The sequence below is a fragment of the Streptosporangium sp. NPDC000509 genome (assembly GCF_042898365.1).
In the GTDB taxonomy this organism is placed as follows: Bacteria; Actinomycetota; Actinomycetes; order Streptosporangiales; family Streptosporangiaceae; genus Streptosporangium.
Genome location: NZ_JBIAYX010000016.1, coordinates 1 through 56,460, shown reverse-complemented (window position 1 = coordinate 56,460; position 56,460 = coordinate 1). Strand labels below are relative to the sequence as shown.

Sequence of the window (56,460 nt, the reverse complement as noted above, 5' to 3'; positions counted from 1 at the left end):
CGAAACGCTCCGCACCAGAGTCGTGCAGCCGCGAAAGTGACTTGATGCTGCGTTCCTCAACGGAGGTGCGGATGCGCGGTCGAGAACCTGAGGCTGCCAGAGCGGCTTTTCCGGCTCTCAGCGTCCCCGGTCAGTGGGGATCTGTACGTCCAATGAGGAATGTCGCACTAGGCGGTGAGCCGCAGGCAGCGGGACGCCTCCAGGGCCCGGACGATGGCGGACGTGCCCTCCTCCAGCTCCTCCGAGGTGATCGAGAGCGCCGGACGCAACCGTACCGACCGCTCTCCGCAGGGCAGGACGAGCACACCCTCCTCCTCCCGCAGACGGGCCACCAGGAGATCGCGCTCCACGGCGTCCGGCAGGTCGAAGGCGCACATCAGGCCGCGTCCACGCGCGTTCTCCGCCAGGTCGGGGAAGCGCTCCTGGATCTCCAGCAACCCCGCGAGGAGCTCGGCGCCGAGCCTTCCCGCACGCGGGATCAGGCCGTCACGCTCCACGATCTCCAGCATCCGGCGGGAGCGGACCATGTCGACCAGCCCACCGCCCCAGGTGGAGTTGATCCTGCCGCTGACCTGGAACACGTTGCCCGGCACCGTGTCGACCCTGCGGCCCGCCATGATCCCGCCCACCTGGACCTTCTTGGCGAAGGCCACGACGTCGGGACGCAGGCCCAGCTGCTGGTACGCCCAGGGGGTGCCCGTGGTCCCCGCGCCGGTCTGCACCTCGTCCAGGACGAAGAGGGCGTCGTACTCGTGGCAGAGCCGTTCCATGGCGAGCAGGAACTCCGCCCGCATGTGGTTGTCGCCGCCCTCTCCCTGGATGGGCTCGGCGACGAAGCAGGCGATGTCGTGGGGGTGGCGTTCGAAGGCCGCCCGCGCCGCGGCCAGGGACCGTTCCTCGGCCGCCTCGACGTCGCCGAGGTGGATCGCGGGCACCTCGATCCTGGGCCAGTCGAACTTCGGGAAGCGGTCGGTCTTGATCGGGTCGGTGTTCGTCAGCGAGAGGGTGTAGCCGCTGCGCCCGTGGAAGGCCCGGGTGAGATGGAGGACCTTGGTGCCGAGTTCCGGCGAGTGTCCCCGAGAACTGTTGAGGCGGCTCTTCCAGTCGAAGGCGCACTTGAGCGCGTTCTCCACGGCGAGGGCGCCGCCTTCCACGAAGAACAGGTGCGGCAGTTCGGGATCACCGAGCACCCGGGCGAACGTCTCGGCGAAGTCGGCGAGGTGGGCGGTGTAGAGGTCGGAGTTGGCGGGCTTGTTCGCGGCGACCCTGCCGAGCAGGGCCAGGAACTCCGGATCGTCGTCGAACGGGTTCACCCCGAGCGGGGCCGAGGCGAAGAAGGAGTAGAAGTCGAGGTAGCTCCGGCCGGAGCGGGCGTCGACGAGCCGGGACCCCCGGCTCCGTTCCAGGTCCAGTACGAGCCGATAGCCGTCGACGAGCAGGTGACGGGCGAGACGGCCATGAACGTCCATGTCCCCTCCACGGTGATCCGAAGAGATGATCCCCCGCTATTTACGTATCTACACGGAGACATTACGCTCTGAGGACGGTTCTTGTGAAGATTTTTCGGTCTGCCGACGCCCTGGACGCGAATGTCCGGGAGCCGGGACCGCATGGTCCAAGCCCCTCCCGATGACCGTCTCCCTTCCCGGGGACCCCCCCTTCCGAGACCACAGATCGGTCAAATCAACCTGCCGCGGGGTGGGCCAGGTCAGCTCGGCGGAGAAATGCGGATGCCGACGGTGCCGTCGGCACCCCTGCGGAACCTGCTGCCGATCATGATCAACCGGGCGAGGAGCCCGTACTTCGCGATGATCAGCCCCCGGACCCGTTCCCTCTCCTCGGCCGGCAACTCCCGCGCGACGCCCCTGACCCCCTCCCCCCGCGTGTTCCCCCGCACGTCACACGCCGCCACGACGACCTCCGGATTGTTGCGGATCCTCTTGGCCTTACCTGAGGAGCCGGCGGTCCAGATGAGCAGGGAGTCGCCGTCCGAGGCGGCCCACACCGGCGTCGGCACCGCGGCGCCGCTCTTCTTGAAGGTGGTCACGGACACGTACTTCTCGGTGCCCAGGTCCTGGATGCGCGTCATGCACGGCAGGCTACGCCGCCGCGTAGACCACCAGCGAGACCGCCACGTACTGCGCCAGGTAGGCGGCGACGGTGAAGGCGTGGAAGACCTCGTGGAAGCCGAACCAGCCGGGAGAGGGGTCGGGCCTGCGCATGGCGTACACGATCCCGCCCGCCGTGTAGAGCACCCCACCCAGAAAGAGCAGGGCCACCGCGACCATCCCCGCACCCTCCACGAGCTGGGGCAGCACGAAGACGGCCGTCCAGCCGAGGCCGATGTAGAGCGCGGTCGAGAGCCACCGGGGAGCGCCGGTCCACAGCACCCGGAAGAGGACCCCGGCGATCGCGCCGGTCCAGATCACGCCGAGCACCACCGCGCCCGCCACACCGTCCAGGGCGAGCAGTGCGAACGGGGTGTAGGTGCCCGCGATGATCAGGTAGATGTTGGCGTGGTCGAGGCGCCGCAGCACCTCCTCCAGGCCCGGGGAGAGCTTCCCCCGGTGATAGGTGGCCGAGATGCCGAAGAGCAGGCCGGAGGTGATCGCGTAGACGACGGCGGCGAGCCTCGCCTCCAGGGTGGGACCCAGCGCGACGAGGACGAAGCCCGCGACGAGCGCCACGGGCAGCGTCCCCGCGTGCAACCAGCCGCGCAGGCGCGGCTTGACGGACTCTGTGAGCGTTTCCGTGAGGGACGTGGCCATGAACCTACGGTAGCGTAAGTTACGCGTTCGTAGGTTGTGATCCGTCCTACACGGCGTCGACTCGGCGAGAACCTCGGCGAGAACCTCGGCGAGAACAAGGCGCCGCACGCCGGACCGTACGAGATGGTGATCCGCCCACCCGGACGCCGACCGGTCGCCACTGCGCATATGGTTTCCCCTCGGGTTCGCATCAGGAACCCACGGATTCGCATCAGGGAAAAGGGGACCGCACCGATGGGCAGGCGGGAAGCGCGGGAGCCGATGCCGGGACGGTATCCGGTGACCTTCGGCGAGGTCGATCTCCTGCAGGACCTCGACCGGCCCTCCGGCTGGGTGGTCTCCAAGGACGGTGTGCCGCAGTCGTACGTCGACCTCGACGACGCCACCTACCTCGACTTCGAGTACGTCCGGCTGATGGCCGACGTCGTCGACCTCCTCCGCGAGGGTCCGCTGGACGCCGTGCACGTGGGCGGCTGCGCCTGCACCCTGCCCCGCTACGTCGCGGCGACCCGCCCGGGGTCCCGGCAGATCGTCGCCGAGCCGGACGAAGGGCTCGTCCAGCTCGTCAGGGACCAGCTCCGGCTGAAGTCGGTGACCCGGCTCAAGGTCAGGATCCTCGACGGCCGCACCGCCACCGCCGGACTCGGCGACGCCTCCGCCGACCTGCTCGTGCTGGACGCCTTCAGCGGCGCCACGATGCCGATCGAGCTCGCCACCTCCGAGTACATGGGCGACGTCGCCCGCGTCCTGCGCACGGACGGCACCGTGCTGATCAACGTCGCGGACGGCAAGGGACTCGCCTTCGTCCGCCGGGTGCTCGCCACCGTCCGCGACACCTTCCCCCAGGTCGTACTGCTCGCCGAACCCGGCGTCATGCGGGGACGGCGCTTCGGCAACCTCATCGTCGCCGCCTCCCGCCTGCCCCTGCCCGTCTCGGGTCTCACCCGCAGGGCCGCGGGCGGCCTCACCCAGGCCCGCTGCGTGTACGGCGACGACATCGTCAACTTCATCGCCGGAGCCCGGCCCCTGCACGACGGCGACGCCGTGGTCATCCCCGTCCCCCCGCCCGCGGTCTTCGGCTGACCCGGTTTCCCGGCCTGTTCTGCCCCCTCCCCTCCGGCGCACCGGTCCGGCTGTCCGTCCGGCCCGTCACCCCAGCCCGTCAGCCCGACGCACGGACCGAACGCGTCGCCCCTGCCCCCGTTCCGCGCCTCAGTCCGGGACGGGAACCCAGGCGCTGACCAGGGTGCCCTCGCCGGGCGTCGAGGAGACGTCGAGGCCGCCGCCGAGCGCGGCCATCCGGTCGGCGAGCGCGCCCAGACCCCCGTGGCCTGACCCGTCCCGCTCGAAGCCCCTGCCGTCGTCGGAGACCGCCGCCCGCAGGCGCCCGCCCGACCAGGCCAGCCGCGCCTCGATCCTGGAGGCGTCGGCGTGCTTGAGCGCGTTGGCGATGGCCTCGCTGACCGTGAAGTACACGGCTCCCTCGATCTCGTCGGGAAAGCGCCGCGAGCGAAGCGCGGGATCGACCGTCACGGTCGTGGCCACCGGCAGCCGCGAACAGCGTTCCTCGACCGCCTCGGCCAGACCGCCCTGGCTGAGCACGGACGGGTGGATGCCCGCCGCCAGTTCCCGCAGGTCGGCGAGGGTCTGGCGAGCCTGCTCGCGCAGGAGCGTCAAGCTGTCGGGGCCGCCGCCGGTGGCGCGGGCCAGCTCCAGCCCCGCGATCAGCGCGACGAGTTGCTGCTGCGCCCCGTCGTGGATGTTGCGCTCGATCCGCCGCCGCTCGGCCTCCTGGGCGTTGACCAGGCGTGCCGCCAGGCCCGCGCTCTGGATCGCCAGCCCGATCGGCACCGCGAGCGAGCCGAGCAGCCTGCGGTCCTCGGCGTTGAGGCGCCCCACGACCTTGGGCCCGCAGGCGATGTGCCCCAGCCCTGCCGGGACGGTGAGCACGGCCTCGCCGTCCTCCCTGCCCGCCACCACCCGTGTGCCGTCCGCGAGCGTCACGGCGGCCCACCGCGTCTCCAGGCCCGCCCGTACGGCCTCCGCCAGCCTTCCCAGCTGCTTCACGGGCTCCACCTCCTCCAGGCCAGGCCCGAGCTCCGTTAGGAGTTCGTCCACCGTGGGCCTGAGATCGAAGATCAGAAAGAGTCTGGAGCCCTTGATCCCCACCCTGATGTCGAGCAGGTTGTGGCGGAACACAGCCGTGGTGATCACCGCGGGCAGCGCCGCCACCGCCGTCACGACACCGAGCCAGCTCAGCGCATGGCTTCCCTGCCCGGCCTGCCCGAAGATAACCGTCAGCACGGAACCGCTCAGACCCGCCGCCACCCCGAAGGCCATCCAGCGGAGCAGGCGACGCTCGGCACGGGGCCCGCGCCGAGCGCGCAGGACGAGGGAGACCAGCACCGACAGTGACACGACGAAGACCGCCAGCTGCCCGAACCCGCCCACCATCGCGGCGAGCAGCCCTGCCATGCCTTCGAGCCCCAGCGGGTTGCCGTACGGGAGAAACGCGTAGACCTCGTCCGGGCTCAGCAGGATGCCCAGCCAGTGCAGGAAGATCGCCACTACGGCGATCCAGGCGACCGGGCGCCAGCGCGGCGAGGGCAACCTGCCGTCGGGGAAGATCAGCGGGACGAAGACCCAGCTCAGGCCGTAGAAGAGGGAAAACGCCGAGGTCAGCAGCACGGCGGCCACGGCGAGAGGGCCGCTCCCGTCTCCGTACGCCGTCAGGAGGCCCACCCCGAGGCAGCCGAGGCCGAGGCAGCAGGCGGCGGCGAGCAGCAGCCAGCCGTAGGGGTTGTCGGGGCGCCTCACCGCGATGAGCAGGCCGACCGACGGCAGGGCCGCGCAGGCCGCGATGAACAGCCACTCGCTGAACGGCACGGACGTGCCGGCCGCAAGCAGGCAACCCACGACGATCCCGGCCACCGACACCGCGGCCATCGACATGGCGAGGGCGCGGGCCGGGGTGGTGGACGTCGACGGACCCGGCGACGACGCGGGTGCCGGGACGGTGCGGGAAGCCGTGGACGTCATGGGACGTAGGGTGACCTGCCACCGGCTCCGCCGTCCAGGGGGTTGTCCGCATATCCGGTGCGGTTCGCCGCACCCCCGAGACGGAGGACCACCGGGTGTCGTGAGCCGGGAGCGCTTTCTAGTTTCGAATGAGGGCCGTCGGGGAGATGGCCGCAACGCCGGAGACCATCCGAAGGAGAACCTCATGCGGTTGCCGTTCCGATCGAAGCGCCTGCTCGCCGTCGCCGTCGCCGTCGCGGTCGTTCCAGCGACGGCCCTGCCACTGGCCGTCCCCGCGTCGGCGGTCACGGAGGTGGTCACCACGGGAGCGGCCACCTCCGTGGTCACCGCGGGGACGGTCGTGTCAGGAGCGGTCACGGCCGAGACGACCACGTCGGGAGCGGTCACGGCCGGAGGCGTTCTCGCCGAGCCGGAGATCCCCGACAGCCCCGCCGGCCGGCAGTTGCGCTGGTTCCTCGGCGCGCCTGACCGGGCACCGCTCTCGGAGAGCGAGCTCGGGGAGCATCTCAACTCCGGCTACCTCTCGTCGCTCACGGTCAACGGCGTCAACGCCTTCCTGCAGGCGGCGAAGGGGTTCCGCCTGGAGAAGCTGACCAAGGAGACGCCGTCCGCGCTGGCCGGGACCGGGGCGATCGGCGAGCAGGCGTTCGTCCTGCAGCTCGGTGTGGACGGCGACGGGAAGATCAACCTGTTCGGGCTGACGCCTCCCGAGCCCTCCGTACCCGCCGCTCCCAAAAGCTGGAAGCAGCTCGACGCCCGGCTCCGTGAGGTCGCACCGCGCGTGGGCTTCCTCTCCGCCGAGATCGACTCGCGGGGCAGGTGCGACGTCGCGCACGCCGTGGCGCCGGACACGGTCCGGCCGTTGGGCTCGATCTTCAAGCTGTACGTGCTGGGCGCCGTGGCCGAGAAGGTCCGCGACGGCAAGCTGAGCTGGAACACCAAGCTCACGATCAAGCCCGAGTGGAAGAGCCTGGGTGAGGACGGGCTGACGGGCCGTCCGGACGGCAGCACCACCACGGTGAAGGAGGCCGCCAAGCTGATGATCTCGATCAGTGACAACACCGCCACCGACATCCTGATCCACACGGTCGGCCGCAAGGCGGTGGAGGCGAAGGTACGGCAGTGGTCGAGCCACGCCACCCGGAACATCCCGTTCCTCACCACGCGCGAGGTCTTCCTGCTCAAGGGCGTGAACCACCCGGCGCAGGCCCGCGCCTACCTGGCGCTCGACACCGCGGGCAAGCGCGCCTACCTCAAGGACACGGTCGCCGGACAGTCGTTGTCGGACATCGTGCTCTGGCAGAAGCCCAGGGAGATCGACACTCTGGAGTGGTTCGGCTCGCCCCGTGACATCTGCCGCGCCTACGCCGGGCTCCTCAAGCTGGGGGGCAAGCAGGTGAGCGCGGTGATGTCGGCCAACGACGTCGGGATCAAGCTCGACAAGAAGAAGTGGCCGGTGGTCTGGGCCAAGGGCGGTTCGGAGCTGGGGGTCCTCGACCTGTCGTACATGGCACGTTCGGTCACCGGGAGGACCTACGTCGTGACCGCGCTGACCAGCGACCCCGCCGGCGCGCTGGACGAGCGGGTCGCGGCGCCCGAACTGATCTCGCTGAGCCGGGGCGGCTTCGCGCTGGCCGACCCGGCAAGGAATAGTTGAAACATCAACTGAGTTGTCACCGGCGAACATCGCAGGAAGGAATCCAAGATGCCCGCCGTGACCGTTGAGAACCCGTTGACCCTGCCCCGCCTGCCGCAGCCGTTGAACGCGACCCGCGAGCGCCAGGTGCTGGCCGTCACCACCGCGCCGAGCGGATTCGAGGGAGAGGGATTCCCGGTCCGCAAGGCACTCGCGACGATCAAGTCCCAGTATCTCGACCCGTTCATCATGATGGACCAGATGGGCGAGGTCGACTACGCGCCGGGCGAGCCCAAGGGCACCCCCTGGCACCCGCACCGGGGCTTCGAGACCGTCACCTACATGATCGACGGCGTGATGGACCACGCCGACTCGCACGGCGGCGGCGGCACGATCTCCGACGGCGACACGCAGTGGATGACGGCCGGCGGTGGCATCCTGCACAAGGAGGCTCCCCCGGAGTGGCTGGTCGCCAAGGGCGGCCTGTTCCACGGGATCCAGCTCTGGGTCAACCTGCCGGGCAAGGAGAAGATGGTCGCGCCGAAGTATCAGGACATCGGCAGGACCAACGTCGTCCTTCTCAGCAGCCACGACGGTGGAGCGCTGGTCCGCCTCATCGCGGGCGAGGTCGGCGAGTTCACCGGCCCCGGCTCCACCCGGACGCCGATCACCCTGCTGCACGCCTCCCTCAGCCCCGGTTCCCAGCTGACGCTCCCCTGGCGCAGGGATTTCAACGCGCTCGCGTACGTCCTGTCGGGACGCGGCACCGTCGGCGGTGACCGGCAGCCGATCGAGTCGGGTCAGCTGGCCGTCTTCGACGGCTTCGGCAACCTGCCCGGGCTGGGCACCGACGGCGAGACCATCACGCTCTCGGCCGCCGGTACGCAGGAGAGCCGTAGCCCCAACCTGGAGGTCATCGTGCTCGGCGGCCGTCCGATCGGCGAGCCGGTGGCGCACTACGGGCCGTTCGTGATGAACACCCAGGCGGAGCTTGCCAAGGCGTTCGAGGACTACCAGGCGGGCCGCCTCGGCACCATCCCCACCGGCCACGCCTGAGCGCGGTCCGGCACCGGCCATCGGGTGCCGGATCCGGCGGGTGGCGCGGTACGAAGGGAGCGCGACCGGGGCGGCCATGGCCTCGCCCGGTCGCGAGGCCCACGGCCTGACACCGGCCATCCGAACGGAACAGAGACATCGTGGCCGGAGGACAACCCCCTGACCTCCGGCCGAGGGCCGCTGCCGGAGTCCCCGGTCTCCGGCCGGGGGCCGCTGCCGGGCCTAGCCCTCGACGAGGGTGACGCAGGCGACGCGGAGACCGGCCGCGCCGGCCTCCGGACCCGTGCTGCGGGTGGGCTCGGCGTGGATCACGAGCGACCTGGGGAGCCGCCCGGGGACGAGCGCCCAGTCCTTGGTGGCGGTGCCGGTGGCGGCGCCCTGGGCGTCGGTGGTGAAGTCGAGCCAGACCTCGTTCTCGGCGCTCGCGTGGGTGTGGGAGTGCTGGTAGTGCGGCCCGGCGTCCTCCGGTTTGAAGCCGCACGGATTGACGTGCAGGTGCGCCCCGTACGTACGCCCAGGGAGCATGCCCTTCACGGTGACCGTGGCGGTGGCGAGCACCGCCCCGGACTCCACGTTGACCTGCGCCCAGGCTCCCGGCGGCACCAGCCGGGTGTCGTAGACGATGGCGGAGACGCGCGGCGCGGGATCGGCGAACGTGCCGCCCCCGACGAGACGGATCTCGCGGGCGCCCGGGGTGGCCGACGCCACGGCCGGGTCGCGCCCGGCGGGATCGGCGGCCTGATCACCGCAGCCCGCGCAGAGCAGAGCCACAGCGGCGAGAACTCCCATGATGCGCATCCACGATCTCCTTGAGCGGCCGGAGAAGAGCAGGGCCCACCATATCGAGTGATCATATGATCACTCTCGGTATTGACCACTCTCGGCCACGTCGCCCAGGAAGGGCGGGAAGGACGGAGGGAGCGGGAACGACAGGCCGGGGAAGCGGAGACGGTCACACTCCCGTCGTTCCGCATCCCGGCTCTTCTGTGGCCCGGTCGTACTCCCGTCGCCCCGCGCCCCGATCACCCGTGGCCCGGTCGTACTCCCGTCGCTTCACACCCCGGCTCACCCGTGGCCCGGCCGCACTCCCGTCGCCCCGCGCCCCCGATCACCCGTGATCGACGCGGGAGCGGTTCAGGCGTTGGCCGAGGCGATCTCGTCGATGCGGGCGGCCAGGGTGAAGTCGAGCTCCGTCAGGCCGCCCGCGCTGTGCGTGCTGAGCGCCAGGTGGAGGGTGCGCCAGCGGATGTCGATGTCGGGGTGGTGGTCGAGCTTCTCGGCCTCCACCGCGATCTCGTCCACGATGCGGATCGCGGTCGGGAAGTCGGTGGCGTTGATCGTGCGGCGGATCTCGTCGCCCTCGCGCCGCCACTCGGGCAGGCCGGTCAGCCGAGCGTCCACCGTTGAGTCGTCAAGCAGGTTCATCCCCCCAGGAGATCACGTCTCCGGCGAGGACACCAAGCCTGGGCAGGCTTCCGGCGCGCCTGGCCATGGCCATGATGCCCTGGGCCATGGAGGTGGCATGACTGGCCTGGTCGAGAAGGGGCTCCAGCTCGGACAGCAGTTCGGGCAGCCTGGCGAGGCTCCACTCGTGCCAGCCCGACAGGCGGGTGCCTCCGCTGTCGGGGTCCTCGGCGCGGTAGGCGACCAGGATCGGGCACTCGCGGTTGATGCGGAGCAGCCATCGCTCGATGTCGGCGTTGAACGCGGCGATCCGGGAGGGCGCGGCGTACAGCCAGCCGTCGTCGCCGATGCGGTCGGACTCGCCGTCGGCGACCGGGTAGGTGCGGACCACCGTGCCGTGCAGGAGCAGGCCGCTCGCCACCATGAGCTGGCGGCCCTCGCACCAGTCGAGCGCCCCGCGCAGAGGCGCCGGAACGGTGTCGACGATGACCGCGCGCTGGGAACTGCTGGGCTGACGGGCGAAGCGTACGTGCACCTCGGCCCACATGTAGTAACTCGCCTCCCCCGCACCGAAGAAGGGGAAGGGGAAATCCTGGTCGGGGTGGGCCATGTGTCGGGTTCTCCACGGGAGAAGGGTCAGGAGTCGTTCCGAATATGAACGACTCCCGACGACGCCTCCGGGATTACTCGCCGAGACCGTTTATTTGACCGGATCCGGTCATTTGACGGCGCCCGAGGTCAGACCCGACTGGATCTGGCGCTGGAAGATGATGTAGATGATCATGACGGGAATGATGGCCATGCTCAGCGCGGCGAACAGTCCCGGCCAGTCGGCCTCGTACCCGGCGCTGGTGGAGATGTTGGCGACGCCCTGGGTGATCAGCCACTTGTCCTCGACGTTGCCCGACAGCAGCACGATCGGCAGAAGATACTGGTTCCACTGGCCCAGGATGTTGAAGATCGTGATGCTGATCAGCCCCGGCCTCGCCATCGGCACCATGATCTGGAAGAACGTCCGGGTGTGCGAGCAGCCGTCCATCATCGCCGCCTCGGCCACCGAGGTGGGCAGCGTCTTGAAGAACGCCGACAGGAAGAAGACGGTGAACGGCAGCGAGTAGGCGATGTAGACGAGGATCAGCCCGAAGTGGGTGTCGATCAGGCCGAGGTTTCTCACCACGAAGAAGAGCGGGACCAGCGCGAGGAAGACCGGGAAGGTCATCCCCGAGACGAACAGGAAGTAGATGAACCTGTTGCCGGGGAAGGTGTAGCGCGCCAGCACGTACGCGGCCATCGAGCCGAGCAGCATGGTGCCCGCCGTGCTGCACGCCACCACGAAGACGGTGTTCAGCATGTACTGGCCGATGTGGGCCTTCTCCCAGGCCCGGCCCCAGGCGTCCCAGCCGAACGAGGCGGGGAGCGTGATCGCGTCCCCGAAGATCTCGGTGTTGGTCTTGAAGGAGGACAGGAACGTCCAGAGGATCGGGCCGACGATCAGGATCGCCCAGACCAGCAGCGCGACGTGGGAGAGCGCACCGAAGATCCCGAGCGGGTTTCTCACCCGGCGCCCGGCGCGCGCGGGGGCGGCGGGGCGGGTGGCGTCGGGCTTGCGAGCCGTGTCCGTGGAAGGCGCAGCCATCAGAACTCGATCCTCTCGCGCCGGGTCACGCGCAGGGTGAGGGCGGCGAACGTGATGGTCATGAAGAACAGCGCCACGCCCATCGCCGAGGCGTAGCCGAACTTGGAGAAGTTGAACGCCGTACGCCAGATCTCCAGCGGGAGCACCGTGGTGGAGTTGTCGGGCCCGCCGCGGTCGACCGAGAGGACCTGGACCAGGGCGAAGGCGTCGAACGCGGCGATGCCGAGATAGACCCAGGCGACCTGCATGGTGTCCCACAGCAGCGGGATCGTGATCCTGAAGAACAGGGTGAACCGGCCCGCGCCGTCGAGCGCGGCGGCCTCGAACACGTCCTTGGGGATGGAGGACATGCCGGCCGAGAACAGGACCACGTAGAAGCCGACGGCCTGCCAGACCATCACCGCGATGATCGACAGCAGGGCGATGTCCGGGTCGATGAGCCAGCCGACCGGCTCGATGCCGAGTTTGCCGAGCAGGCCGTTGATCACGCCGGTCCCGTCCGGGCGGTAGATCGCCTGGAAGAGCACGCCGACGATGGCGACGGCCAGGACCTGGGGCAGGAAGAAGATCACACGATAGACCTTCGAACCCCAGATCCCGGTCATCCGCCCGTCCCGCTGCCCGCCGCTCAGGTTGAGCAGGAAGGCGAAGAACAGGGCGATCACGATCGTGACCAGCGGCATGACAAGCAGCAGAACACCGTGGTGCCGCACCGCGGCCCAGAAGACCTCGTCCTCGAAGAGCCTGGTGAAGTTCTCCAGGCCGATGAACTGAGGGTTCGCCGAGATGCCCTTCCAGTTGGTCATCGAGATCTGGAAAGCCTGGATGTACGGGCTGATCACGAAGACCACGTAGAGGAGGACCGGCGCGGCGAGAAAGCCGACGATGAACGGATACTTGCCCTGCCGCATCGGGAGCTACACCTTCCGTTCCTGCTTGGTGATGGACGAGTCGGCCTTGGTCTTGTCGGCGGCCTTCTGCACCTTCTCGCAGAACTCGTCGGCGGAGATGCGGCCGAACATCAGCGCGTTGGTCTGCTTGCGCAGCTCGGTCTCGAACTCCTTGTACCAGTTCTCGAAGCTGCTGAAGGTGACGATGTTCTGGCCGGCGGCGGTCTGCGCGGCGCTGAGGCTCGCGTTGCCCGGTGACAGTTCCAGGCCGTCGGCGGCCCCGGTCACGACGGTGATGTTGCCCGACTTCTCGGTGAAGCCGCGCGCGCCCTCCTTGGAGAGCATGATGCGCAGATACTCCAGGCCGCCCTTGGGGTTCTTCGCCTTGGCGGGGACGATGTAGGCCTCGCCGGCCGCGGCGCGGATGGCCTCGAACGGCATCTTGTCGGCGGCGGTGACGCTGGGGGTGGGCGTCAGCGCGTACTTGAAGGTCTCGGGGGTCTGTTCCTTCTGCTCGTTCTCCAGCCAGGAGCCCGACGGGTACAGCGCGATCTTGCCCTGGTTCTGGCGGAGCTGCACCTCGGTGTGGATAAGGCCCTCGAAGGACTTGTCCATGTATTTGGCGATCTCGGCCCAGGCTGCGGCGGACTGCTTCATCGCGTCGCGCTGCCAGACGCCGTCGGCGAGGTTGTCGACGTCGATGAGGATCTGGTTGCCCTCGATCTTCGCGGCGGAGATGAGGATCATCCAGTACATGTAGTAGGAGGCGTTCTTGCCCGCGTACGCGAAGGGGGTGATCCCCGCCGCCTTCGCCGTCTCGGCGAAGGTCTTGAACTCGTCGAAGGTCTTGGGCGGGGTCCAGCCGTTCTTCTCGAACAGCGCGGAGTCGTACCAGAGGCCGTACGCGGAGAAGACGTAGTTCATCAGGTAGGGCTTGCCGTCGATGAGGCCGGACTCGACGGTGCCCGGCGCGACCATGTCGCGCACCTTCTTGCTCGGGTCGTCGATGGAGGGGGCGTCCCACAGCTCGGTGAGCTCCAGGAGCTGGCCCTCCTGCTGCAGGGCGCCGTTGTCCATCAGGTCGGTGCCGGAGTTGGCGATCATGTCGGGGACGTCGCCGCCGGCGAACCTCGGCTGCAGGGTCTGGGCGATCTGCTGGGTGGCGACGTGCTTGATCTGGGCCTGCGGGAACGCCTTCTTGTACAGCGGCTCGTGGATCTCGGTGGCGTAGCTGTCGCCCAGGCCGCCCTTGAAGATGACGACCTCGAGCGGCGCGTCGGCGGCGACGCCGAACGGGTTCGCCGCGGAGACCGCGCCGCTCGCGGAGGGTGCCGCGGAGGCGGCGGGGGCCGGGCCGCCGCCGGTGGCGCAGGCGGTGAGCATCCCTGCGCCGGGGCCGGCGATCAGAGCGGTCATGCCGATCCGGCGGAGCATCTGCCGCCGAGTGATATCTCCGGGCGTACTGGCCGATAGGGACATGTAACCCTCCTGCACGGGGGATCAATTAGGAAAGTTTCCTAAACGTTTGCCCGAAGGTACGTATCCCTGGAGCCCACCGTCAAGGGGCCGCATCCGGTCTAGACCGAGCCGTGATGTCCTCGCGACATATCCGGTAGCAACCAAACGCCAGGGAAGTGCTATCCGGCAACGAAACAGCACATAGCGGTCTAAATTCCTCTGCCAACCGTTGACGCACGACCGCCGGAGAGGTAGAGGAACCCTGCTCGCCGACCACCGACAGGCGGCAACCGGTCTAGACCAGATAATGAAGGTTTGCCGCCCGGTACCGCAACCCCCTACTTTTGACGACATGTTGCTGGCCGAGCAGCGCCGCCTGCTGTGTGAGTACGGCCATCGGGCCGCCACGACCGGACTGGTCGTCGGGACCGCGGGAAATCTCAGCGTCCGCGTGGGCGACCTGGTCGCCGTGACACCCAGCGGCGTCTCCCTCGACCGGCTGGAGCCCGAGGCCTGCCCGGTCGTCGACATCGAGGGACACCTCGTCGAGGGCGATCTGCGGCCGTCGTCGGAGACCCCCATGCACCTCGCGGTCTACGCGACCACCGGCGCCGGCGCCGTCGTGCACACCCACTCCGTCTTCGGCACCGTGGTCGCCACGACCATGAGCGAGCTGCCGCCGATCCACTACAACGTCCTGCTGCTCGGCGGGACCGTGCGGGTCGCCGAGTACGCCACCTACGGCACCCCCGAGCTCGCCGCCTCCGTCAGGGCCGCGCTCAAGGACAGGCGTGCCGCGTTGATGGCCAACCACGGCGGGGTCACGATCGGCGACGACCTGGACGGCGCCTTCGAGGCGACCAGGTTGCTGGAGTGGCTCTGCGAGGTCTACGTGCGGGCCAGGAGCGTCGGCGAGCCCCGCGTGCTCACCGAGGAGCAGCTCGCCTCGGTGGTCCGGCGCGCCCTCGACCCGCCCACCTTTCCCCGCCGCGAGGACTGAGCGCGGCGCGACCACCTGCCCGTCCTGCACACCGCCGGACCACCCATCGCGAGGACTGACCCCATGCCCCTGCAGCTCACCGGCGCGCCGAGCGATCCGGACCTCATCCGCCTGCCCTGGGACGTCCCGCTGGAGCAGTGGCCCGAGCACCGCCTGGTCTCCCTGCCCCGGGGCATCTCCCGGCACGTGGTGCGCTTCGCCCGCCTGTCGGGCAAGGTGTACGCGATCAAGGAGATCAGCGAGTACTACGCCAAGCGCGAGTATCGCCTGCTGTGGGACCTGAGCCGGATGGACACCCCGTCCGTCGAGCCGGTCGCCGTGGTCACCGGGCGGACCGGCTCGGACGGCGAGCCGCTCGACTCCGCGCTCATCACCCAGCACCTGCAGTTCTCGCTGCCCTACCGCGCGGTCATGTCGGGGACGGTCCGCCCGGAGACGCTCAACCGGCTGCTCGACGCCCTCGCCGTGCTGCTCGTACGACTGCACCTCAGCGGCTTCTACTGGGGCGACTGCTCGCTGTCGAACGTCCTGTTCCGCCGGGACGCGGGCTCCTTCGCCGCCTATCTGGTCGACGCCGAGACGGGCGAGCTGCACCCCATGATCAGCGAGGGGCAGCGGCTGTACGACATCGAGGTGGCGCACACCAACATCTTCGGCGAGATGCTCGACCTGGAGGCGGGCGGGCTGCTGCACTCCTCCATCGACCCCGAGCAGGTCGCCGACTCGGTCTGCCGCCGCTACCACCGTCTGTGGGGCGAGCTCACCTCCGACGAGATCATCGAGGAGGTCGACTGGCACATGATCGACCAGCGGATCCGCCGGCTGAACTCCCTGGGGTTCGACGTCGCGGAGATGATGGTCCGCCGCAAGGCGGGCACCGGGCGGCTCATCGTCCGACCCAAGGTCGTGGACGCCGGGCACCACCAGCGCAGGCTGTTGCGGCTCACCGGCCTGGACGTGGAGGAGAACCAGGCCAGACGCCTCCTCAACGACCTCGACTCCTTCCGCGTGTCACACGGCCTTCGCCACGAGGACGAGGCGATCGTGGCCCACCGCTGGCTCGCCGAGGTCTTCCAGCCCACGGTGCTGGCCGTCCCCCAGGAGATGCGGGGCAAGCTGGAGCCCGCGCAGTTCTTCCACGAGGTGCTCGACCACCGCTGGTACATGTCGGAGGAGGCGGGGACCGATGTCGGCCTGCCCGCCGCGGTGAATTCCTATGTGAAGAACATTCTCATTTTCAAGCCGGACGAAAAGGCACTCATCGCCGAGGACTAAAGGGTTGATTTCCATCCGGGGTGCATAACTTCCCCTCAGGGTGGTGAATCCTCCCCCTTCTCCCATCAAAGCCCTAGCCGGAGAGAGTGGTTTCCGAGGCTTTTCCCTACGCTGACCGGGCGACGTTCGAAGTCGTCGGCAAGGGGGAGCACGTGCTCGGAATCGAAGACTGCCTCACCGAGGTAATGGCCATCCCCGGGGCCCTGGACGCGATCCTCATCGATCAGACCAGCGGGACCGCGGTGGCCGCCGGCGGTGCGAGCCGCCATGCCGACGTGGAGAGGTCGGCCGCAGGGCTGAGCGAGACCCTGCGCGCGACGCTCGACGGGCTCGCCGTCACCGTGCCCGGCGGCACGGTCCGGATCAACGACATGATCGTGACCACGGACGGCGAACACCATTTACTGAAGCCGCTGGAAACGCCGTTCGACGGCCCGCTCGTCATTTACGTCAGGCTCGATCCGGAACGCTCGAACCTGGCACTGGCCCGCCACCGCCTCCAGGCCCTTTCCGGCCGTCTGATATCGACGTGAGCCCGTGCCCAGCGTCGAGAACATCCTCAGCGGGCTCGCCGGCGACCACGCCACCGGATCCCTGCGACTCGGCAAGGCGGGGGTCATCTACCTCACCGACGGTCGGGTGACCTACGCCGAGAGCGCGTCCGCCCCTCGGCTGGAGGACCTGCTGGGTGCCTGCCGCGGCATATCCGCCCATGCCGTACGGCAGATCAGGCAGGCCACCACCCGCCGGCGACCGGACCCCGCGCTCCCTCCCGGGCCGCAGGAGTCGCGGAAGTCGCGGGAGCCCCAGCCGACGGGGGGCGAGCGGCTGATCGCCCAGGGCCTGCTCACCAGGGGTGAACTGGAGTTCTGCGTGCTCAGCACGGTGCTCGACGCCGCGTACTTCCTGCTGCGGGCCACCGGGCACCGGCCCAGGTTCCGGCGGGGGGAGCTGCACTGGCTCGGACCGCAGTGGTACTTCGACGCGACCGGCCTGCTCCGGGAGTGCGAGCGGAGGAAGGCGCAGTTGGAACAGATCTGGCCGTCCGCGGAGCTGGACACGCTCCCGGTCGTCCCGGTGGAGCGTATCGGCGCCCACCGGGTGGTGCTGAGCGCGCTCCAGTGGGAGGTGCTCGTCGGCGCCGACTCCGTCGCGACCCCGGCCGAGCTGGCGCGCAAACTGGGCCGTCCCGCGTACTCGGTGCTGCTCGCCGTACGACAGCTCGCCTCCTCCGGGCTGCTCCGCGTCCTGGAGCCCGGTCCGGCCGAGGCCCCCGCCGCGCCGGACCCGCTGCCCAGGCGGACGAAGGGCGCCACGGAGATCCCGGCCGCCGGGACGGGCTCCGTGGAGACGTCGGAGTGGATCCCCAGGGCGAACGGGGACCCGGCCGACGTCAACCTGCTCATCCGGCTCAGGAACGCATTGGAGGCAATGACTTGAGCCCGGTCACATGCCGATAAGGCTACGGACGCTGAAGTTGATCGGAAGGAGGATGCCGGTGGAACTGCGCGAGGAGATACGCCGTGAGATGGCGATGCTGCGAGAACGCGTACCCGACGTGGACGGGAGCATCGCGTGCAGTGTCGACGGCCTGACGATAGCCAGCGACCTGAGAAACGACATCGAGCAGACGGGCGCGCTCTCCTCCGCGGTGCTCGCCCTGAGCCGCCGGATGACGGGCATCGCCGGCAAGGGCGCCTTCGAGGAGACGCTCATCTCCGGAACCAACGGCTACGCGGCGTTCTACGCCGCCGGACCCAAGATCGTTCTCACAGTCCTGGCACGCCCGGGGACCAATCTCGGGCTGCTCAGGCTGGAGGGCCGCAGAACGGCGGACCGACTCGCCGCCGTCAGCTCACGCACATCGATATCCCAGTGATCGGAGACAGTGATGGGCAACATGGACATCTCTCTCAAGGAGATGATGGCGATCGACGGCGCCATCGGCGCGGTCGTCGTCGACTACAACAGCGGGATGGCGCTGGGCGCGCTCGGCGGGTCCAAGGATCTCGACCTCCAGATCGCGGCCGCGGGTAACACCGAGGTCGTCAGGGCGAAGATGCGGACCATGGAGTCGCTCGGCCTCAAGGACGGCATCGAGGACATCCTCATCACGCTCGGCACGCAGTATCACGTGATCCGCCCGATCTCGGGCCGGAGCGGTAAAGGGCTGTTCCTCTACCTGGCCCTCGACCGGAACCGGGCCAACCTCGCGCTCGCCCGGCACAGCCTGCGCGGCATCGAGGAGAAGCTCGAAGTCTGATCCTCCGGTTTGCGGCCCGCGCCCCGGCAGGCGCGGGCCGCACCGGAACCCTCCGCGCCCCGAGGGCGGTTCTTCCCGGTGGCCGGGCTGTCGGGGACGGTGGCGAGGTCGGCTCTTCCCGGCCGCCACCCCCTCGGGGACGGTGACGGGGGCCGGTTCTTCCCGGCCGCCACACCGTAGGGGTCAGTTCTTCTCCGCGGCCACGCCGTCGGGGACGTACTCGGAGACATGCTCGACCATCACCTTGGGCTTGCCGAGCCAGGGCCGCGCCTCGGCGCTCACCAGCTGGGTCTGCAGGCCGATGCCCAGCTTCCTCGCCATCGCGAAGACGGTCGTCGGCGGCTGGGCCGGGTTGGTGTCCCTGCGGTTCCACGCGCCGGTGGAGAACGCGACCGGGTGGTTCTTGATCCCCGTACCGCCGCCCCACTTGGTGACGACGTACTGGATGTCGATGTGGCCCATGCCACCGTTGCCGTCCACGCCGAGCGTGCCGGCGTTGAACGTGCCGCCGGTCAGGTCGGCGAAGGTCTTGGCGTCGATGTCGATCATGATGCCCCGGTTGGAGGGGTTACCCGGGCCGCGGTCGCCGACGAAGAACTTCGCCTTCTTGCCCTTGTAGAGGATGTATCCCTCGGTGAACAGGGGCCAGCTCGGGCTGGCGATCATGCCCTTCTGCATCGGCTTGCCGCTGGCGGGAAGTCCGGTGTCACCGGCCCGGCCCGAGGAGTCGTCCCAGAAGTAGGAGGCCGTGGTCGCACCCTGGAGCAGAACGGCCTCGGTACCGGCGGGCGCGCCGGCCGCCGGGTCGTTCGCGAGGCGGGTGGAGGCGGGGGCCGCGGAGGCGGGGAGCGCGAGGGCGACCCCGGCGGAGACGAAGAGGCTCGCGGCGGTGAGGGCCGCGGCGAGGCCGCGCCCGAAGGAGGTGTTCCTGTACGGGGATCGCTCGCCCGGACAGAGCTTGTTCAGGTCGTTCTTGTGCATACCAAAGGAGGGGCGCATGAAGAAAGGGCTCTTTCACGAGGGAACGGGGCGGCCATGTGCGAACACCGAAGGGGTGCACTGGCGGGGACGCGCTCATCGGAAAAGGTGGCGTAGCCGGATCAACCGATCACTACGCGGAGCACGGTCCTGAAGGTGCCGCGAGCGGGCGCGGCGGGTCGAGGGGACGGGGGGCGGCGTGAAAGTTCAGGTGGTCGGTGCGGACAGAGGGTCCACCGACGTGGTGACGCGGTGATCCATGAGGGGATCTCCTCTCCATCTCGTCTACCGGGTTAGCTGACGGGTTCGGGCGGTGGAGTTGCCCTACCGCCGCACGTTCGCGGCGGATTCACCCCGGAAAATTGGTTCCCCGGCTCCGGAGCCCTGCGGGCCCTCGGGATTCGACGTCGGCCGGCCGCCTCCTCTTGTGAAGGGCAGGTCGCCAACCGATAACAGTGGACACTACCCACCAAACCGGACAAAGCAAAGCAAACACCATGAAAAACCCAGAAGATCTACCTACAAGCTTCAAGGAAGCCCCATCGATCGCCCCGCCAGGTCGGCATCCGCCCTACCAGCGAGAACGCCTCCCCCATCCCGGCAACCACCGCGAGACCCCCACCCCCAGACGAGTCCTCCCCATCGGCGGCCGGCAGCCCGTCCCGTGGGACGAAGCCCTTCCCAGAGACCCACACGGGGCCTCCTCACCGGGGGTCGACAGCCCATCGCGGGACCCTCACCGAGACCCGCACGGGATCTCCCCACCCCGCGGGTCATCCCCGTCCGGTCAGTCCCACCAGAACGACCAGGCGTTCCTGCCCTTGATCTGCTCGGCGTAGTCGATGAGGGTCCCCGCCCCCTGGATGATGCTGTCGGGGCAGAACGTCCAGTGTTCCGCCGCGACGTGCAGGGCGTGCTCGGAGGTCGTCGGAGGCGCGGCGACACTGAGGTCGAGAGTGTTGAAACCCATCCCGACCACCCGCACCCCGAACCTCTCCTCCCAGCTCCGTACGACGGCCGCGAGCGGGACCATCCACTCGTTGTGGTTCAGGGCACCCTGCCAGCCCATCACGGCCAGGGCGTCGGCCCCGCGCTCCACCGCGACGAGCCCGAGCGGGGTCCTGCGCTCGGCCACCAGCCCGGCGTACCAGTCGGCGACCACACCGGGATCGGCGGCGAGCCTCCCCCCGGGCGCAGGGCCCGGACACTCGGGACCGTAGGGGTCGAGGATTTCGAGCTGGTCCAGGGTCGCCCTCTCGATCCAGTCGGACCACACCTCGGCCATGAACGCGGCGGCGTTGTAGTTGTCGATCTGAGCGGCGGTGTCAGGGGCGATCTGGCCGGCCGACCAGGGCTGGACGGAGTCCTCCAGCAGGACCGGCCACAGGCCCGACTGCTCGTGCTGAGCCCTCAACCGGGCCCAGTACTCACCGGAGACCGTCACCTCACTCAGCCAGAACGCCGGACGGCGACGGACCGCGAGCTGAGCGTAACCGGGGTCGGGCCACACCACGTCCCCCGGTGGCAACTCCACCGAGAGCCTCCTGCCCCTACCTCCCCCGTCCCCCTCGCCTTCGTGGGCTCCTTCTCCCCCATCGGCGAACAACTGGCCCAGAACTGGCGGGAGTCTCTCACGCTCGCAATCGCTCATCTCTACCGATCCGATCCTGACCACGGATCAATTTTGGCCCGTCAACCACCCCGAGGGACAGTTCTGCCCTGGTCCAGGCAAAAATTATCGGTACAGAGGGGAACGAAGCCGAGCGGGTGCCACCCCTCCACGCCCGACGAACGCTTAACGAGGCCGTTCGGGGCCACACGTCACGTCCGCGAGGGCGCCGTGAGTCTCGGGGGTGATGGACGGGCCCGCGAAGCCGGAGAGCTAGGGCTCGAAGAGCACCAGGGGGTGGCGCCGCGTCATCTCCAGGACCACGCGGCACACCTCCCCCGCCCGTGGGAAGACCGCGTTCATCAGTACGAAGTCCTCCCCCACGGTGAGCGGCTCGGACCACGGTGAGGCGCCGTAGTTCTCGACGGTCAGGTCGGGGAAGAGCGTCGTCAACTCCTCGTAGAAGGCCGCCACCTCCGGGCGCGGCTCACCGGGCGCGGCTCCGCTCTCGTCCCAGGTGAGATACCGGAGAAGGGCCTCCCGCGCGGTGATCGGTCCGGCCGCGAACCAGACTCCGAGATCAAAGCTCACAGCATGTCCTCGTCGTCCTCGTCGTCCTCGTCGTCGCCTGCCCAGCCGTCGAATCCTACGTGCCCGGCGGACACCTGATATGCGCGAACGGCACGGAAAGACCGACGTCTGAAATGCGCGACCGGCGCGGAGGACGGACACCTTTATATACGCGGCCGACGAGGAGGGGGCGCGGGCGGCCGGGACAACGCGAAAAGAGGGCACGCGTGCCCGTAGGGCGGGGTTCTGTCGGTGGCGGCCCATACCCTACCGGCATGATCATTGTCTCCGGCTGGATCCGTGTCGACCCCGATGCCCGCGACGACTACCTCAAGGGATGCGTGAGCGTGATCGAGCAGGCCCGCGCCGCGTCCGGCTGCCTCGACTTCACGCTCGGCGCCGACCTCGTCGACACCGGCCGGATCAACGTCTACGAGCGCTGGGAGTCGGAGGAGACCCTCGACGCCTTCCGGGGTTCCGGGCCGAGCGACGACCAGGAGACGATGATCCGCGACGCCCAGGTGTCGCGCTACCAGATCTCCGGCGTCGGCCCCGCCTGAGCGGGGGTCGACACCGGGGAGGGGGATGGCGACGCGGTTCAGGGTCCGGGGTCCGGCAGACTGGACATGACAGAAAGGGGTTCTCGTCATGACCGACAAGCCCATCCTGGAGCCCAGCCCCAGTCACCCGATCACGATCACGCCGAACCCGGCCCGGATCGTCGTCTCGGTGGCAGGCCGGGTGGTCGCCGACACGCGGAGCGCGTTGACACTGCGGGAGGCGGCGTACCCGCCGGTGCAGTACATCCCGATCACCGACGTCGACCGCTCGCTGCTGGAGCGGACCGACACCGCCACCTACTGTCCTTTCAAGGGCGACGCGAGCTACTACACCGTCACGGTGGACGGGAAGCAGGCGGTGGACGCGGTGTGGTTCTACGAGTCGCCGTATCCAGCCGTCGCCGAGATCAAGGACCACGTCGCCTTCTATCCCGACCGGGTCGACTCCATCGTCGAGGAACCGGCCGCCTGAGCGTCTTTCGGCCCGAGTCCGGCGGGAGACGCCCACTCTCGTGCCCGCCCCTCCGGTCACCACTCGGGACGGGCACAAACGCCATGAGGAGCCTGATGTCTCAGCAGGTTCGACAGGTTCTGGCTGGTCAGTGACAGTGGCGCTTCGCCTCCGACGGTGGCACATCGAGGGCGGGGTTACGGTCGAAGAAGTTCACCGGAAGCAGGTGGAAACCGGCTCGCTCCACTGGCATGACCGGCCAGTCCTCTGCCCGCGGGACGTGCGTGACGCCGAGCGTGTACCAGACGACGACGTCGGTGTCGACGACCGGCCGATCGGCCCGTGTCCAAACGGGAAGACCGTCCCCGTTACGGTGCTGGTTCGGGAAGTCGCCGGCGGAGCGCATCTCCGACGGCGAGTAGGGGGTGACCCAGAGGTTCCGCTTGGTGAAACCGGCCCGTTGTGCCACCGGAGCCTCGTCCTGGGCGAGCAGTGTCGCCGACGCCCAGCCCGGGAGCAGCTTGTAGCCGACAGGCAGACCCCAGGCGTTGGTCTTGCCCCGGTTGACGACCGTCCAGTTGCGTGACACCTGAGGGTCGGTGAGGCCGACGCCGCTGAGCTCGGTCTCCAGCAGGGTCTTGCGGACGGTGAAGGAACTGCCGGTCGGATTGTCCGGCCCGATCGGGATCCGCACCGCGTCGTTCTCGACGACGCTGTTATCCGGACCGTCGATCTCGAAGTCCAGCCGGAAGGAGAAGATGTGCTGGTGATAGGGGGCGACGATGTTCTCGCCGATCCGGGTCGCGCTGGGCGCGGCCTCCCCCTCGTGGATCGCCCTGGTCTGCACGATGCCGGTGAGCTTCGCCTCGACCTGGACCGAGCCGTCCTGATGGAAGTACCAGAAGAAGCCGTACTCGTAGTTGCCGACGGTGGCGATCGAGCTGACCACGAGCCGGCGCGAGCGCCGCACGTCCGTGACTCCGGTGACCCAGTCCTGGTGCTTCCAGAGGATGCCGTCGTCTTCCTCATGGATGCAGATGGCGTTGGGAAGCGTGTACGGTTCGCCGTTCTCGCCGGCCAGCACCGCGTCGAGGTAGCGGATCTCGCCGAGGCAGTCGCAGCCGAGGACCAGCGAGTTGGTGAGCTTGCCGAGCCCGAACTCGCCGACGTCGAAGGCACTGCGCCAGTTGTGCTCCGGCGCCGAGTCCCCGTAGGGCACGACCATCTCGGCCACCGAGCCACGATGCAGGATGCTGCGGTACTCGTCGCCGTCGCGGTACTCCAGGCCGTGGATGACCAGGCCTTCGAGGGGGTGGAGGCTGACCTGGAACCGCCACTTCTGCCAGGTGAGCTCGTTGCCGTCGATGGTGAACCCGACGCCATCCGGTTGGGTGATCTCCAGCGGCTTGACGTCGTCGCGCATCGGGGTGTTCGACTCGGCGTCGTAGTTGGCGCAGGCGCGGTTCATGGGGCGCACGCCGTAGTCCCTGACGTCCAGAACCTCGCCGGTTACGAGGTCCACGAACGCGACCACGCCCTCGATCGGGTGGGCGTAGCCGTTGTCGGTGGGAAAGTCTCGCACGTAGGAAATCGCGCCACAGACCCGGTTCCCTTGGACATCGGGAATGTTGCCGACGCACCATGGGTCGACCTGGACGTGGGTTACATCGGTGATTCCTCGTTTGGCCAGCGCGTCGACATATCGCTGGTCTTTCTTCACCGACGCCGCCACGCCCTCGAATTCATCGAGCAGTACCGGCGCCGCTCCCTCGGCGACGACGTCGGCCGACGAGACGGACTCGGTGTCGAGATCGATCCGGACGTCGTACGAGCGGCCGGTGGAGCGATCCACGATCATGGCACGGGCTCGCCTGGCCATGTGCTCGCCGGCACGCAGCAGGGCCTTGTCCGGCTCGTCGGTGAAGACCGCGCTGAAGCCCAGCGCCTCACCGAGACCGGCCCCCCGGGCCAACCGGGCGACCGTCAAGATCTCGTCTGCGGTCAGTGGGGCGAACAAATCGTGCCGCATGTTGTTCCTTTCCCGATAGGTGGCCTCCACTGTCGCGGCGACAAGGCGCTCTTACCAATGCCGTGTTTCGGTCAGTGAACCCCTTTTAGCTTCTTATTGACGGCGAAGTCAGGGGCATGCGAAAGCCACCCTCATCCAGGCGGGATGAGAGCGGCGATAAAGAACGGCAATATGCTCAGGCCGCGTATGTTCTCTGTCCGAGGCCGCGGGCGATGCCCGCTGCCGTCGAACGTAGCTCGGGCAGGAGCGCCCGGGGCACCAGCCGGCCCACCGGAACGGTAACCGACACGGCCGCGGACACCGGTCCGCCGCCGTAGGCCGCGATCGGCACGGCGATGCTGCCGAAACCGAGCTGGGTCTCCTCCACCTCCAGGGCGAAGCCGCGCTCACGAACGATCTCCATCTGTCGCACCAGTTGCTCCAGGGACGCGACAGACCGCAGCGTGAGGGACGGCAGCCCGGTGCGGGCGAAGCAGCACAGTTGCTCTTGCAGGTTGGAGCACATCGCCAGGAGCATCTTCCCGGTCGCCGTGCACGATGCGGGCAGGCGCCCGCCCACCCGGGAGTGCGCCTGGCTGTTCGCCTTGCCGGAGATCTGCTCCAGATACAGGACGTGGCCGCCGTCGAGCATGGCCAGGTGGATGGTCGCCCGCGTGGCGGCGAACAGGTCGGTGAGCAGCGGCCGGGCGACAGTGCGAAGCACCGCGGAGGCGGGGACCCGTTGGCCGAGCTCGAAGATGCGCATGCCGAGCTGGTACGACTCGCCCCGGCGTTCCAGGAGCCCCCACTGCACCAGTTCCTGAGCCAGCCGGTACGCCGACGCCTTCGGCACACCGGATCTGCGGCTCAGTTCACTGAGCCGCAGCTGGTAAGCCCCCGATTCGAAGGCGCCCAGGAGAAGCTGCGCCTTCCCGAGCACGGAATTGGGGTACTCCACGTCATCGCCTGAAGCGGCGGGTGCATCCTCGAACACCTGTGACGACATCGGGACTCCTCCTCGCTGTCGCGGAGCCAGACCCGATTATCCAACTGGATAGTCGCGGATGTCCATAGGGTGAACAACACTTCTTATGACATAAATGTTAAAAAATGATGAAGCGCCCTAAACCAGGGCAATCCACGCGGGACGTCAGGCGAAGTCGATGAAGCCGAGATACATTCCCATCGAACACACGTACCGGAGCCGCCCTCGCTCCTGCGCAGGCAGCCTTACGACCGTGGGAAGGCGCACGTCCCGCCCACCGATGGTGAGGAGGCCCGTGCAGCCTGGCGTCCCGACCGTCCGGAAGACGAGCTCCGTCGGCACGCCCGCACGCGCCCGCACCACGCCGGGACGGTAACCGCGCTCGGTCGCCCAGATTTCGATCACCTGGGTTCCGTCCCGCCGAAGGCCCGTGGACGGCTCCTCCACGGCCGCCTGCGTGGCGATGCCGGGAGTCCAGCCGCCCAGCCGCAGGCCGGAGGTGACCGTCCAGAGGCCGGCCACCAACGCCACAACCGCGGCCAGCCGCACCAGGCGAGCCGTTGTCAGCACGCGCACGAACACGCCGAGCAGCGCGATGGCCGGGGCCGTGCCCACCACGAAGCCCGCCATGACCGCCGCCCCTCCGAGCACCGACCCGGTGGACACCGCCACGATCTCGGTGCTGATCGTCATCCCGCAGGGCATCAGGATCGTGGCGGCCCCAAGTCCGACGGAGCGAACGATCCCGCGTCCGGCCGTATCCGGGGCTCCACCGGAGCCGCAGGCCCCCTCTCCCCTGTGACGCCGGCGAAGCAGGCCGACGGCGAAACCGATCACCAGGAGACCGGCCAGCACGAGCAGGACGGCACGCGTCTCCGGACCGAGGCGGACCGCCGAGCCGAGCAGACCGAGGAGAGCACCCGTCGCGACGTGCGTGGCGGTCCGTCCCAGGAGGAACAATCCCACCGGCCACAGCGATCGGGCAGGCCCGCTCCCGGTGGCCGACCCGCTCAGGCCGAACAGCAGCCCGCCCTGGACGGCCGCGCACGAGGAGGCACCCGCGACGAGACCCGCCGCCAGCCCTCCGGCGAAGACCGCGACGACGTCCGCGCTCACCGGCGGCCTCCGCTCACGGCTCTCACCGGCGGCCTCCGCCCAGCCCTCATCGGCCGCGTCCACTCACGGCCATGGCGGCGCCTGCGGCACGCGGAGCCGCCGGCTCCGCGAGGAAACGTGTCATGTGGATCATCTCGTGTCTCATCGTGAACCTGCTCGCCGGAGGTGGACGCCCAGTCGAGCACCCCACCGGACCGCGGGCCAAGGCACCGGTCCGCTGACCGAACCTTCGTGGACCATGCCCCTCATCAGGGGCGTTTCACTCACCAAACCGGTTCGTGGACAGCCTGTCATCGTGCGTCCCAGGCTGATGCCGAGCCTCACGAGGCGATGCGGTCAAGAAATTGGAGAGCTCATGACGCAGGTGGAGAGCGCGCGACCCGAACACGCGAGATTCGAGGCTCCCGAGGCGTACGAGATGTTCATCGCGGGCGAATGGGTGCCAGGCGCAGATGTCTTCGACGCCGTCGACCCGAGCACCGGCGAGGTGTGGACGCAGCTGCCGCAGGCCGCAGTCGGCCAGGTGCGGGATGCGGTACGGGCCGCGGGTGCGGCGTTCGCGGAGTGGCGCCGGACCAGCCTCGCCACCCGGCAGCGGCTGCTGATGCGGATCGCCGACCGGGTGGAGGCCGACCCCGACCGTTGGGCCAGGCTGCTGGCGACCGAGAACGGCAGGCCGATCCGCGAGGCCTACATCGCCGACGTGCCGAACACCGCGGCCATCTTCCGCTACTTCGGCGGCCTGGTGCGCGACCTCCATGGCGACCAGATCCCGGTCGAGGACCCCGAGACCCTGATCTACACCACGCGCGAGCCGCTCGGCGTCATCGCCGCCGTGCTGCCGTGGAACTCGCCGATCATCACGTTGGCCAACAAGGTCGCCCCCGCCCTGGCCGCGGGCAACACCATCGTCGTCAAGCCGAGCGAATTCGCCACCGCCAGCATTCTGGAGTTCGCCGCACTGGTCGCCGATCTGCTGCCACCCGGCGTCTTCAACGTGGTCACCGGCGACGGCACGGTCGGCGCGGCCCTCGTCTCCGATCCCGGCGTCGCCAAGGTCACCCTCACCGGTGGCGGGCCGACAGCCAGGAAGATCATGTTGGCCGCCGCCGAGGTACTCACCCCCACACTGATGGAGCTGGGTGGCAAAAGCGCCCTCATCGTGGCCGAGGACGCGGATCTGGACCGGGCTGTCGCGGACGCCGCGCTCGGTATCTACCTCGCCAACGGCGAGGCCTGCATCGCCTCCTCCCGGCTGCTCCTGCACGAGAAGATCGCCGACGAGTTCCTGGAGCGATTCGCCGAGACCGCGAAGTCGATCCGCGTGGGCGACGCGCTGGACTCGCGGACGCAGGTCGGCCCGCTGGTGTCGAAACCGCAGTTCGACCGTGTCACCTCCTACATCGACGCGGCCCGCGCCGAAGGGCTGGCCGTGCGGGCCGGTGACGAGGCGCTGGATCTACCCGAAGGCAACCAAGGGGGGTTCTTCGTCCGGCCCACGATCTTCGCCGACTCGCGGGTCACCGCGCGGATCGCCAGCGAGGAGGTGTTCGGGCCGGTCACCGTCGCGGAGCGGTATACCGACTACGACGACGCCGTCGCCCGCGCGAACAGCACGCGCTACGGCCTGGCCGCCGGCGTCTGGACGGCCGACCTCACCCGGGCACACCGGATCGCGCGGGATCTCGAAGCGGGGATCGTGTGGATCAACAAGTGGTTCGACCTGCCGGTGGGCATGCCGATGGGCGGCGTCAAGGACAGTGGCTTCGGCCGCGAACTGTGCCGCGAGACCCTCGCCGAGTACTCCGCGGCGAAGGTCGTGAACATCGACCTCGGCAGCCCTCGCTTCCCTCTCTGGGGGAACACGCCGTGACCGGTGTGGACCACGACGTCTTCGCGCCTCAACTGGAGGCGTACATCGTCGGAGGCCCCCTCGCCCCGCGGGAGACCCGTGCCGTCATAGCCGAGGCTCACTCGTCGCGCTCGGCCTCTGAGCGCCACCGGGGTCTCCGCCGCCGCTCACACCCTGTTTAATAACCCCAGAAAGGCACAAACATGACAGGATCGGACATAGGGGTTGGCGGGGCCCTACCTCACGAACCTCCCCCGATCTCCTCCCCCGCGGTCGGGGAGGCCCCGTCCGGGCGGGCCGGAGAGGCTTCCGACAGCACGCCCACGCTCGCCCAGGGCCAGCTCGGCGTCGCGCACATCGTCTTCATGGTCGTCGCGGCCGCGGCGCCCGCCGCGGGAACCGTCGCCATCCTCCCGATCGCGATCGCGCTCGGGGTCGGGGTCGGAACGCCCGGCAGTTTCGCGCTGATGGCCGTGATCCTGCTGTTCTTCGCGGTGGGTTTCAGCAGGATGGCGCCGCATGTCGGCAACGCCGGCGCGTTTTTCGCGTACATCACCAAGGGACTGGGGAGAGTCTTCGGGCTCGCTGCGGCCTATGTGGCGATCGTCTCCTACGTGTGCATCGCGGCCGCCACCACCGGGGCGCTGGGATTCTTCGCCGGGGTGACGGCGCAGGAGTTCTTCGGCATCGACGTGGCCTGGTGGGTCTGGGCTCTCGCCGGCCTGATCGTCATCGGAATCCTCGGCTACTTCCGGGTAACGGTCGCGGCGGGCGTGCTGGGCGTTTCGCTGGTACTGGAGGCTCTGGCCGTACTGGTGCTCGACATCGCGATCCTGCTGCAGCGCGGACCGGGCGCGTTCTCGCTGGAGGTCTTCGAACCATCGAAGGCGCTGTTCGCCGGCGCGGCCGGCATCAGCCTCATGTACGCCTTCTCCTGCTTCCAGGGTTTCGAGAGCACGGCCATCTACTCCGAGGAGGCGCGCACGCCGCGCACGACGGTGCCGCGGGCGACCTACGCGGCGATCGTACTCATCAGCCTGTTCTTCGTCCTGACGTCATGGGCGATGCTGGTCGGGGGAGGGATGGAGCAGGCCCCGGCGGCGGCGAGCGCCGATCTGGGCGGCTACGCCTACAACCTCACCACGGAATTCGTGGGCTCGACCTGGACCAAGTTCCTGGAGGTCCTCATCGTGACAAGCTCGTTCGCGGGCGTCCTGGCCTTCCACAACGCCGTCTCCCGCTACTTCTTCACACTGTCCCGCGAGGGCCTGCTGCCCACGGCGCTGTCCAAGGTGCATCCACGCCACCGCTCCCCCACGGTCGCGGGCTTCCTGAGCTTCGGTCTGATCACGGCGATCGTGGTGGGTTTCGCGGTCGCCGGGCTGGACCCGCTGACCAACCTCGTCACCTCACTCACGAGCGTGGGCGCGCTGGGGCTGCTGAGTCTGGTCACGCTCACGTCGATCTCCGTTGTCGTCTTCTTCGCCCGAAGGGGGGAATTCGGCTGGGTTCATACGGTGGCGCCCGTGCTGGCAGCGGTCGCGCTGGGTGTCTGCGCGATACTCGCCCTGGCGAACTACGAGGCGGTCACAGGGACCACGTCCACCGTCATCAACAACCTGCCCTGGATCCTGGTCGTCGTGGTCGCGGCCGCGGTGATCGTCGCGATGCGGACGCGCGCCAATGATCCCGAGCGCTACGCACGAATGGGCAGTACGCGCATTGAGTGATCGCGGATATCGGCGCCGCTCGCCATTTCCGAAGCACAGGCCTGCGGCGCCATATGCCACCGGAGGAAAGGGTGAAAGATCTCGTATGATATTCGTGTTTCATGAATGAAGCGACGCCGGACGCCGCCGGTCCCACGACCCGGGAACGGCTGCTGCAGGCCGCCATCGACATAGCCGCCCGGCAGGGACAGGGCGCGGTCACCTATCGCGCGGTCGCCGCCGAGGCGGGGGTCACGCACGGGCTCGTGCGCTTCTATTTCGGCACTCGGCAGGCGATGCTCAGCGAGGCGTTCGAGATGGCCGCCCGCAAGGACGCCAGGGAGGCCGGGCTGCTCACCGAGAGCCTGGACGATCTGGGCGCCGACCTCGTGCGGACCATCACCGAGCACGGCGAACGCCAAATCCTGCAGTACGAGTACCTGCTCAGCGCCGTGCGCGGCACCGCCTCTCTGGAGCACGTCGTCGCGCTGTACGACTTCTACGCCGACCAGGTGGGGCAGACGCTCCGCAACGCCCGCATCGACGACCCCGACGGCTCCCTGGCGGCGCTCGTGTTCGCCGCACTCGACGGGCTGGTCCTGCAACATGCCGTGTACGGGGACCCGGAGCGCACGGAGAGGACCCTCGCCCGGCTACGTGACATTCTCCGCCCGCTGGTAGCCGACCCGGAATAACGATCGCGCCGGTTCGGTCACCGGTCCCCGGATATGGCGGCGAATCGGTGAACCGCACGAAACTTCCGCTGAAACTCCGTGTCGTCGATGGAAGAGCGGGATCGAACGTGGGACCGACGTCAATTCGCCGTGGATATGCCGACACCCCATTCGGGCAGTTGCACTACGCGGAGCAGGGCAGGGGGCGGCCACTGCTTCTGCTGCACCAGACGCCCCGGTCCTGGGACGAGTTCCGGGAGCTCATCCCCCTCCTGGCGGAGGGCCGGCGGGTGATCGCCATGGACATGATCGGCTTCGGCGCCAGCGCCAAGGTGCCTGGGCCCCACACCATCGAGCTGTTCGCGGCCGGAGCCCTCGCGCTGCTGGACGCCCTCGGCATCGACAGGACCGACCTGCTCGGCCACCACACCGGCGGCGCGGTGGCCGTCGAAGTCGCCGCCGGCGCCCCGCACCGGGTCGACCGGCTCATCCTGTCGTCCACGCCCTGGGCCGACTCCCACTACCGCGCGAGCCACGCGGACGGACCCGGGGTCGACGACGCCGCCCCCTCCCCCGACGGCGCGCACGTCCGCATGCTCTGGGACCTGCGCCGGCCCTACTATCCACAGCCGGCCACCGACCTGCTCGGCCGGTTCCTGCACGACGCGCTGACCCCTGGCCTGGACCCGGCGGAAGGTCACCGCGCCTGTGCCCGGTACTACATGGAGGACAAGATCGGCCTGATCACGGCGCCCGTGCTCCTGCTGGGCGCCGCGGCCGACCCGTTCGCCTTGCCGCAGTTGGAGCCAATGCGGCGCAATCTCACCGGCACCGAGCGGGTCAGCTCGGTCGTCATCGAGGGCGGCACGATCCCGCTGATGGAGCAGAAGGCTCCAGAGGTCGCGGCCGCCGTAGCGGAGTTCCTCAGCGCCACGACGGCGGGGACGCCGCGTCAGCGCCGTTGATCGTCGACCAGGGTGATGGACTTGGTGATGCGCCCGCTGACCATTCCCAGCAGGCTCACGTACTTGTTCACGTCTGCCCGGAAGGTGGGTGCGGTCACCGACAGGGCCGCGACCATCGTGCCCGTGGCCCCGATGAGCGGTATGGCCACGCTGAGGTAGCCGACGCGAATCTGTTCCCGCTCGATGGCGTAGCCGGCCTTCTTGGCCTGGTCGATCTCCTGAGCCAGCAGTTTGGGCAGGATGACCGTCCGTGGCGTGAGACGGGTCAGCGGCGCGGCGACCACCTCGGCGAAGAGGTGGGCGGGCCCGAAGGTGAGCAGTGCCTTGCCCGTCGCCGTGCAGTGCAGCGGCATACGCCCGGCGATCCGCGAGGGACGGGAGACCTGACTGTGGCCCGACACCTTCTCCAGGTAGAGGACCTCATGACCGTCCAGCACGGCCAGGTGGATGGTCTCCCCGGTGGCCTGGTAGAGATCCTCCATGTAGGGCCGCGCCGCCTCACGCAGGATGCGCTGACGTGGCACCCGTTGACCGATCTCGAACAGGCGCATGCCCAGCCAGTATTCGGAGCCGCGCCGCTCCAGCAGACCCCAGCGCAGCAACTCCTGGGCGAGCCGGTGGACCGATGCCTTGGCCACCCCGCTCCGGCGGACGATTTCGGACAGGCCCAGGCTCTCGTCGTCAGGTCCGAACGCTTCCAGGATGAGTCTCACTTTGCCCAACACGCTGTTGGCGGCGTCGTCCAGTTCGGGCGCGACAGGGGGATACATAAGCGACATTGAGCAATAGTGCGCTTGATGTCCGGTTCATACAACGGACGTGTTCCACCAGGCAAAACGCCTTCAAGAAAAACGAGGGCGGCCATGCCCGCGCATGACCGCCCTCGCTCGGCCGCCTAGGCGAAGGTGACGACCGCGCGGCCGCGCACTCTCCCGTCCCGCAGGAGCTTCAGGGCCTGCGCGATCTCGGAAACGTCGAAGCGCTCGACGTTCAGCCGCAGTTCCCCCGCCAGCAACCGCTCCATCAACCGGGGCGCGACCTCATGGGCGCGTCGCTCCTGCCGCACCATGTTGACAGGGAGCAGCGCCACGTCGTCGAGCAGCCACGACGGCAGGTCGACGGTGACGGAGGCGCCCAGGACGTAGCCGATCACCACGGCCCGGCCGCCGGGACGCACCCAGCGCGTCCTGCCGACCAGGCCGTCACCGCCCAGCGTGTCGACCAGCAGGGACGCGGAGCGCCCCTCGGCCAGTTCCGCGGCATCGTCAAGCGACATGCCGCGAACCCCCTCGGGGACCTGATCCAGGAGCTCGGGGCGGGCGACGATCCCGGTCACGGTGGCGCCGGCGTGCAGTGCCAGCTGGGCGACCATGGAGCCCACCGCCCCCGTCGCCCCGGTCACGACGACCTCCTCGCCGGGTTCCAGCCGGGCGACGTCGTGCAGGGCGACGTACGCGGTCGTGGTCGGGACGAAGAAGGACGCCGCGACGTCGGCGGGCAGGTCGGCGGGGACGGGGGTGACGGCTTTCCGGGAGACGCATACCCGCTCGCTCCAGCAGCCGTCCCTCAGCAGGCCGAGTCCGCCGCCCCGGAGCAACACGTGTGTGCCAGGCTCCAGGGTGTCGGAGGCCAGCACGACGCCGCCGGCCTCCACGCCGCCCACGTAGGGCAACGGGGGACGCATGCCGAAGGAGCCGCCGGACACCGTCAGATCCAGGTGGCTCAGCGCCGCCGCCCGGACCTCGACGAGCACCCTCCCGGGTTCGTAGGCGGGCTCGGGAACGTCCTCCACGACCGGGGACGCGCCCCATTCGTGGAAGCGTGCCGCGCGCATCACGACCGGCCCGCGAAACCGGCCGCCGAGCTCTTGGCGAGGAAGGACAGGCTCAGCGGGTTGTACAGGTCGGCCCTCTCATGCTGCGGCCAGTGACCGCACCGCTCGAACAGCTCCAGCTGGGAACCGGGAATGGCCTCGTGCATGGCAGACGCCTCCGGGACCTCCCCGAACGGGTTCTGCCGGCCCCAGACGATGAGCGTCGGCTGTGAGATCCGGGCCAGGTCTTCGGGGCGGAGGATGTTGCGCTGCCGGATCTCCATGTTCTGCAGGCACAGCAGGTTGTCGATGTTGGCCGCGAACTCGGGCGTGTGGTAGATGGCGTGACGCACCTCCACCAGCTCCTCGGTCGCGTCCGCCGGGTCGGCCATGAGCAGTCGCAGCCGCTTGCGGGTGAGCTCGACGTCGTCGCTCTCCACGGCCTGCCGGGTGCTGGTACGGATGCGGTCCATGATCTCCGGGTTCGCCACGGTGCCGCCCGCGCAGAGGAGTTGGAGGCTGGCGACCCGGTCCGGGTGGTCGATGGCGACGCGCGCGCCGACCCAGCCGCCGAGGGACTCGCCGACGATGTGGGCGCGCTCGATGCCGGTGGCGTCGAAGTAGGCCAGCAGGTGCTCGACGTAGCGGGGGATCTCGAAGGGGTAGTCGGGCTTGCCGGTGTAGCCGTGGCCCAGCATGTCGATGGCGTGGCACTCGTAGTGGGCCGCGTGCGCCGACAGGTTGCGGGTGAACGCCTCCAGGTGGCCGCTGGTGCCGTGGAGGAACACCACGGGTTCGCCGGATCCGGCGCGGAGGCTACGTGTCGGCACGCCGCCGGCGTCGACGTAGGAGAGGCTCAGCTCGATCGGACTCAGCTCGGTCCAGATACTCATCGTTCTCACACCTTCGAGGGCTTGTCTTGGTTGATCCGGTGCACCTGGGTATTGCTGCGGGCCGGGAACACGCGGACCAGGACGCCGGCCAGCGCGGCCGCGGACAGGATGATCAGCAGCTTTTTCATGCCGGCACCCACGGGTTCGCCAGCGAGTCGAAGAAGCCGGTGACCACGGCGTGGTAGGCCATGGGGCGTTCCTCCTGGAGGTGGTGGGACACGTGGTCCATGACGTGCAGGTTGCCCCGCTGGACCATGCGGGCGAGCATGAGCGGGTAGTCGGGGGTCAGGAAGGCGTCGTGCATGCCCCAGATGAACAGCGCGGGGGCCCGCACCTGGCCGAGCTCCCGGGTGAGGTCCTGCCACTCGCCGCGCGGCGAGTCCGACATCGCGGCCAGCTCCCGCTCCTCCGGGTCGAGGCTTTGCTCGTAGCGCAGGTCCAGCGTGGATTCGGGGAGGCGGTCGGCGTCGTACCACTCCAGGCGGGTGATGAGGCGGCGCATCTTCTCGCGGGTCGGCCCTTCGCCGCCGTAGTAGGCGTCGCGGGCGGCGCGGCCGCGGTGGCCGTTCTCGGGCAGAGGGGCGAGCGGCCCGTAGAACACCGGCATGCTGCCGGTGATCACCAGCGAGCGCACGCGGTCGGGGTAGCGGGCCGCCAGGCACAGCGCGATGGTGCCGCCCCAGGAGTTGCAGACGAAGTCGGCCTTGTCCACACCGAGCGTGTCCATGAGGGCGACCGTCTTCTTCGCGTGGAAGTCCCACATCGGGCCGCTGATGCGGCACTTCTCGGACTTGCCGTACTGCAGGATGTCGACGATGAGGCAGCGGCGGTCGGCGGCGAAGAGCGGCGCCACCGGGCCGAAGTCGCTCCATCCGGTGCAGCCGGGGCCGCCGCCGTGCAGGAAGATCGTGTCACTGCCCGTTCCCATGTCGAGGTAGTGGTACCTCACGCCGTCGGCGTCGGCGTACAGGCCGTTCGGAGGTTGCAAGGCGCGTCCCTTTCGATGGTTCATACGGGGATGTCGGCGCGGTCCCGCGTGGTGGTCTCCACCGCGACCCTCACCAGCAGCTCGCAGAGGCGGCGCATGGCCCGGACGTCGACGGTGTTCATCCCGAGGGCGAAGTCGGTGGTGGTGTGGGCCGCCTTCGGCATGCCGACGCGGGCGGTGGGGATGCCGCGTGCCCGCAGGATGTTGGCGTCCGTGGCTCCGCTGTTGTCCGGGACGGGCTCGTGTGTGCGTCCGGACACCTGTTCCCAGGCGCGGACGGTGCTGCGCACCACCCAGTCGTCCGGCGGGGTGCTCGTTCCGGGAACGGCCAGCACCAGTTCGACGGTCAGGCCGGGATCCAGCTCGCGGACGAAGGCGGCGAGCTCTCGTTTCACCGTCAGCGGAGCGACGCCGGGTGCGATCCGCAGGTCCAGCCGGATCCGGCAAACGGCCGGTGTGACGGCGAGCATGCGCTCCCACCCACCGGCGATGGAGCCGATGACTCCTTGGGGAGCCGCGGTGGCGGTGCGGTGACGGGCCGGGTATTCGGCCAGCCACCGTTCCAGCCTGATCACCACCTCGGCGGCGGTGACGTTCGGGTTCGCGTACGGCAGCCGGTGCCTGCTGCCCGCGTAGGTGTGGATGCCGGGGACGACGATCTCGAACCAGCACAGACCGACCTCGTCGTGGGCGACGAAGTCCCCCGGTTTGGCGATCACCGCGTAGTCGGCCTGCCAGCCGCGCTCCAGCAGGAACGAGCAGCCCACGCCATGCCCGGTGTTGGCTCGGCCGAAGCCGTCGATCGCGTTGGTCGGCATGCCGCCCGCTCCGAAGGCGAGCAACAGGTCGCCGGAGAGGCTGGGGCGGACCGCCGCCAAGGCCTCACCGGTCACCAGTACGCATGCCGCGTGCCCCTTGGGGTTGCCCGCGCCGAGGCCCGTGACGAAGGGGCCGTCGCAGATCGCCTCGGCGCGCATGTCCTGGCGCAGCTCCGGCCCGATCCACGGCAGGTCCAGTTCGGGATCGCCGGTGGTGAGCGTGTCGATCGGGGCGTACAGCATGAGGTCGGGTCCGCTGCCGTCGCCGCGCAGCCTGCCGACCGAGCTGGCCTGCGCGTCGTCGATGCGCTGCAGACGCGCCTCGACGCCGGCCCGTGCCAGCCGGTCGGTCAGCCAGCGTGCCAGCGATCCCTCGCCGCCGGTCGGGCTGGGGATCGAGATGACCCCCACGGCGGCCTCACGCAGGCGGTCCTCGGTGACGTGGGCCATGGCGGCCCGCACGATCCGCTCCCGCTCGTCCGATGACGTCGTCATGACGCCCGCCCGGGATCGATCACCGCGACCCCCATGCCGGTCAGCCATTCCGGCATCGGCTCGTACGCCAGCACGCGTCCGGGCCGGAAGCCGAGCGCCGCGGCCATGGTGAGCCAGGCCCGCAGTTCCTGGGCACCGTTGCCGGCGGCCTCCTCGATCTGCTCGGTGGACAGTCCTCCGTAGCGTTCCAGCTCGCCCTTCTCCAGCGCGGCGAGGAACTCCTCGTCGAACTCCGGGCAGATGGTGGGTCGCGCCGCGGTGATGATCGTGCGCCGACGGCCGTCGTAGCGCTCCCAGTCGCCGCGGCCGTTGAGCCACGCCTGCACCAGGAACTCCTCGTCCTCACCGTCGGGATCCTGCCAGCGGCTGGGCCACGGCAGCCGGTGGGAGAGGCCGCCGGACGCGATGACGGCGACGCGCAGGTCGGCGGGCAGCGCGGCCACCGCGTCGGCGATGTTCCTGCCGAGTTCCACGCAGCGGGAGACCAGCGGCAGCGGCGTGGCGAACGCGTTGACCACGAGCGGGATCACCGGCACCTCGAGGTCGCGCAGGAGGTACTGGATGGCGTGGCTCTGGCCGTGGTCGATCTGCAACCTGGCGGAGATCGCCACCTCGGTGCCCGCCGCGGTCAGGTGCTCGGCGACGGCCTGGGCGACCTCCGGGCGGGTGCGCTGCGGTCCGGAGGGCGTGCCCGACTCGCCGCTCGCGATCACCTCGCCCACGCCGAGGGTGAAGGCGGGGATGAGGTCCAGCCAGAACCCGCGGAAGTGGTTCGAGCCGACGATGATCGCCACGTCCGGGCGGGCCGCCGCGAGAGCGTCCCGCGCCGCCCCGAGCGAGTCGCGGAACCGCTCGGCGCGGTCCCTGTGCCGGACCTGCTCCCAGTGGGTGTTCATGAGCGTCGAGTGCGAGGCACCCACGCCCAGGACGATCTCGGCCATGCTCTTGTTCCTTCCGTGGTCAGTCGGCCGGTCGCCGGGTGACGTCCTGGACGTCCACGCCGGCCGCCTTGAGCCCTTCGATGCGTTCCTCGGTGACGTCCTCGGCGAGCTTGCGCCACTGCAGCAAGGAGTCGTCGGGGCGGTACAGCCGCTCCGGCGGCGCGTCGGTCACTTCGACCATCCACTTGTCCTGGCCGGAGAACTGGCCGTGGAACAACCAGCGGACGGCGCCGAGGTACTTGGCGTAGAAGGGCAGCGTGCGCACTCCCTTTTCGAAGTTGGCCATCACGCCGACATAGAGGTGGTTGTCCGCGTCGACCGGGACGTAGAACTCGTAGTGGATGAAGTTCGGGTAGACGATGCGCAGGACGCCCGGCATGCTGACCGAGGCGAACCCGGGGAACTCCTCCGCGGCTATGGCCGGATTGACCCTGCGGTGGCCGCCGGTGTTGCCGATGTTGCCGACCTTGGTCGGCGGCTTGAGCTTGTACCACGCCTGGTTGTTCCACCGGCCGAGCCCGGGGAAGTCGGCGTCCCAGTACTGGGTCTCCTGGACCCGGTAGATCCACCGGCCGCGCCGCACGATCTTGGTCTCGTTCCAGACCGGCATCGCCTTGAACAGCCGCCAGAGGGCGGTGCGGTGCAGGTACTTGGCGTGCCCCTCGTCGTAGCCGTTCTCGCAGGCGAAGCGCCAGTTGCCCTCGCGGGCCTGGATGCGCGCGCCGATCACGGCCGGGTTGTCACGCAGCTCCTCGGGGAGCTGGTCGTCGATGGGCGGGGCGTCCTCGCCGTCACCGACGAAGATCCACACCATGCCGAGGCGCTCCTCGACCTCGTAGGTCGGCTGCGTCACCTTGCGGCAGATCGGCGAGGCGGGGCCGTCGGTGATCGCGGCCACCAGGTCGCCGGACTCCAGATCGAACGTCCAGCCGTGGTACGGGCACGAGATCGTGCCGGGGAACTGCTGGTTGCCGTAGCTGAGCGGCACGCCCCGGTGCGGGCAGCGGTCCTTCAGCGCGTAGGCCTTGCCGCCGTCCCGGATGACCACGATGCGCTCACCGAGCAGGGTGATCGCCTTGGGCTTGCCGGTGATGTGCGAGGAGAACGCCACGGGGTACCAGTAACCGCGGAACCCGCTGGCGGCCGCCTGGTAGTGGGGCCAGCTCGACCAATCCTGCCGGCCCGGCAACCTGCCGCGCCGCGAGGGCCGCCGCCTGGCGGCTCCGCCCGTCGAGGGTGCGGCGTCCGCATCCGCCGTCAATGTCGCCTCCGTTGTCATGCTGTCCGCGGCGCCCTGATGCGGCGCTCGCTCGGTGCAGGCAGTTCACCATCGGGGCGGCGGACGGAACAGCCGGTCATCCCGCCCAGCGGACCGGCGGCGCGATCCCGGCGGAGTTCCGGTCAGCGGTCCACGGGCTGCGGGCTCCCGCCGTCCGGCTGTGTACCTTCCGTGGCCTGAAGCCACCACGCCGACGCGTGGGCGACCATGGGGAGACGAAGGTGGAACCAGCGGACATCATGATCATCGGGGCTGGGCCGACCGGCCTGTACGGCGCCTACTGCGCCGGCTTCCGCGGCCTGCGTACCGTGGTCGTGGACGCGTTACCCCAGGTGGGCGGCCAGATTTCGGCGCTTTACCCGGAGAAGCAGGTGCGCGACGTGGCCGGCGTTCCCGGCGTGACCGGGCGGGCGCTGGTCGAGGCCCTGCACACGCAGGCGGCGACGTACGACCCGGTGTGGCTGCTGGGCCGGCAGGCCGTCGAGCTGCGGCGCTCGCCCCAAGGCCGGCCGGTCGTGCGCCTCTCCGACGACACCGTCGTCGAGACGGGCGCCGTCATCCTGACCGCGGGCATCGGGACGCCCACCCCGCGGCGACTCCCCGGCTGCGAGGAATGGGTCGGCCGGGGATTGTCGTACTTCGTCCCCGATCTCTCACGGCACACCGGCCACGAGGTGGTCGTCCTGGGCGGCGGGGACAGCGCCGTCGACTGGGCTCTGGCACTGGTCCCGGTGGCCAGGTCGGTCACCCTGGTGCACCGCCGCGCCGCTTTTCGGGCACACGCGGCGAACCTGGATGCCGCCCGGGCGAACGGCGTCGACATCATCACCGACGCCCAGGTGCTGTCCCTGGCCGGGGACGAGCGGGTGGAGCGGGTACACCTGCGCAGGCGGGGCGAGGGAGACAGCATGCTCGCCGCCGACTCGGTCATCGCGGCGCTGGGGTTCGTCAGCGACCTGGGCCCGCTCGCCGGCTGGGGTCTTGAGCTGCGCGGTCGCTCCGTGCTGGTGAACCAGCGCATGCGTACCAACCTGCCCGGGATCTACGCCGCAGGAGACCTGACCGAGTACGACGGCAAGGTCCGCCTCATGTCGGTGGGGTTCGGTGAGGTCGCCACCGCCGTCAACAACGCGGCCGTCGACCTCGATCCCGGGTTGTCCCTCTTCCCCGGCCATTCCACCGAAGCCGCCTGAATTCACCGTCACCAAGGGGAAATGTCATGAGCTACGTCATCGGCCCGGCCTGCATCGACGTCAACGACCGCGCGTGCATGGACGTCTGCCCGGTCGACTGCATCTACGAAGGAGATCGCAAGAGCTACATCAACCCCGCCGAGTGCATCGACTGCGGGGCCTGCGAGCCGGAGTGCCCGGTCGACGCGATCTTCGTGGACCGGGCGGCGCGGGGTGACGAGACCCGCACGCTGTTCCTGGAGGACTCCCGCAACTTCTTCCTCGAGGTGCTGCCGGGGCGGACGGAACCGCTCGGCAACCCGGGCGGGGCCGGCAAGGTGGGCGGTCTGAACGTCGACACCGAGACGGTGGCCGGTTACCCGGGCTGAGACGATCGGCGCCCCTGCCCGTCACTTCGACGGGCAGGGGCGTCGTCTCAGCGTCCGGTGAACCGGGGTGCGCGCTTGTCCAGGAACGCCTGCAGCCCCTCGGCCGCGTCGGCCGTGTGGATCAACTCCATGACCGCCGCGCGCTCCCCCTCCAGAGCCTGCTCGATGGGCACACCGTGGCCGGAGTCCACGATCCGCTTCAGCATGCCGACGGCCCGGGTCGGCTTGGCCGCGAGGGCGGCGGCGTGCTCGGCCACCACCCGGTCGAAGTCGTCCCCGGTCACCACGTCCACCAGCCCCATCCGCAGCGCCTCCGCCGCGGGCAGCCTGGCCCCCTCGATCATCAGCAGCTTGGCCCGGTGGGGGCCGAGCAGACGGGGCAGGCGCTGGCTGCCGCCCGCGCCGGGAAACAGGCCGAGATTCATCTCGGGGAAGCCGAACGTGGCCGATCCGGCCAGGATCCGCAGGTCACAGGCGAGCGCCAGTTCGGCGCCGCCGCCCAGCGCGTGGCCGTTCATCGCGGCGATCACCGGCTTGGGTGCCAGTTCGAGCAGTCGCTGCACCTCGATCCAGCGGCGCATCCGCAGGTGGTTGGCCTCCGACAGGTCGCGCATCACGGCGATGTCGGCACCGGCGACGAAGAAGCGGCCCGTCCCGGTGATGACGATGCAGCGGACCTCGTGATCCTCCGCCAGTTTCGGGATCAGGTCGAGGAACTCCTCGATCATCGCCGGGACCACGGCATTGGCGGGTGGACGATCGATGACGACCGTCGCGACTCCTCCCTCACGCCGTACTTCCAGCACCGATGTCGTCATGGACGGCTCCTTTCCTTCACTCCAGGACTCCGGCTTCGCGCAGCCGCGAGAGCTCGGCCTCTTCCATGCCGAGCAGGTCCTTCAGCACCGCGTCCGTGTGCTCACCGAGCAGGGGCGCCGCCGTGACCAGGGCACCGGGGGTCTCGGGCATGCGCACGACCACGCCTTCATGCCGGACCGGACCGGCGATCGGGTGCTCCAGCACCGGGTAGAACCCGCGTTCCGCCAGATGCGGGTCGTGTTCCACCAGGTCACGCCCGGTGGCGACGACGGCGGCGGCGATACCCAGAGACTGCAGGTCGGCTGCCAGTTCCGTGCCGTCCTGCCGGGCGCACCAGGCCGCCAGGGCGGCGTCGATCCGATCTTCGTCCGAGCGCCGTTCCCGCGGCCCGGCGGACGCGAGTTCGTCCAGCCCGGCGCGTCCGGCGAGCCGCCGCCACTGCTCGTCGCCGCGTACGGCCAGCGCGATCCAGCGATCTTCGCCCCTGGTCGGGTAGACCCCGTGCGGCACCATACGCGGGTGACGGTTGGGCTGGGCCGTGGTGCGCCGGTCGTCCGCGGTGTCCTCGGGCAGCCGGGTCTGCAGGACGGCCGGCCCCATCGAGGAGGCCATCGCCTCCAGCTGGGAAAGGTCGACGTGGCCGCCGCGGCCGGCGGCGACCAGGTCGAGGGCGGCGAGGACGGCGGCGTTGGCGGCGACCATGTCGCCGAGCCCGAACGTCAGTCCCTGCGGCGGCTCGCCGGGGTCGGCGGTCTCGCTGGTCAGCCCCGACATCGCGGCGAGGGTGTCGGCGAAGGTCACCGCGTCTCGCCACGGCCCGCTCTGGCCGACGCCCGCCATGGAGACCAGGATGACGCCGGGGTTGATCTCGGCCATCCGGTCGTAGGTCAGCGACCATCGGGCGAGCACGCCGGGGCTGAAGTTCTCGATCACGATGTCGCACCGGGCGACGAGCCGCCGCAGGACCTGTCGGCCCTGCTCGGTCCGCAGGTTGAGGGCGACGCTGCGTTTGTTCCGATTGAAGTTGATGAAGTAGCCGCTGTCGTCGAATCCGGCGTCGGGACGCAGCCGCATGGACGGGGCGAAGCGCGTGGGGTCCTGCCGGTGCCGGGACTCGATCTTGATGACGTCCGCGCCGTGCTCGGCCAGCGTCTTGGTCGCGTACGGGCCCGCGAGCACCCAGGTCAGATCCAGCACGCGGACGCCGTCCAGCGCGCGCCGCACCGGACCGCCGGCGCGGTGCCGACCGCGAGGGTTCTCGGTCCGCCAAGGAGCCGCGGGATCGGCCTGGGCCGCGGCGGTGAGCCGCACCGGCCTGGGCAGGTCGGGCGCGGCGAAGGGGAAGCCGACGTCGAGCACTCCCTCCTCCGGAAGGCCAGGCCCATGAACCCGGGTGAAGAAGTCGCGGGCGAGAAGCTGCTCGTTGGCGGTCAGGCGCTCGGCCGTCGCGACCTCGGCCCAGGGCAGCGCCCGCCGACGCCCCTCCTCCGCGAGGTGCGTGCGGGAGCGCCGAGCGGCGAACCTGGCCACGACCGCGTCCACGTGTTCCCGGCCCTGCCAGCGGATGACGGGGTCGGCCCATTCGTCGTCGGTGAGGTCCTCCGCCTCACCGTGCTCGGCCATCCAGGCCAGCAGGTCGGTCCACATCCGGTCGCTGCCGGAGTACCCGCCGGCGACGTGGCCGTCCGCGGCGGCGAAGACCCGGTGCGCCACGTGCTCGTACACGCCGCCGTTGCGCGACGGGTACCGGCCGGCGTGGATCCACGCGATGGCGGCCGTCTCCAGAGTCGCGGCGACCGCTTCCTGGGCCGAGATGTCGATGAGCTGCCCGTGGCCGGTCCGGTCGCGGGCGATGACGCCGAGGAGCGCCGCGATCGCCAGGTTGGCGCCCGCGAGCTGGGCGGCCTGCTCGCGCGGCGGGGCCTTGGGCGGCAGGCCGGGCTTTCCGCCCAGCCACGCCATGCCGCCGGCCGCGGCGGCGACGAGGTCGTCGGCGTGCCAGCCGCGCCGCGGGCCGGTCAGGCCGAACGGGGTGACGACGACGTGGACGACTCCCTTCCATCGCGAAGACGGCCCGCCCCCACCGTCCACGGGGCCGCCTCCGGTCAGACCGCGCAGCCCGTCCAGCGAGCCGCTCTCGACGACGACGTCCGCCTGCGCCGCGAGCTCGTCCAAAAGAGCCGTCCCCGCCGCACCCTCCGGCAGTCGCACCAGTCGCTTGCCCGCGTGCCAGTGGACGCTCTCCGCGCGCGACAGCTCCGCGTCGGCCGGGTGCTCGATTCTGACCACGTCGGCTCCAAGACCGACCAGCAGCCGGGCCCCCTGAAAGGCCAGCTCGTCGGTGAGGTCGAGGACCCGCAGGCGTCCAACGCGCCCGTTCTCCTCCATGCCCGCTCTCCTTTCCGCTGCACGTGCCGGGGCCGACCGTAGGCGCGTACCGTCGGCCGGGCGACCGGAACGGTCTGCCCAGCGAGACGGCGCCGCGGGTCAATGCGAGGGCTCGGCGTCCCAGGTGTCCGCCGTGACGCCCTGGGCCCGCAGTTCGCCTTTGACGACCTTGGTGGCCGTGTTCCGTGGCAGGTCGTCGAGCACGCGCACATAGCGGGGGAGGGCATGGCGCGGCAGCCGGTCCAGGCACCAGCTCCGCACGGCGGACGGCTCGATCGCCGCGCCGCCGGCCACCGCCACCGCGACGAGCAGTTCTTCTTCGGTCAGATCCGAGGGCACGCCCACGGCGGCCGCGTCCAGGACGCCGGGCATCGCCGCCACCACCCGCTCGACCTCCCACGTCGCGATGTTCTCGCCGCGCCGCCGGACGACGTCCCCGCGGCGGCCGGCGAAGTGAAGGAAGCCGTCCTCGTCGAACCGGCCGCGGTCGCCCGTATGGAACCAGTCGTCACGCATGACCCGCCGGGTGGCCGCGGCGTCGCCCACATACCCGTCGAAGGTGATCGATCGGGCACGCGGCCGTACGGTGATCTGCCCGACCTGCCCGCACGGCACGGGACGGCCGTCGTCATCTCTGATCACCACCTCGTACTCGGGCGTCGGCCGGCCCGCCGCGCCCGGCCGGTTGTCGCCGGAGGTGCTGACCGCGACGTCGCCGAGCTCGGTGCACGCGTACGCCTCCAGCAGTTCCACGCCGAACCGGTCGCGGAAGCGTCGCGTCAGGGCCGCGGGGGCCGGGCCGCCATAGGCACGGCGCACCCGGTGGCGGGTGTCGTGCGGGGTGGCGGCGGTCCGGTCCAGGATGGCGGCCATCGCGCCCATGAAGTTGAAGGCGGTGACCCCCTCGGCCCGGCAGGTCTCCCAGAACCGGGAGGCGGAGAACCTCGGCCGGACCACCAGGACCGCGCCCGAGATGAGCGCCGGCAGCAGGCCCGCGTGCCGGACGTTGATGTGGTTCCAGGGAAAGACGTTGAAGAGCACGTCATCGGAGGTGTAGCCCATCGTGCGCACCACGCGCCGGGCATGCCTGACCCCCGCGAAGTGCGGCAGCAGCGCGCACTTGGCGCGGCCGGTCGTTCCCGAGGTGGCCATCACGACGGCCGGGTCCGACGGCGCCGGGCGATGCCGTGGCAGCGGCTGCGGCTCGCTGACCAGGCCGTCCAGTGCCACCGCCCCCGCGATCTCACCGAACTCGCCGTCCGCCAGCACCACGTGCTCCATGGTCGCGGCCAGCGCGCGCAGATCAGGGTTGCGCCGTAGCGCATCCGTCTGGGCGATGAGCGTCCTGGCCGCCGCGACCGGGGGCCGGCGGGCGTCCAGGGCGAGCGGGACCTCGACGGCGCCCAGCCTGGCCAGGGCGAAGATGACCGCCACCAGCCTCGGCCCCGGTTCCAGGCAGGTGAGGACCTGATCACCGGGCGAGATCAGGCGAGCGAGCCCGCGCGCGGCGGCGATCGCCAGGTCGTGACACGCTCCGACGCTCAGGGAACGTCCGTCCCCGAACCGGGCGAGCTCGGCGTCGGACGTGGCCGCGGCACGACGTTCGAGGATGTCGAACATCGTCTCGGGCGCCGTGGTCACTACGTCGGTGTGGTGATCCGTCATCTTCATCCGTATTCCTCGGGAGCTGTTCCGGCTGCCGGACCGAAGACGTCGGTCCGGCTCGGGCGCCTGCGGACGATAGACGTGGCGCGCATGGCGCCGGCGTTGCTCGGCGAGAGGGCCTCCTTTGTCACCGGTGCCGTCGTCCCCGTGACGGCGGCCACCCGGCAGGGTGATGACAGCCGGGTGCGCGAGGGAACGGGCCCGCCGCGCACCCCGCCGCGTCAGCGGGCGAGGTTGAGGAAAACGCCCTTGGTCTCGGTGAACTCGTCGATGGCGAAGGAACCCATCTCTCTCCCCCACCCGCTCAGCCCGAAGCCGCCCCACGGCGCGCCCGGGTCGATGAGCGGCAGCAGGTTGACGAAGACGGTCCCGGCCCTGATCCGTCCGGCCAGGGAGTGCGCGGTGGCCGTGTCCTGTGTCCACACCACCGCGGCGAGGCCGTAGTCCGTGTCGTTGGCACGGGCGACCACCTCGTCCTCGTCCTCGTAGCTGAAGATCGACAGGACCGGCCCGAAGATCTCGTCCCGGGCGATGACCATGTCGTCGCGGACCCCGGCGAAGACGGTGGGCTCGAAGAAGTGCCCGCGGTCCAGCTCCGGACCGGTGGCCCTGCGTCCGCCGGTGACGATCTGCGCGCCCTGTCGAACCCCGGTGTCGACGTAGTGGGCGACCCGGTTCAGTTGCTCGGCGGAGACAAGCGGGCCGAGCACCGTGTCCGGCCGGATGCCAGGGCCGATCTTGAGCTGCGCGGCGGCGTCCGCGATCTTCTCGGTGAACTCGTCGACGCGCTTGTGGTCGACGAAGAAACGCGTGTACGCCCCGCACGCCTGGCCGGTGTTGAACAGCGCGCCCTGCAGGTTGCCCGCGACGGCGGCGTCGATATCGGCGTCTCTGGCGACGATGCTCGGAGCCTTGCCGCCGAGCTCCAGGCCCACCCGCTTGAGGTTCGCGCTCGCGCCGGCGACGATCTGCTTGCCCACCTCGGTGGATCCGGTGAACGAGACCTTGTCCACCCCGGGGTGCGCGACGAGCGCCTGCCCGACCAGCGGGCCGCCGGTCAGGCAGTTGACCACACCTGCCGGAACCCCGGCCTCGACACAGAGCCGGGCCAGCCACAAGGTGCTGAGGGGCGTCTGCTCGGCAGGCTTGAGGACGACGGTGTTTCCGCAGGCGAGCGCCGGCGCCAGCTTCCACGCGGCGATGGCCAGCGGGAAGTTCCACGGGGTGATGATCGCGCACACGCCCACCGGCTCCCTGCGCGTGTAGTGCAGGGTGTCGGGTACCGATACCGAGGACAGCTTGCCTTCGATCTTCGTGCACCAGCCGGCGTAGTACCGGAACACCTGGGCCGACAGGACGACGTTGACCCCTGAGGACATGCTGATCGGCTGCCCTTGGTCGCGTGTCTCAAGCTCGGCCAGGTCGGCGGCGTCCCGCTCGATCAACTCGGCGATCCGCCACAGGAGCCGGCCCCTGGCATCCGGGCTCAGCGCCCGCCATTCCGGGTCGTCGAATGCCTGACGGGCGGCGGCCACGGCGTCGTCCACGTCGGCGGGACCCGCCTCGGCGAAGGAGGCGATCAGCTCGCCGGTGGCGGGGTCGTACGTCTGGGACACGCCGCCGTCCGCGGCGGGCACCCACTCTCCCGCGACCAGCAGTTTCTTTGATTTCTCGTGATTCATCACGTACATCACCTCACTGGGCGGTAGTCACCAAGGGCAGGGAGTCGAGCGTGTACTTGCGCTGAGCGGGCGCGACATAGGAGCCGATGGTGTCCCCGTCGTACCAGGTGGACTTGACGACGATCTTCTGCGCCGGCTTCTTGTCGAGGATGTCCCGCATGGCCTTGACGACGGCCCACCCGGTGGCCACCCCGTCCGGGTCCCAGGTGCCGGTCAGCCGGCCCTGCCTGACGGCCTCCACGGCGTCCGGGTCGGCGTTGGCGCCGATGACGATGACACCGTCCGAGCCTTTGGTCGAGACCTTGAGCCCGGCCTGAATCACGGCGGCGGAGATACCCAGCGCGGTGCTGTCGTTGTAGGCCCAGAAGGCGTCCACGTCGCCATGCTTGGTGAGCAGGTCGGAGGCGAGGGCGGAGGCGCCCGCGGAGTTGTCCTTGGTGTTGTCCGCCTGCGGCAGCACCGTCAGCCCCGCGGCCTTGGCCGCCTCGGCGAAACACTTGGCGTTGTTGACGATCGACGGGACCGGCGGCCCGCCCATGACGACCACCTTGGCGCCGGGACGCTGCTCGGCGATGAGCCGCGCCGTCTGCTTGTACGGCGCGTCAGGCGTGTCGCACATGTTGATCTGCCACCAGACACCGGCCGTGATCCCCGTGCCCTCGGAGTTCACCCCGACGACGGGGACGCCGGCGGCCTGGGCCTGTGCGTAGGCACCGCCGGCGGCGCCGGCGTCCAACGTCCAGGTGCCGATGGCGGCCTTGCCCTGTTGGAGCATGGTCTGCACATCGGAGATCTGCTTGTCGGCCGAGAGGTTGGCGTCGAGGATGTCGAGCCGCCAGTTCAGGGCGGCGGTGGCGTCCTTGAGGCCGAGAGCCAGGTTCTGGGCGCTGACCTGGGCCGCGACCGGGGTGGAGTAGCCGATGGAAACGGTCTTCCCGCCACCGCCGCCCGCGTCGGTGGCGGTCGTGGCCGGGTCGGATGAGCAGGCGGCGAGCAGGCCCGCCGCCGTGATCGCGGCGACAGCCGCGGGCAGGCGCTTGAGCTTGAGCAAGGGTCTCTCCAGGGGTGAAGGGGGTGACCGGTCAGCGACCGGCTGCGGCGCCGGAACGCGCCGTCTCGATCAGGGACAGGGCCGTGCGTTCGGCCAGGGCCATGATGGTGATCATCGGGTTGACGCCCGGCGCGGATGGCAGGGCGGAGGCGTCCCCTATCCAGACACCCCGGACGTCGTGCAACCGGCCGTGGCCGTCGGCGACGGAGTCCTCGGGCGAGGCGCCCATCCGGCACGAGCCCATCTGGTGGGCGGAGAAGGCGGTGTAGTCGTCGGCAGGCACCGCACGCAACTCGTCCAGGTAGCCGTCGAAGTCCTCACCCCGCCGCCAGCGCAGGTCGCTCCAGTGGAAGGTGAAGATCTCATTGGCACCCGCCGCGTGGTGCATCCGGGCCAGTTCGAGGTGGGCCCGCAGGGCCACCCGCCGGTCGATCTCGTCGTCGAGCGCCCACCGCACCGCGGCCTGGCCGTCCGCGTCCAGGTAGACCTGTCCGCTGCCGTGGTCGTGGGAAACGCCGTGCCAGGTCGCGAAGTACGGCAGGTCACGCAGGCGGTCGCGGTGGCTGCGCGCGTCGGTGAAGGGGCTCTGTCCTGCCCAGGTGAGCGGATTCAGCGTCAGGCTCTCCACGAGGAAGCCGACGCCGGACTCACAGTGCGTCAGGTCGAAGCTGACCGCCGACTGGATCTGGCCGCTCCACGCATGGATCGGCTGGTCGTAGAGGCCCGTGACGATCCAGGCCGGGTGGAGACGCAGGTTCCTGCCGACGGCAGGGCCACCGATGCCGGAACGCAGCAGCAGCGCGGGTGACTCGATCCCACCGGCGGCGACCACCACGACGGGGGCCAGGACGACCAGCTCGGCCCCGTCGCCCAGGGTCGCCGCGACGCCGACCGCCCTGCCGTCCTCGACGAGAACGCGGTCGGCGCGGCACTCGGCCACGATCCGCGCGCCCGCGTCGGCGGCGTCCCGCAGGTAGGTGTGCAGGGTCGAGCGCTTGCACCCCAGTCGGCATCCGGCGTTGCAGGAGCCGCAGCGCGTGGGGTCGTCTTCCGCGCTGGAGTTGCGGGGCAGCCGCTCGTGAGCGTAGCCGCAGCTCGCCAGTCCGGTGATCATCGCGCGCGTGTTGGCGTTGTACACGGTGGCCTCGGTGTTGACGTCGAGGCGCTGCCACACGGTGTCGAGGTGCCGGTCGAACTCGGGCCCGTCCAGGCCCTCCAGCCCTTCCCTCGCCCACTGTTCACGGATCGCCATGGGAGTGCGCAGGCAGACCATGGAGTTGATCAACGTGCCGCCGCCGAGCACCGAACCGGCCAGGACGCCCATCTGCCCGTTGTCGGACCAGAGGGAGCCGCCGCGCAGGTACATCTCCGAGGCGTGCGCGTCGATCTGGTCGAAGTCGGCCTCGTCGCGGTGCGGGCCCGCCTCCAGGACGACCACGGACAGCCCCGCCTGGGCGGCACGGGCCGCGATGATCGCACCGCCGGCGCCCGATCCGACCACGCACACGTCGGCGTGGAGCGTTCCCTCGTGCGGTGCGACGACCGGCAGCGCCGTGGATGCGGAGAAAGGCCCGGACGGTGGGCCGGGATAACCGATCACCGGCCAGGTGGGGTTGGTCCCGCTCTCGTCCACCGCGCCGACGAAGCCGGCGAAGACCATGCCTTTGAGCTGCCGCACGGCCAGGCGCAGCCGCATGTCCTGCTCGGCCGCCAGGTGCAGCAGCTCCGTCCGCCGTTCCAGGGTGGCCCGGATGAAGTCCCGCTCCGCCAGGAACGCGGCCAGCTCATCGATGGCCTCGCGAACGTGACGCGCCAGGCCGGGGACGGCGGCCGACGTGGCCTCGTCCAGGCCACGCTCGCGCGCCCCCCTGCCGTAGTAGTCCGAGGTCGCCGTATCCGTGTCCGGAGCGTCGAGCGCGGGCAGCAGCGTGTCGCAGACCGCGCTCAGCACCTGCCGGAAAGTCTCGTCGTCCAGCCTCATGACACCCTCCTCCTGCGGCGGAACATTCCGCCGTGGCGAACCACACCGAGCGCCACGGCGGCGATCAGGACGAGCCCGTTGACGGTTCCGCGCCAGAACGTCGAGACCTCGCTGAGGGTGAGGCCGTTCTGGATGACGCCGAGGAACAGCACGCCGAGCACGGTGCCGCCGATGCCGCCCTCGCCACCGGTGTAGGCGGTGCCCCCGATGAGGACGGCCGCGATCACCGTGAGCAGGAGCGTCGAGTCGACAGTCGGTGAGGCCGCGGTGAGCCGCCCCACCTGCACGACGCCGGCCAGCGCGCCGGCCAGACCGGCGATCAGGTACACACCGAGCATCGTGAGGGCGACGTTGATGCCGTTCAGCCGGGCCGCCTCGGGATTGGAGCCGATCGCGAAGACGCTTCGGCCGAAGGGCGTGTATCGAAGGACGATCACCGCGACCGCCACCACGACCACATCGAAGATCATCAGCAGTGGGATTCCACCGACCCTGTTCAGGGTGAAGTGGTAGACGCCTTGGAATGCCTCCACGTCGAACACGCTGATCGTGGTGCCCTGGTTGGACAGCAGGGCGACGCTCTCCAAAATCGAGAGCGTCCCAAGTGTCACGACCAGGAATGAGATGCGCAGGTAGCTGATCAGCACACCGTTGACGAGCCCGATCAGCAGGCCCGCCGCCAGCGTCAGCAGCAACGCGGTGATCGTGCCGAGGCCGCCGCTCAGGCCGAGGCCGAGGACCATGGCACACGCGGTGGCGGTCGAGGCGGCCGACAGGTCGATCCCGCCCGCGATGATGACGAACGTCGCACCGATCGCCAGCAGCAGGATCACGTTGTTGGACAGGACGATGTTGGTGAGGTTTCCCCAGGTCAGAAAGATCGGCTGGGTGATCGCCAGGTAGCCGCACAAGATGACCAGGCCGGCCACGATCCCGGCGCTCCCGCCGAGGGAGAGCCTGCGCCGTCCGGGGGCGGCCCCTCTCTCCGGTGCGGTGCGGGCGCCGGGTAGTGCGTCGACCTCCCGCGTCACACTGTTGGACATCTGCTCGGCCTTTCTCTTGGTGGATCTCGTCACGAGGACGGGTTTCATGCCGCGGACGGGGATGGTCTGCCGGAAACGGCGACCTCGGCGATGCGGGTCTCGTCCATCTCCTCGCGCGCGAACTCACCGCGGATCTCACCTTCGAAGAAGACAAGGATCCGATCGCACATGCCGAGGAGTTCGGGCAGTTCGGAAGAGATGAGGACGACGGCGGCACCCTGCTCGACGATTCCGTGGAGAAGGCGATAGATGTCGCTCTTCGCCCCGACGTCCACGCCCCGCGTCGGCTCACTCAGCACGTAGATGTCGCAGCCGAGGTCGAACACCCGGCCCAGGACGACCTTCTGCTGGTTGCCACCGGACAGGTGGGCGATGCGGTTGGCCGCCGAGGAGGTCACCACGCCGTAGGAGTGGACGGCCCGGCTCACCTGGCGCCGTTCCCTGCCGATCCGGAGCAGCCCGAAGCGGCTCAGCCCGCTCAGCCAGGCGACCCCGAAGTTCTCCGCGACACTCCGAACGGGCAGCAGGGCCGAGCGCTTGCGATCGTCGGGGACGAAGGCGATGCCGCTGGCCAGGGCCTTGCGCGGGCTTGTCAGGCTGACCTGGTCGCCGTTGACCCGTACCGTGCCCTGGGAGGCGACCGCGCCGGCGAGCGCCAGCCCCAGCTCGGTCTTGCCCGACCCCACCAGCCCGGCCACGCCGACGATCTCACCCCGCCGCACGGTCAGCGAGGTGGGCCGCAACGCCCTGTCGTCGGTGGCCAGGCCATGGGTTTCCAGGACGACGTCACCGACCTCGGCCTCCCGCTCGCCGTAGTAGTCGCCGAGTTCCCTGCCGACCATGAGCCGGACCAGTTCGGGCTCCGGAGTGTCGGACAGCGGCACCGTCGCGACCAGGGCGCCGTCGCGCAGCACGGTGGCGATCGAGGCGCAGGCGTACAGCTCGGGCATCCGGTGCGAGATCATCAGGATGGCGACGCCCCGAGCGCTCTGCTCGGCGACCAGTTCGAGCAGGCGAGCGGCGGCCGCCTCCGACAGCGAGCTGGTGGCCTCGTCGAGGATGAGCAGCCGGGCGTCCGACGATATGGCGCGGGCTATCTCGATCTCCTGCTGAAGCTCGACACTGAGGTCGCCGACCTTGGCGGTCTCGTCCACGTGCACGCCCACGTCGTCCAGCACCGTGCGAGCATCGCGGCGCATGGCTGCCCAGTCGACGCCGCCCCACCTCGCTCTGGGCAGCCTGCCCAGGTAGATGTTCTCCGCCACGCTCAGAGTGGGGGCGAGGGTCAGCTCCTGGCTGATCATCACGATGCCGCGTCGCAGCGCGTCCGCCGGCGCGGCGGGACTGTACCGGACGCCGTCGATCTCCAGGTGGCCCGCGTCCGGCTGGATCACCCCGCCGATCACCTTGGACAGGGTCGACTTCCCCGACCCGTTCTCACCGGTCAGCGCGTGCACCTCGCCGGCGTGGATGGTCAGGGACACATCGTCCAAGGCCCGGACGCCGGGGAAACTCTTGCTGACGCCACGCACGGCCAGCAGGGGCGGCGTGCTCGCGGAATCGGCGTTCTCGGGGTCCGTTGCCACCATCGACCTCCCTGGAAGAAGACCGCAAGCGCACGTCGCCGGGCCGGTGGCGGCGCCTGCCGGCCGCGAGCCGATCGTTGACGCCCGCGCAGTGCCGCGACGCTATGCCGCGCCGATCCGAGCCGCCCATCGCCCCGGTCCACTGGGCGAACCCGTAACGCAGGCGTAACAGCCTTCCGTGCCGTGCCAGGACCTGCGTGATCGCCCACCGCGCAGCCGCGAACGTCTTGCGTCAGTCCGCTGATCGAGATGGCGCTTTACCGAGCGCATTTCCGGCGATGACACCGGCCGCGTTCTCCGTCGGCCCGCCCCCATCAGAGGGTCACCATGCCGACCGCGTCCACGCCGGTGCACAGCACCCGGCCGAATCCACTCGCACACCCGTCCCCGTGATCTCTCATCTCGCTCAGCGAACCGGTGTGTGGCGCCCCGCATGAGACCGCTTCTTTAATCTCCTCTCGAACCGAGTTCACCCAGAAGAGCCGAGCATGCGCATAGACATATCCATCGATCCCATCGGCGCGCACGGCCGCTCACCGGAGAACCCGGTGGCCTCGGCCGGCGGCGCGTCCGCGGCATCGGAACGGTCCGGCTCCCTCTAGCCACGCGATCAACGCACACGATCAACGCAGCACAGCGAGGGGAATCATGAACATCATCGGATACCTGAACCGGCTCGGCCTCTCCCCCGGCGACGTGTTGCGCGGGAGATTCAGCACCACCGCCGCGGAGTTCTCGGCCGAACTCGTCCGCATCCACAACGGCGACGACCACCCGCTGGGCCCCGGTGTCGACATCCGGTCGGTCGCCTCGGAACTTGACGGCCGGACCTTCCCGGGCAGGGAGCAGCCGCTGCCCACCGGTTCGTACGTCGTGATCGACGAATCACCGCTGCCCGCCGGGACCGGCACGCTCGAACTGGTCCTGGCATTCCAGCCGACCCTTCCCGAGGCCGGGCACCGCCAGAGCATCGCCTCCATGTCCCAGGGCGGCGTCGTCGTGGCGGAGGCGGCCATCGGCGAGGACGGCCGGCTGGAGCTGGTCTCCACCGACCGTACGACCGTCGCCGGCGTGGTCGGCCGACATCGCTGGTACGAGCTGACCCTGCGCGTCGCGAACGGCAGCGCCGAACTCCAGGCGTCCTCCGCGTACGGCGAGCGCTTCCGGCTCGACCTCCCCGCGTCCCTCGACACCGGGCGGCCGCTCGGGCTCGCGTTCGCCGCCGCAGCCGACGGGCGCTCCCCCGCCCGCGACCACTACAACGGCCGGATCGACGCGCCGCGGCTCCTCGCACCGACAACGGGCGGCGAACCGGTCGTGGTCGCCGAGTGGGACTTCGGCCCGTCGACCGCCCTGCGCCGCATCGCCAACCGGTCGGGGGACGGCTTCGAGGGCCGCAGCGTGAACTTCCCCTTGCGGGCGTGCCTGGGCATGGCGGGACCTGCCGACGACGTGGACCCGCGCCTCGCGCCGGAGGCGTACAGCGCGATCCACTTCCACGACGACGACCTGGACGACGCCTGCTGGGAGGACGACGTCGTCCTGACCATCCCGTCGCACCTGCCCAGCGGGGTGTACGGAATCCGGGCACGAGCCACCGACGGCACCGAGGACACCATCCCCTTCGTGGTCACCCCTGGCGAGCGGCGCAAGGACATCCTCCTGGTCCTGCCGACGTTCGCCTACCTCGCCTACAGCTGCGAGCATGTGATGGCCGATGCCGGGGCGCGCGACTATCTGAAGGGGGTGGGGATCGAAGAGCCCCCGTCCTTCGGCGGCAACAAGCACGACGCCTACCTGCTCGCCAACGGCCTGCGCAGCCTCTACGACGTGCATACGGACCTGAGTGGAGTCTGCTTCACCTCCACGCGGAAGCCGCTGCCGAACTTCCGGCACGACCATCGCTGGGCCGCGGTCGCCGGCGGACCGACGTCTGCGCACCAGTTCAGCGCGGACCTGCACCTGGTCTCCTGGCTGACCCGGCAGGGTTTCGAATTCGACGTGGTCACCGACGAGGAGATTCACCGGCAGGGACTCGACGCGCTGAAGCCGTACCGCGTGGTCCTCACCGGCAGCCATCCGGAATACCCGACGACTCCCATGATGGCGGCGTATGAGGAGTATCTGTCGGTCGGCGGCCGGCTGATGTACCTCGGCGGCAACGGCTTCTACTGGGTCACCTCGGTCGATCAGGAAGAAGGACACACCATAGAAATCCGCCGGACGGCCGGCATCCGGGCCTGGCAGCCCCGGCCGGGTGAGTGGCACCATGCCACAACCGGTGAGCTGGGTGGTCTGTGGCGGCTCCGGGGCAAAGCCCCGCAGCGGATGCTGGGCGTGGGAATGGTCTCGCAGGGCTTCGACGTCAACCGCCCCTACGACGTCGTGGCCGATCCCGCCGACCCACGCGTGGCCTTCGCCTTCGAGGGCGTCGACCTGTCCTCCGGTCAGATCGGCGACTTCCCCTCGATGGTCAACGGATACGGCGCGGCCGGTGTGGAGATCGACCGTGTGGATCACGCCCTCGGCACGCCCGACGACACGATCGTGCTGGCGACGGCCACCGGATTCTCCCGGGCCTACGGACTCGACCCGATCGAAGTCGCGCTCCCCGACGGCTGCTACGACGGCACGACGAGCGACAAGGTGCGGTGCGATCTGGTGCTGCTGCCGAAGCCCAAGGGCGGCGCCGTCTTTTCAACGGGCAGCATCGCCTGGTGCGGCTCCCTGTTGGTGAACGACGGCGACAACAACGTCTCCGCCCTGACGCGCAACGTGCTGCGCGCGTTTCTGGAACTCAAGGAGCTACCCCTGGCAGGCACCCGCACGTCATGACCTTGCGAGGTCGGACCTGGCACACGTCGGGTCCGACCTTCTTGCGTGCGGGAAAGCTCCGAGAGCGGGGCTGCCCTCAAGGCCGCCCCGTGTTCCCGAACTATTGAAGGAAACTACTAAAGGGCACGTCAATGTCCGGATTGGAAGTCAAAACCGTTCGCGGTGAATGAGGAGGCGGTGTGCCTCCTGCATCTCTTTCGGCAGATCGTGTGGCGCGAACCATCTCGCCTCCAGGATCTCGAAGTCGTCGATTTCGAGCGTGCCCCCGACGAGCTCGGCCTCGTACGCCACCTCCAGACGCAGCTTGTAGCCGCTCTTGAGCTGCACGAGCTCTCCGACGTCGACCTTCAGGCCGGTCTCCTCGCGCACCTCGCGGCGGACCGTGTCCTCGAAGGTCTCCGACCTGTTCGCGCACCCGGTGGGCAGCCCCCACTGCCTGCCCACCGGCCAGAAACGATGCTTCAGCAGGAGCACGTTGCCATCCGCGTCACGGACGATCCCGGTCACCCCGACCGTGAACTTGGCGTGCCGGAGCCAGAGGATGCGCCACTGGAGCGAGCCGTTGACGAGCCTCCAGAGCCGGACAATCAGCTTCTTCACCAGAACCTCTCGAGGATGCTCCGGCCTTCAGGCCGGGGAGGAATCGGGAGCGGGAGGGCCGCCGAGGCCCGAGCGTGTCCTGATCGGTCGGTCATTGAGATCGGCTTCTTTCTGAGTCGT

Annotated in this window: 52 protein-coding genes and 1 riboswitch (1 of these 53 only partly in view); of the genes, 19 read left to right on the top strand and 33 right to left on the bottom strand. The window is 69.7% G+C overall.

The features are described 5' to 3' along the window. A protein-coding gene (locus tag ACFY3D_RS27690; protein ID WP_389984424.1) for an MFS transporter crosses the window boundary here: on the top strand, positions 1–40 show its 3' portion. The gene continues 1,271 nt to the left of window position 1, outside the view; only the last 40 of its 1,311 coding nucleotides appear in the window; the start codon falls outside the window, past its left edge; its stop codon occupies positions 38–40. 127 nt (positions 41–167) lie between these two features. Here the strand turns inward: ACFY3D_RS27690 and lat are convergent, their stop codons facing one another. The 3 genes from lat to ACFY3D_RS27675 form a co-directional block, all read right to left on the bottom strand. Further along, entirely contained in the window at positions 168–1,469 is a 1,302-nt protein-coding gene (gene lat / locus ACFY3D_RS27685; RefSeq protein WP_389984421.1) for an L-lysine 6-transaminase, read from the bottom strand. A gap of 239 nt (positions 1,470–1,708) precedes the next feature. Further along, positions 1,709–2,089: a PPOX class F420-dependent oxidoreductase gene (locus ACFY3D_RS27680; RefSeq protein ID WP_389984418.1), complete on the bottom strand. Its 381-nt coding sequence runs from the start codon at positions 2,087–2,089 to the stop codon at positions 1,709–1,711. Positions 2,090–2,099: 10 nt separating this feature from the next. Further along, positions 2,100–2,768, bottom strand: coding sequence for a hemolysin III family protein (locus ACFY3D_RS27675; protein WP_389984415.1), 669 nt, complete (start codon positions 2,766–2,768; stop codon positions 2,100–2,102). Between the two features lie 234 nt (positions 2,769–3,002). On the opposite strand from ACFY3D_RS27675, the gene ACFY3D_RS27670 reads away from it, so the two are divergent. Further along, the gene (locus ACFY3D_RS27670) at positions 3,003–3,851 is read left to right on the top strand and encodes a spermidine synthase (protein WP_389984412.1); all 849 of its coding nucleotides are present in this window, start codon (positions 3,003–3,005) and stop codon (positions 3,849–3,851) included. A gap of 129 nt (positions 3,852–3,980) precedes the next feature. Here the strand turns inward: ACFY3D_RS27670 and ACFY3D_RS27665 are convergent, their stop codons facing one another. Further along, positions 3,981–5,807 carry a sensor histidine kinase gene (locus tag ACFY3D_RS27665; RefSeq protein ID WP_389984409.1) on the bottom strand — a complete coding sequence of 609 codons (1,827 nt, stop codon included), beginning with the start codon at positions 5,805–5,807 and terminating at the stop codon, positions 3,981–3,983. 184 nt (positions 5,808–5,991) lie between these two features. Here ACFY3D_RS27665 and ACFY3D_RS27660 point away from each other — a divergent pair, with 184 nt between their 5' ends. After that, a complete protein-coding gene (locus tag ACFY3D_RS27660; protein ID WP_389984406.1) occupies positions 5,992–7,464 on the top strand; it encodes a serine hydrolase in 1,473 nt (490 codons plus the stop codon). A 48-nt stretch (positions 7,465–7,512) separates the two neighbouring features. Further along, positions 7,513–8,499, top strand: a complete 987-nt coding sequence (locus tag ACFY3D_RS27655; protein ID WP_389984403.1) for a pirin family protein — start codon at positions 7,513–7,515, stop codon at positions 8,497–8,499. Between the two features lie 222 nt (positions 8,500–8,721). Here ACFY3D_RS27655 and ACFY3D_RS27650 read toward each other — a convergent pair whose 3' ends face one another. From ACFY3D_RS27650 to ngcE, 6 genes are all read right to left on the bottom strand, one after another. Next, a complete protein-coding gene (locus tag ACFY3D_RS27650) occupies positions 8,722–9,297 on the bottom strand; it encodes a superoxide dismutase family protein (protein WP_389984400.1) in 576 nt (191 codons plus the stop codon). A 336-nt stretch (positions 9,298–9,633) separates the two neighbouring features. Beyond that, a complete protein-coding gene (locus ACFY3D_RS27645; protein ID WP_350945238.1) occupies positions 9,634–9,924 on the bottom strand; it encodes a 4a-hydroxytetrahydrobiopterin dehydratase in 291 nt (96 codons plus the stop codon). After that, the gene (locus ACFY3D_RS27640) at positions 9,911–10,513 is read right to left on the bottom strand and encodes a hypothetical protein (RefSeq protein ID WP_389984396.1); all 603 of its coding nucleotides are present in this window, start codon (positions 10,511–10,513) and stop codon (positions 9,911–9,913) included. The genes ACFY3D_RS27645 and ACFY3D_RS27640 overlap by 14 nt, the downstream gene beginning before the upstream one ends. Positions 10,514–10,621: 108 nt before the next feature. Then, the gene (locus ACFY3D_RS27635) at positions 10,622–11,539 is read right to left on the bottom strand and encodes a carbohydrate ABC transporter permease (protein ID WP_389984392.1); all 918 of its coding nucleotides are present in this window, start codon (positions 11,537–11,539) and stop codon (positions 10,622–10,624) included. Then, positions 11,539–12,450, bottom strand: a complete 912-nt coding sequence (locus ACFY3D_RS27630; protein ID WP_389984389.1) for a carbohydrate ABC transporter permease — start codon at positions 12,448–12,450, stop codon at positions 11,539–11,541. Before ACFY3D_RS27630 ends, ACFY3D_RS27635 begins: the two co-directional genes overlap by 1 nt. A 6-nt stretch (positions 12,451–12,456) precedes the next feature. Next, positions 12,457–13,845 carry an N-acetylglucosamine/diacetylchitobiose ABC transporter substrate-binding protein gene (gene ngcE / locus ACFY3D_RS27625; protein ID WP_389984386.1) on the bottom strand — a complete coding sequence of 463 codons (1,389 nt, stop codon included), beginning with the start codon at positions 13,843–13,845 and terminating at the stop codon, positions 12,457–12,459. A 394-nt stretch (positions 13,846–14,239) separates the two neighbouring features. Here ngcE and ACFY3D_RS27620 point away from each other — a divergent pair, with 394 nt between their 5' ends. From ACFY3D_RS27620 to ACFY3D_RS27595, 6 genes are all read left to right on the top strand, one after another. Further along, complete coding sequence (locus ACFY3D_RS27620; protein WP_389984383.1) at positions 14,240–14,887, top strand: class II aldolase/adducin family protein; 648 nt, start codon at positions 14,240–14,242, stop codon at positions 14,885–14,887. 63 nt (positions 14,888–14,950) lie between these two features. Further along, entirely contained in the window at positions 14,951–16,162 is a 1,212-nt protein-coding gene (locus tag ACFY3D_RS27615) for a DUF4032 domain-containing protein (RefSeq protein ID WP_389984380.1), read from the top strand. A gap of 152 nt (positions 16,163–16,314) precedes the next feature. Then, positions 16,315–16,695 (top strand): roadblock/LC7 domain-containing protein, encoded by a 381-nt coding sequence (locus ACFY3D_RS27610; RefSeq protein WP_389984377.1) that lies wholly within the window; start codon positions 16,315–16,317, stop codon positions 16,693–16,695. Positions 16,696–16,699: 4 nt separating this feature from the next. Beyond that, positions 16,700–17,602 carry a hypothetical protein gene (locus ACFY3D_RS27605; RefSeq protein WP_389984374.1) on the top strand — a complete coding sequence of 301 codons (903 nt, stop codon included), beginning with the start codon at positions 16,700–16,702 and terminating at the stop codon, positions 17,600–17,602. Positions 17,603–17,660: 58 nt separating this feature from the next. Further along, positions 17,661–18,041, top strand: coding sequence for a roadblock/LC7 domain-containing protein (locus ACFY3D_RS27600; protein ID WP_362899720.1), 381 nt, complete (start codon positions 17,661–17,663; stop codon positions 18,039–18,041). Positions 18,042–18,053: 12 nt separating this feature from the next. Beyond that, positions 18,054–18,425, top strand: coding sequence for a hypothetical protein (locus ACFY3D_RS27595; RefSeq protein ID WP_389984371.1), 372 nt, complete (start codon positions 18,054–18,056; stop codon positions 18,423–18,425). A gap of 183 nt (positions 18,426–18,608) precedes the next feature. On the opposite strand, the gene ACFY3D_RS27590 is transcribed toward ACFY3D_RS27595, so the two are convergent. The 3 genes from ACFY3D_RS27590 to ACFY3D_RS27580 form a co-directional block, all read right to left on the bottom strand. Next, a complete protein-coding gene (locus ACFY3D_RS27590; RefSeq protein ID WP_389984368.1) occupies positions 18,609–19,424 on the bottom strand; it encodes a hypothetical protein in 816 nt (271 codons plus the stop codon). Between the two features lie 246 nt (positions 19,425–19,670). Then, positions 19,671–19,820: riboswitch (cyclic di-AMP (ydaO/yuaA leader) on the bottom strand. A gap of 370 nt (positions 19,821–20,190) precedes the next feature. Continuing rightward, complete coding sequence (locus ACFY3D_RS27585; protein WP_389984365.1) at positions 20,191–20,937, bottom strand: DUF4253 domain-containing protein; 747 nt, start codon at positions 20,935–20,937, stop codon at positions 20,191–20,193. Between the two features lie 348 nt (positions 20,938–21,285). Continuing rightward, positions 21,286–21,603: a hypothetical protein gene (locus ACFY3D_RS27580; protein WP_389984362.1), complete on the bottom strand. Its 318-nt coding sequence runs from the start codon at positions 21,601–21,603 to the stop codon at positions 21,286–21,288. 254 nt (positions 21,604–21,857) lie between these two features. On the opposite strand from ACFY3D_RS27580, the gene ACFY3D_RS27575 reads away from it, so the two are divergent. Together ACFY3D_RS27575 and ACFY3D_RS27570 are read left to right on the top strand one after the other, a co-directional pair. Continuing rightward, positions 21,858–22,142, top strand: coding sequence for a putative quinol monooxygenase (locus ACFY3D_RS27575; RefSeq protein WP_389984359.1), 285 nt, complete (start codon positions 21,858–21,860; stop codon positions 22,140–22,142). Positions 22,143–22,230: 88 nt separating this feature from the next. Continuing rightward, on the top strand, positions 22,231–22,614 hold the full coding sequence (locus ACFY3D_RS27570; protein WP_389984357.1) for a DUF427 domain-containing protein: 384 nt from the start codon (positions 22,231–22,233) through the stop codon (positions 22,612–22,614). A gap of 127 nt (positions 22,615–22,741) precedes the next feature. On the opposite strand, the gene ACFY3D_RS27565 is transcribed toward ACFY3D_RS27570, so the two are convergent. The 3 genes from ACFY3D_RS27565 to ACFY3D_RS27555 form a co-directional block, all read right to left on the bottom strand. After that, entirely contained in the window at positions 22,742–24,622 is a 1,881-nt protein-coding gene (locus ACFY3D_RS27565) for a primary-amine oxidase (protein ID WP_389984355.1), read from the bottom strand. A gap of 175 nt (positions 24,623–24,797) precedes the next feature. Then, positions 24,798–25,559 carry an IclR family transcriptional regulator gene (locus ACFY3D_RS27560; protein WP_389984352.1) on the bottom strand — a complete coding sequence of 254 codons (762 nt, stop codon included), beginning with the start codon at positions 25,557–25,559 and terminating at the stop codon, positions 24,798–24,800. A gap of 192 nt (positions 25,560–25,751) precedes the next feature. Then, entirely contained in the window at positions 25,752–26,765 is a 1,014-nt protein-coding gene (locus ACFY3D_RS27555) for a sulfite exporter TauE/SafE family protein (RefSeq protein WP_389984349.1), read from the bottom strand. A 292-nt stretch (positions 26,766–27,057) separates the two neighbouring features. On the opposite strand from ACFY3D_RS27555, the gene ACFY3D_RS27550 reads away from it, so the two are divergent. The 4 genes from ACFY3D_RS27550 (at position 27,058) to ACFY3D_RS27535 (ending at position 31,902) form a co-directional block, all read left to right on the top strand. Continuing rightward, a complete protein-coding gene (locus tag ACFY3D_RS27550) occupies positions 27,058–28,575 on the top strand; it encodes an aldehyde dehydrogenase family protein (protein WP_389984347.1) in 1,518 nt (505 codons plus the stop codon). A 182-nt stretch (positions 28,576–28,757) separates the two neighbouring features. Then, complete coding sequence (locus ACFY3D_RS27545) at positions 28,758–30,284, top strand: APC family permease (RefSeq protein WP_389984344.1); 1,527 nt, start codon at positions 28,758–28,760, stop codon at positions 30,282–30,284. 101 nt (positions 30,285–30,385) lie between these two features. Further along, positions 30,386–30,958 (top strand): TetR/AcrR family transcriptional regulator, encoded by a 573-nt coding sequence (locus tag ACFY3D_RS27540; protein WP_389984341.1) that lies wholly within the window; start codon positions 30,386–30,388, stop codon positions 30,956–30,958. A gap of 107 nt (positions 30,959–31,065) precedes the next feature. Beyond that, complete coding sequence (locus tag ACFY3D_RS27535; RefSeq protein ID WP_389984338.1) at positions 31,066–31,902, top strand: alpha/beta fold hydrolase; 837 nt, start codon at positions 31,066–31,068, stop codon at positions 31,900–31,902. Here ACFY3D_RS27535 and ACFY3D_RS27530 read toward each other — a convergent pair. The 8 genes from ACFY3D_RS27530 to ACFY3D_RS27495 all read right to left on the bottom strand — a co-directional run bounded on the left by ACFY3D_RS27530 (position 31,890) and on the right by ACFY3D_RS27495 (position 39,111). Continuing rightward, on the bottom strand, positions 31,890–32,681 hold the full coding sequence (locus ACFY3D_RS27530; protein ID WP_389984335.1) for an IclR family transcriptional regulator: 792 nt from the start codon (positions 32,679–32,681) through the stop codon (positions 31,890–31,892). The two genes, ACFY3D_RS27535 and ACFY3D_RS27530, sit on opposite strands and share 13 nt — an antisense overlap. 116 nt (positions 32,682–32,797) lie before the next feature. Beyond that, on the bottom strand, positions 32,798–33,736 hold the full coding sequence (locus ACFY3D_RS27525; protein ID WP_389984332.1) for a zinc-binding alcohol dehydrogenase family protein: 939 nt from the start codon (positions 33,734–33,736) through the stop codon (positions 32,798–32,800). Next, positions 33,736–34,608: an alpha/beta fold hydrolase gene (locus ACFY3D_RS27520; protein WP_389984329.1), complete on the bottom strand. Its 873-nt coding sequence runs from the start codon at positions 34,606–34,608 to the stop codon at positions 33,736–33,738. The genes ACFY3D_RS27525 and ACFY3D_RS27520 overlap by 1 nt, the downstream gene beginning before the upstream one ends. Positions 34,609–34,613: 5 nt before the next feature. Next, positions 34,614–34,736 carry a hypothetical protein gene (locus ACFY3D_RS27515; RefSeq protein WP_389984326.1) on the bottom strand — a complete coding sequence of 41 codons (123 nt, stop codon included), beginning with the start codon at positions 34,734–34,736 and terminating at the stop codon, positions 34,614–34,616. Beyond that, positions 34,733–35,596 carry an alpha/beta fold hydrolase gene (locus ACFY3D_RS27510; protein ID WP_389984323.1) on the bottom strand — a complete coding sequence of 288 codons (864 nt, stop codon included), beginning with the start codon at positions 35,594–35,596 and terminating at the stop codon, positions 34,733–34,735. The genes ACFY3D_RS27515 and ACFY3D_RS27510 overlap by 4 nt, the downstream gene beginning before the upstream one ends. Before the next feature lie 20 nt (positions 35,597–35,616). Next, positions 35,617–36,909 (bottom strand): M20 family metallopeptidase, encoded by a 1,293-nt coding sequence (locus ACFY3D_RS27505; protein WP_389984320.1) that lies wholly within the window; start codon positions 36,907–36,909, stop codon positions 35,617–35,619. Then, entirely contained in the window at positions 36,906–37,850 is a 945-nt protein-coding gene (locus ACFY3D_RS27500; protein WP_389984317.1) for a hypothetical protein, read from the bottom strand. The genes ACFY3D_RS27505 and ACFY3D_RS27500 overlap by 4 nt, the downstream gene beginning before the upstream one ends. A gap of 19 nt (positions 37,851–37,869) precedes the next feature. Beyond that, the gene (locus ACFY3D_RS27495) at positions 37,870–39,111 is read right to left on the bottom strand and encodes a Rieske 2Fe-2S domain-containing protein (protein ID WP_389984314.1); all 1,242 of its coding nucleotides are present in this window, start codon (positions 39,109–39,111) and stop codon (positions 37,870–37,872) included. Between the two features lie 239 nt (positions 39,112–39,350). Between ACFY3D_RS27495 and ACFY3D_RS27490 the strand changes: the two genes are divergently transcribed. Together ACFY3D_RS27490 and fdxA are read left to right on the top strand one after the other, a co-directional pair. Next, a complete protein-coding gene (locus ACFY3D_RS27490; protein WP_389984311.1) occupies positions 39,351–40,322 on the top strand; it encodes an NAD(P)/FAD-dependent oxidoreductase in 972 nt (323 codons plus the stop codon). Positions 40,323–40,348: 26 nt separating this feature from the next. After that, positions 40,349–40,690, top strand: a complete 342-nt coding sequence (fdxA, locus tag ACFY3D_RS27485; RefSeq protein ID WP_389984308.1) for a ferredoxin — start codon at positions 40,349–40,351, stop codon at positions 40,688–40,690. Between the two features lie 47 nt (positions 40,691–40,737). Here fdxA and ACFY3D_RS27480 read toward each other — a convergent pair whose 3' ends face one another. The 8 genes from ACFY3D_RS27480 to ACFY3D_RS27445 all read right to left on the bottom strand — a co-directional run bounded on the left by ACFY3D_RS27480 (position 40,738) and on the right by ACFY3D_RS27445 (position 52,908). Then, a complete protein-coding gene (locus ACFY3D_RS27480; protein ID WP_389984305.1) occupies positions 40,738–41,508 on the bottom strand; it encodes an enoyl-CoA hydratase/isomerase family protein in 771 nt (256 codons plus the stop codon). Between the two features lie 16 nt (positions 41,509–41,524). Further along, entirely contained in the window at positions 41,525–43,897 is a 2,373-nt protein-coding gene (locus ACFY3D_RS27475; RefSeq protein ID WP_389984302.1) for a CoA transferase, read from the bottom strand. A gap of 99 nt (positions 43,898–43,996) precedes the next feature. Continuing rightward, positions 43,997–45,568, bottom strand: a complete 1,572-nt coding sequence (locus ACFY3D_RS27470; protein ID WP_389984299.1) for an AMP-binding protein — start codon at positions 45,566–45,568, stop codon at positions 43,997–43,999. Positions 45,569–45,783: 215 nt separating this feature from the next. Beyond that, positions 45,784–47,244 carry an aldehyde dehydrogenase family protein gene (locus ACFY3D_RS27465; protein ID WP_389984296.1) on the bottom strand — a complete coding sequence of 487 codons (1,461 nt, stop codon included), beginning with the start codon at positions 47,242–47,244 and terminating at the stop codon, positions 45,784–45,786. Between the two features lie 13 nt (positions 47,245–47,257). After that, positions 47,258–48,295 carry a sugar ABC transporter substrate-binding protein gene (locus tag ACFY3D_RS27460; RefSeq protein WP_389984293.1) on the bottom strand — a complete coding sequence of 346 codons (1,038 nt, stop codon included), beginning with the start codon at positions 48,293–48,295 and terminating at the stop codon, positions 47,258–47,260. A gap of 31 nt (positions 48,296–48,326) precedes the next feature. After that, positions 48,327–50,276, bottom strand: coding sequence for an FAD-dependent oxidoreductase (locus tag ACFY3D_RS27455; protein ID WP_389984290.1), 1,950 nt, complete (start codon positions 50,274–50,276; stop codon positions 48,327–48,329). Then, entirely contained in the window at positions 50,273–51,367 is a 1,095-nt protein-coding gene (locus ACFY3D_RS27450; RefSeq protein ID WP_389984287.1) for an ABC transporter permease, read from the bottom strand. The genes ACFY3D_RS27455 and ACFY3D_RS27450 overlap by 4 nt, the downstream gene beginning before the upstream one ends. Then, positions 51,364–52,908, bottom strand: coding sequence for a sugar ABC transporter ATP-binding protein (locus ACFY3D_RS27445; RefSeq protein ID WP_389984284.1), 1,545 nt, complete (start codon positions 52,906–52,908; stop codon positions 51,364–51,366). The genes ACFY3D_RS27450 and ACFY3D_RS27445 overlap by 4 nt, the downstream gene beginning before the upstream one ends. 645 nt (positions 52,909–53,553) lie before the next feature. Between ACFY3D_RS27445 and ACFY3D_RS27440 the strand changes: the two genes are divergently transcribed. Beyond that, the gene (locus ACFY3D_RS27440; protein ID WP_389984281.1) at positions 53,554–55,740 is read left to right on the top strand and encodes a N,N-dimethylformamidase beta subunit family domain-containing protein; all 2,187 of its coding nucleotides are present in this window, start codon (positions 53,554–53,556) and stop codon (positions 55,738–55,740) included. A gap of 147 nt (positions 55,741–55,887) precedes the next feature. Here the strand turns inward: ACFY3D_RS27440 and ACFY3D_RS27435 are convergent, their stop codons facing one another. Further along, positions 55,888–56,340, bottom strand: coding sequence for an NUDIX domain-containing protein (locus ACFY3D_RS27435; RefSeq protein WP_389984278.1), 453 nt, complete (start codon positions 56,338–56,340; stop codon positions 55,888–55,890). Positions 56,341–56,460 lie beyond the last annotated feature (120 nt).

Bases quoted from the DNA above. Each gene is read 5' to 3' on its own strand.
- ACFY3D_RS27665 (WP_389984409.1), bottom strand. From the start codon at position 5,807: ATGACGTCCACGGCTTCCCGCACCGTCCCGGCACCCGCGTCGTCGCCG.
- ACFY3D_RS27565 (WP_389984355.1), bottom strand. From the start codon at position 24,622: ATGCGGCACGATTTGTTCGCCCCACTGACCGCAGACGAGATCTTGACG.
- ACFY3D_RS27470 (WP_389984299.1), bottom strand. From the start codon at position 45,568: ATGAAGATGACGGATCACCACACCGACGTAGTGACCACGGCGCCCGAG.
- ACFY3D_RS27445 (WP_389984284.1), bottom strand. From the start codon at position 52,908: ATGGTGGCAACGGACCCCGAGAACGCCGATTCCGCGAGCACGCCGCCC.
- ACFY3D_RS27680 (WP_389984418.1), bottom strand. From the start codon at position 2,089: ATGACGCGCATCCAGGACCTGGGCACCGAGAAGTACGTGTCCGTGACC.
- ACFY3D_RS27595 (WP_389984371.1), top strand. From the start codon at position 18,054: ATGGGCAACATGGACATCTCTCTCAAGGAGATGATGGCGATCGACGGC.
- ACFY3D_RS27570 (WP_389984357.1), top strand. From the start codon at position 22,231: ATGACCGACAAGCCCATCCTGGAGCCCAGCCCCAGTCACCCGATCACG.
- ACFY3D_RS27660 (WP_389984406.1), top strand. From the start codon at position 5,992: ATGCGGTTGCCGTTCCGATCGAAGCGCCTGCTCGCCGTCGCCGTCGCC.
- ACFY3D_RS27575 (WP_389984359.1), top strand. From the start codon at position 21,858: ATGATCATTGTCTCCGGCTGGATCCGTGTCGACCCCGATGCCCGCGAC.
- ACFY3D_RS27620 (WP_389984383.1), top strand. From the start codon at position 14,240: ATGTTGCTGGCCGAGCAGCGCCGCCTGCTGTGTGAGTACGGCCATCGG.
- ACFY3D_RS27475 (WP_389984302.1), bottom strand. From the start codon at position 43,897: ATGGAGGAGAACGGGCGCGTTGGACGCCTGCGGGTCCTCGACCTCACC.
- ACFY3D_RS27670 (WP_389984412.1), top strand. From the start codon at position 3,003: ATGGGCAGGCGGGAAGCGCGGGAGCCGATGCCGGGACGGTATCCGGTG.
- ACFY3D_RS27645 (WP_350945238.1), bottom strand. From the start codon at position 9,924: ATGAACCTGCTTGACGACTCAACGGTGGACGCTCGGCTGACCGGCCTG.
- ACFY3D_RS27515 (WP_389984326.1), bottom strand. From the start codon at position 34,736: ATGAAAAAGCTGCTGATCATCCTGTCCGCGGCCGCGCTGGCCGGCGTC.
- ACFY3D_RS27465 (WP_389984296.1), bottom strand. From the start codon at position 47,244: ATGAATCACGAGAAATCAAAGAAACTGCTGGTCGCGGGAGAGTGGGTG.
- ACFY3D_RS27520 (WP_389984329.1), bottom strand. From the start codon at position 34,608: ATGAGTATCTGGACCGAGCTGAGTCCGATCGAGCTGAGCCTCTCCTAC.
- ngcE (WP_389984386.1), bottom strand. From the start codon at position 13,845: ATGACCGCTCTGATCGCCGGCCCCGGCGCAGGGATGCTCACCGCCTGC.
- ACFY3D_RS27630 (WP_389984389.1), bottom strand. From the start codon at position 12,450: ATGCGGCAGGGCAAGTATCCGTTCATCGTCGGCTTTCTCGCCGCGCCG.
- ACFY3D_RS27455 (WP_389984290.1), bottom strand. From the start codon at position 50,276: ATGAGGCTGGACGACGAGACTTTCCGGCAGGTGCTGAGCGCGGTCTGC.
- lat (WP_389984421.1), bottom strand. From the start codon at position 1,469: ATGGACGTTCATGGCCGTCTCGCCCGTCACCTGCTCGTCGACGGCTAT.
- ACFY3D_RS27615 (WP_389984380.1), top strand. From the start codon at position 14,951: ATGCCCCTGCAGCTCACCGGCGCGCCGAGCGATCCGGACCTCATCCGC.
- ACFY3D_RS27655 (WP_389984403.1), top strand. From the start codon at position 7,513: ATGCCCGCCGTGACCGTTGAGAACCCGTTGACCCTGCCCCGCCTGCCG.
- ACFY3D_RS27635 (WP_389984392.1), bottom strand. From the start codon at position 11,539: ATGGCTGCGCCTTCCACGGACACGGCTCGCAAGCCCGACGCCACCCGC.
- ACFY3D_RS27640 (WP_389984396.1), bottom strand. From the start codon at position 10,513: ATGGCCCACCCCGACCAGGATTTCCCCTTCCCCTTCTTCGGTGCGGGG.
- ACFY3D_RS27525 (WP_389984332.1), bottom strand. From the start codon at position 33,736: ATGCGCGCGGCACGCTTCCACGAATGGGGCGCGTCCCCGGTCGTGGAG.
- ACFY3D_RS27500 (WP_389984317.1), bottom strand. From the start codon at position 37,850: ATGGCCGAGATCGTCCTGGGCGTGGGTGCCTCGCACTCGACGCTCATG.
- ACFY3D_RS27530 (WP_389984335.1), bottom strand. From the start codon at position 32,681: ATGTCGCTTATGTATCCCCCTGTCGCGCCCGAACTGGACGACGCCGCC.
- ACFY3D_RS27545 (WP_389984344.1), top strand. From the start codon at position 28,758: ATGACAGGATCGGACATAGGGGTTGGCGGGGCCCTACCTCACGAACCT.
- ACFY3D_RS27540 (WP_389984341.1), top strand. From the start codon at position 30,386: ATGAATGAAGCGACGCCGGACGCCGCCGGTCCCACGACCCGGGAACGG.
- ACFY3D_RS27590 (WP_389984368.1), bottom strand. From the start codon at position 19,424: ATGCGCCCCTCCTTTGGTATGCACAAGAACGACCTGAACAAGCTCTGT.
- ACFY3D_RS27450 (WP_389984287.1), bottom strand. From the start codon at position 51,367: ATGAAACCCGTCCTCGTGACGAGATCCACCAAGAGAAAGGCCGAGCAG.
- ACFY3D_RS27650 (WP_389984400.1), bottom strand. From the start codon at position 9,297: ATGCGCATCATGGGAGTTCTCGCCGCTGTGGCTCTGCTCTGCGCGGGC.
- ACFY3D_RS27505 (WP_389984320.1), bottom strand. From the start codon at position 36,909: ATGACGACGTCATCGGACGAGCGGGAGCGGATCGTGCGGGCCGCCATG.
- ACFY3D_RS27675 (WP_389984415.1), bottom strand. From the start codon at position 2,768: ATGGCCACGTCCCTCACGGAAACGCTCACAGAGTCCGTCAAGCCGCGC.
- ACFY3D_RS27440 (WP_389984281.1), top strand. From the start codon at position 53,554: ATGAACATCATCGGATACCTGAACCGGCTCGGCCTCTCCCCCGGCGAC.
- ACFY3D_RS27480 (WP_389984305.1), bottom strand. From the start codon at position 41,508: ATGACGACATCGGTGCTGGAAGTACGGCGTGAGGGAGGAGTCGCGACG.
- fdxA (WP_389984308.1), top strand. From the start codon at position 40,349: ATGAGCTACGTCATCGGCCCGGCCTGCATCGACGTCAACGACCGCGCG.
- ACFY3D_RS27550 (WP_389984347.1), top strand. From the start codon at position 27,058: ATGACGCAGGTGGAGAGCGCGCGACCCGAACACGCGAGATTCGAGGCT.